A 57,671-nucleotide genomic window follows, 5' to 3' on the forward strand; every position below is an offset into this window, starting at 1 on the left:
TGCAAACATATCTTCCTGGTTTCTTTGCATTGCTTTTTATGCAAAACTCAACACCTTATACCGCCTAGGCAATACGCTCAACACCGAAGGGATACTGAACGAACGGATGTGGTTATTACAGTTAACTCTGTTAAAGTTCCAGTAATGCTCAGCTATATCGGTAATTTGGAAAAGCCAATCGCGCCAATTTTTAAAATTGGCCCTTCTCTTGATTTTGTATTTGGAGAGCCAAAAATTGACCCCTCTTCCAAACTGAATAACCCTGAAGGCTTTAGGAATAACGTTGCACAAGGATCTGTTGATAATCCGTTCAACTTTGGACTTAATGCCTCGACAGGTGTAATTTGCGATATCTTATCAACTAAGTTGAACCTGGAACTTAGATATAATCGCTTCATCAGCGACCCATTCCCGAACACCAAATTCCAAACATTCGCGATCTCTATTGGCATTCAACTGCCTGAGTAATAACTCTATCTAACAATCTCGTGCACGAATGCGCCAAACTGCCTCAGTGTGAACTCCATAGTGACGTTAGGGACACGCTTGCTGGCTACGCCATTTTTAACATGAAGAGCTTCGGAATCATTTCATTTGTACTTCTAACACTATCAATCTTCTCCGCTTGTTCCCGAGCGGTCGTTTCTAGGATTATTTACACCAAACCAATAGAATCGAACGTACGCACTATTGATTCAATAACTACAGAACTGAACAATTGGCAACGTAGATTTGAGTCCTCAAATGGGTATTATGTCCGAACTCAAAGCTACATTCCGCCCCTTAAGGACTATTTTTTTCTAATCCTTAATGGTGATAAGGTAAGTTTTATTGCCTTTGATCAAGATATCAAATCAAGATCATATTCTGTAATGGAAGCAACCTATGAACTTGATCTTTGGGTCACAATTGATAGTTTGGTCAGTGGGTTTTGGACTAAACCTGAAGAAATCCCTATGATCATTGGTGTAAGTGATGGAGGGGAAACTGAAATGGTTGGAAGGAAGAATGGCAACTATCACAGGGTGTTCTCAACGAACGCCTCAGTTCAAGATCCGCAGTTTGATAGTTTGGCACACATCATTTCTGAACAACTTTACTGGAATACCTGGATAGAACATCATATTAGTCAAAACGACAGGTAACAATCCCTTATGCGATACGCCAAACTGCCACTAAGCATTCCTCAGTAGGTTCTTCACCTCACCTCATCGGTCATGTAACTGCTCTGCTTTCTACCATGTACACTACCTTAAATGCCACTACCTGAATTAACTGATCTCCATAAAATGAGCCATTCAAATGGCTCTTGACCGAACTGCCTACCCATAAAAAAAGCCACCTCGTACCGCATAGGGGAGAGGTGGCTTTTCTAAGCATTGAGTATTTGGTTTTTAGGAGTCGGTTGCCAGTTCTTCTTCAAGGTCCTCTACCTCGGGAGCACGCTGAGGTAGCTTGTAAAACCGCGCTGCGGCTGGAGCATCTCCAAACACCAGGTCTGCGGCCCTGCTGAGCTTGCGGGCGCGCTCATACAGTGCATTGAGCGCGAGCACTCTCGCCTGGGTGGCTTGCATGCGGCCACCTTTGCTCTGCTCCTGTATGGCGTCAGCTTCTGCCAGGTGTTCCGCATTGATCACTATACTGTCCAAAAAGCCCTCACTGGCACCTACAGCTATCAATGCAGACTTGTTGGCCTGCACTTGAGCGGCGAGTGTATTCATAAACTGGATCAACTCAGGTTGGCTTTTAGCTACTTTCCAGTAGTTGTGCAGCTGAAAGGACCTTTTACGTGCCGGGTCATCGCCGATTGCCTCCGCCCTTGTTGGAGTTGTCTCCAACAAGCGAGATGTGGTTAGGGGGGTAGTAAGCTTTGTTTCAGGCCATCAAAGGTGAAGAGAGCCATGGTCTACACCCTGATTACCACCAAAAATGCACAGGGTCCCAGATCTACTAGACCCTGCATTAACTGGAGCCTTCCGTGTGTTGTTTGTAGGCTTCCGTCCGTGGTTTGGCGTCTTCCGTCCGTCGGTTGGAGGCTTCCGCTTGAGGTTTGGAGACTTTCGCCCGTGGGTTGTCCGCTTTCGCGTGTGGTTTGGCGTTTTCCGTCCGAGGATTCGACTCCACCGCCTGTGGTTTGGACGCTTCCATCCGTGGTTTGGACGCTTCCGCCTGTGGGTTGGCGTCTTCCATCCGAGGGTTGGGACCTTCCGCGTGTGGTTTGGAGCCTTCCGGGACCCGTCCTAAAATTACTTAACAGGTTTTTACTTAATGCTAATAATAGTTTACACTAATAAGTGATCATCCTAATTGCACTTTACCTGGATTACGGTAATCCCAGATGAAGTATACAGGTCAGGATTAAGTCCTGCTTTGGATAGATAGTTTAGGTGCTTGTAATTGCTTAAAAACCATTATCTTGGAAGGGTATGAGGGGATAGTGCGTAGGTGCATTATATTTTGGATATCATAAGCAATTAGCTTCTATGCAATCAAGTGAATTTAAAGCTACCATATTTAATCCTGGATCGGGAATTCCCTTTTGTTTGAATTCCAAAACACTGATTTATGGCAGTTTAGCAACACTTTCCATTATCGTGCTTTTTGACAGTCATCTTCATCTTACTTCGTCCGACATGCAAATAATAGCAGTCTTATTATTCATGCTGATGATTGTAGGTAGTTATTGGGGATTACACGAAAAACAGAAAAAGCATGGTAAGCTAAACGGAATACTATCGATCAACCTCAACAGCATTATCGTTGATGGTGACGAAATTCCCTGGGATGAGCTAACTAACTTTCAATTCGGAACTGGCCCAGTTCTAAATGAACCTCTTTGGGTTGGGTTAGACGCTCGATACCGATTTTTTGGTGGCCCAGCATACTCTGCAGGTGTTGATCATTTTGTTTCGTTTGACCACAAAGACAGGAGGCGTAAAATCTTTTTCAGATTAGATTCCCCATCTCAGAAGGTAAAGTTTGAAAGTCTGATGAGACAGAAATTCCTGGACAGTCATATACAACTTCAGCCAACCTATGATGGCTTGAGACTTACTTACGAAGAGATTCAGCAACTGAAAAAGCAGAAATCAGATTTAGCAAAAAATGAAAGCTCATAACAACCAAGGCTTCGTGTGGTCTAAAGGGCGATGGCCCTTATTGGAGTTGTCTCCAACAAGCGAGATGCGGTTAAGGGGTAGTAAGCTTTGTTTCAGACCATCAAAGGTGAAGAGAGCTACGGTCTACACCCTGATTACCACCAAAAATCCACAGATCTACTCGACCCTGCATTAGCTGGAGCCTTCCGCCTGATGGTTGGAGGCTTCCGCCCGCGGTTTGGAGGCTTCCGCCCGTGGTTTGGAGTCTTCCGCGCGTGGGTTGGTGTCTTCCGCCTGCGGTTTGGAGTCTTCCGCCCGAGGTTTGGAGTCCTCCGCCTGAGGTTTGACTTCTTCCGTCCTAGGGTTCAGACCTTCCGTCGGACCCATCCTAAAATTACTTGACAGGCTTTTACTTAATGCTAATATTAGTTTACATCAATAAGTGATAATCCTAATTGCACTTTACCTGGATTACGGTAATCCCAGATGAAGTATACAGACCGGGGTTTAGGCCTACTTCGGATTGACGGTTTAGGTGCTTGCGATTGCTTAAAAACCATTATATTGAAAGGGTATTTTGAATGTGGTGCGTTAGTGCGCTATGTTTGGATGTTAGGTGTAAAAAGTAAATAGCTACGACATCTTTTGATATAGTGAACCTTCATTTTTACATCAGACGGTGAAGCTTGAAAACCAATATTAACAGAGTAAGCACATTTAAAAATTCAAAAGTATGCCAGTTTACAAGTTAAAGGCCAAAAACAAGTATGGAGACATGCCAAAGGGCTATGAATTCCAAGTACCATCGAGCACTACTCCTAAACCAAATGCTAGTGAGGTCGAAAAGATCATTAAGAACCTAGGCTTTGATGCCAAAGCTCAATCGTACGAAAGTGCAGGAAACTTTGACGTAACTAAGATGGGATAGTTAAAAAAATCGAGGTTACACAAATGCGTAATCTCGAATTATTACTATGTATAAAGAGACTTTCAGAAATCTAGTAGAATGGGCAACAAAAAACAGTGAAAAGTTCTACGCAGGCAATTTAAATGCAACAGAGAATCCTTACTATATCGGATTTGGAAACCCAAACTCAGACGTCCTAATAGTTGGTCAAGAAAAGGCTATTGAGAAGTCTAATCAAGAGCAGATTCTTAGTGAATCCATTGATAATCCTAAACAGTGGTATCAAATCATAACTGAAGGGATTTTTGAATTAGATTACCGTTTTTACCAAAACGGTCATTTCAAAAACCCATTGCACCCATACTCAGTAAAACCCAAAAGAGGAAACACTTGGAATCAATATCAGCAGTTATTAGAAGTGATATACCCTACTCTTATTGAAAATGAAATAAACAACTCTTTTTTATTGCACTCATTCATAACAGAAGTCAATCACGAAGTATCTCCAAGAAGTTTGGGGTATCAGAACAACCCAATAAGAAAATAAGTAATTACAGACATTTTCTACAAATCTTTTCCATGTACAATCCTGGCCATAGGGAATTACTTAACCATTGAAGAAATAGAAAGCTTGTATGAGGTCAGTTTTGATGGAGATTATTCTCAACCGAACAAAAAACTTCAAATTTTCTCTAACCAACAGAAAAATAGAGTTGTGATTGTTACTAGACAGATGAGCAACTTCTTTTTCAACAAAGAAACTAAGTATAAGTATTTCTGTGAAATTGCTAATGAGGCGAAAAAAACACTATAAAATACACCTAACAAACGCTTTGAATGAATGGGGTTTCATCGGTCAAGATTGTTTCTTGAGAATTGAAAATTCCGCCACAAGTTTTAAATTTAAATCAAGGCGTGGCTATGTGGGAGAGGAGAGAATAGTGCATATTAATCCCCACTCATCCTAGACGTTGGAGTTGGAGTGCGTTACCTGAACTAGCTGGCCATATAATCATGATAAAAAACCTACCAACACCCACTAAGAAGTTTGTAGAATCAGTGGATTGGTCAAGTATTCCAAAATACTGGCCATTCATTGTTTTATGGCCGACTTTATTAGGGTATATTGGATTCTACACTTTTGCATCTCAGGCTGGCATCTCCTTCGAAAAAGTTGAATTACCCACAATAATTGGTTTGGGTTTATACAATGTAATAGCTTTTATCCTTCTGTATAACCCAAGGTCAAACAAGCGAAAGCCGGGTTTCGGAATAGTATTATTAACCCTTGGCTATTTGAATTTTTTAAGGTTAAACCCCTTGTTAATCGTCTTGTTACTTGTTATTGACTATCAATTGAAATATTTGGGATTTCTATATGAAGTTGATGGTAAAAAGAAGGCAAAAGTTAGCTTCTCCAAAAAACGAAGAATGGTCGAAAGGCGAGGACTAGTTAACTTGAACCTGGAACTTGGTTACGTTTTTATTGCCATATTAATTTGGCTCTTTTTCAATGTTAATTTTCTTACTATCTTTTTTGTGGTATATGCGATAATGCACGTGATCCACAGCATTAAACAGGGTATTGAAAAATGGGTATTGAAGGCCTTGGTTATCTCATTATTCATCCCAATGTTTACTTCAGTATATTATCTTAACGATATTAATTACACTGTTTTCGGATTGTCTAGGGAACGAGCCAAAATTGAGCTGAAGGAAAAAGAACCAATGACAGGAACAATTGTGTACAAATCACCTCAGTTTATATATCTCCAGCAGGATTCAGCAAACATTCAAATTCCAGTGAACGAAGTGAAACTCATTACCAAACTAGCAACAGAACAGAAGACTGAAAATGGGATTCAGGAGGTTAAACAGGTTTACAATAGTATCAAAGATTGGGTTGAAGAACTCTAGACGCACTCCGACAAATGCTATGTATGAATGGGGTTTCATCAGTCAAGATATTTTGGTGGAGATTGGAAAGTCCGCCACAAGTTTTGGTTTTAAATCAAGGCGGGGCCATGTGCGAAACAAGAGGTTGGTGTTTTCTAATCCCCACCCTTCAGAGCTAGATCAAAATTACAATAGCAACAAGTCAAATAATAATCTAAATTCGTATAAACACCACCCTATGAACCTAAGACTCTCTAAATCAAGAACTGTGACATTTATAACTCTCAGTATGCTTGTTGTTCTTGGATTGGACTTGATCCTTTTTCTCGCTGAGCGAAGCAACTCCCAATCTGCAATAACGACCTACTTTGATGCTGTTTTATACTCGCTTACCACGATTACGAACTTCGGATATAGTGAAATATTTCCGACAACTTCAATAGGAAGGTCAGTTGGATTCTTCTTTCAAGTATTGAATATTGGCTTCTATTTACTAATTATCAGTGCTGGAATCGCCTTTGTCAGACGAAGATTGAAAACTTCATGAATTGGCGGAACGTGATGGACAGTTTAAGCAACCAACAAAAACTGATCGGCATATGTCTGAGTGCTAACTAAAAGCGCATCATGACTGGCCCACGACTCTGCCCATTCATCGTTCGTCCCACCTTCCTTCTTTCGGACTTCATTTTTGATAAGCCTTCCACCAACCATCAGCCTTCAAGACCCGGCTTCATGAGCTCAAACAGCAGCAGTGCTTTGTGGTCATAGGGTAGGGTGGTGGTGCCCACTTGCTCAAAGCCCAGTTTCTGAAGTACACGCTGGGAACTGAGGTTAGCAGGATCGGTGATGGCACTGAGTCTGGTGAGCCCAAAGTTTTCAAAGGCAGCCCGCACCAGTCTCTGGGCAGCTTCCATCGCATAGCCTTTGCCATGATACTGAGGTAAGAGGGAGTAGCCCAGGTCTATGCCATCGATACCGGCACGGTCGTATAGTCCACAGATTCCCATGGCTTCCTGAGTAGCTGTATGTAGGATGACAAAACTCGAATAGCCCAGTCGCTCACGCAGGGGCAGTATGTTGTCGGCTATATACGTGCGGGCCTGTGCTTCATCGACAATCCCTCGATCCCCTACATATTGGACGAAAAGCGGCGAGTTCATCACTGCATAGACCAGCGCTGCATCTTGCAACATGATTGGCCGTAGGGTTAGTCGGTCGGTGTGAAACCGGGTGTCAGTGGTGTGAAGCATGAGGTGGATTTGGTGGCTTAAAGATACACGAGCAGCCATAAAAAAACCGCAGTGCCATCGGGGTGCTGCGGTTTTTTACAAAAGGTATTGTTACTAAAACTATAGGAAAAGTTCTCCTTGAGCTCTTTGTCTGTTGGGGTTTTTGTACTTATTGATGCCAAAGAGTACAAAGACACCCGAAATAATCATGAGGGCAGCGGTGGAAAGAATGCGTTTAATCATGGCGGTGGTTTTTGTTAAAATGATGGTATAAAATTACCAACCACAGCCCGCTTGTTCAATACCACATTTTGGGGATTTATGACCTACCGATTTTACGCTAAAGTGTAAGATTTCAAGAATCGATAGTTCGATTTTGGGATGATCGAACCTTGCTCAGTAGTATATCGAAAGACTGAAAGCTAAGTCATTGAACAAACCAAGCTCGAATTGAGTAGTTTTTTCCTCAATATCATCATAGCGAAAGCTGGAATAACTGATACCCCCAAGAGTAGCTTCTATGGCCCACTTTTCATTGAGAAAGTAGCTTATTCCCGGTCTTACCCCGATGAAATACTGGTTGCCAATGTCTGTTAATCTGGCAGCACCAGTATACCCTTCTACAAAACTGTAAAGTTTGTTATCGATCGGTTTGTAACGTCTCACAGCTAGTGCACCAAAAACAAAAAGTTCATCAGATTGAGTAAAGGAGGCACTAAAGCCCAGCGCTGTTTTTTCTCCAAGAAAATGTCCATAACTAAGGCCTGCTCCATAGACCTCTTCATTGTCTTCATTAGATTGACTATCACTATTAATACTTGAATAGGATATTTGACCGGAGAAGTAGTTTAAGCCTTCGGAGATTTGAGCCTGAGCGGTGAAGCCAATGAGCAGTGTTAATAAAGTAATAAAGATCAGGTTTTTCATGTGTATATAAATAGAAGTGAAAAAATCACGAAAATATACACAAGCAACGCATTCATAGAGCGTGCCTCATCAAACTTTTAGTTTTCTTAACCAACGAAACTCAGGTTCCCAAGATGATCCCAACCTTATCATTATGATCCCAACCAGTTTTTTGATATCGGACGGTAATTTCAAAAATAGTAGGCCAAGCTAAAATCCAGCTCGTTTAGCAGGCCGATACTGAAGTTGTTGGAATTGGGGCCATCGTTATTAAACTGACGTCCCACATTGATGCCACCGAGATTCGCCTCGATAGCCCATTTTTCATTGAGAAAGTAGCTGATTCCAGGCCTGGCTCCTAGAAAAATCTGATTCCCTATGTCCTCAATTCTTGATGCTCCTGCGTAGAATTCAATAAATCCGTAAAATTTATCCCCGAATGACTTGTATTGCCTTTCGGCTATGGCTAAATAAAAAGTGTTTAGTGTATTCCAGGAATATGAAGCCTGTATTCCTAGAGCTGAGTTCTCCGATAGGAAGCGACCATAACCGATCCCTATTCCCAGGGACTCCCGATTAGAGTCTTGAGATTGGTCCCCACTGTTGAAATTTGAATAAGAGAAGTAACCAGTTAAAAAGTTCGTTTTTGGTGGAATTTGGGCCTGAGCGGTGAATCCTAGGAACAAAGTGAGTAAGGTTGTAAAGAATAGGTTTTTCATGTGTGCGTAAATGAAGTGTTAAAAGTCAGCGGAAATATACACAAGTAACGGCATATATTAATTACACACAACTTGATCTTTTAGCTACAGCCTTACCTCATCTTCATAATACACAGGGACTTTGGTGCGGTAGCCGTGTACGGACGCAGTGATGGTGCCTTCGTAGGTTACATTCACCTTTTTGCCACCCAGTATGCTGATGATGCCATTGAGCAGGCCGATCTCCCCGATGTTGAAAGTAGCCTCCAGTGGCACTACAAACTCGGACGTTTTCTCAATTTTCATGTTGAGGTCCTGATCGATGCTTCCAATGGTTTTGCCCTCCAGCATGATGTCCACGTCTATGTTTTTGAGCTTGAGCCGGACGTCATTGGGGTTGTAAAAGTGGGCTTCGGCGGTGAGTTCGGCTTTTGTGCCTTTTACTTTGTGCACATTGATGTGGCGGATACCCCGAAAGTCAGGCTCCTGATCAGGGCGTGAGCAAGATGCGGCGAGTAGGCCTATGATGGCTATGAGCAAGATAGTACGCATGGATTGAGTAATTAGTGTTGCAGCTGGTACAGCCAATTATCGTACCAATAGCTAAGCTACAGGTGAGTCTGTTTGTGATTTGAAGTACACACGTGGTGTGCAGTTTTTTAGTTTTTTAAAAGCCCTGTTGAAGGTGGGTTTGCTGTTGAACCCTACGCTGTAGGCTACCTCCAGGTAGGAGGGATTGTCCTGGGCATTTACTCTGCGGATAAATTCCTCAACCCGGTAAGAGTTGATCAGCTCCGAAAAGCTCTGCTGGTACTGCTCATTGATCACACGAGACAAGGTATGAGGGGCAGTAGGTATGAGGTGTGCGAGTTTTTCCAGTGTGAGGTCGGGTTGTAGGTATACCTTTTCCTGTTCCAGCTGCTTGTAGAGTCCACTCATCACGATGCTGATTTCGTCTTGTTTGATGGCGCCATCTTTGTATTTCTGCTTTTGGCGCAAAAGCTCCGGGTGCTTGATGGCGAAGTAGGCCAGTGCAAAGATGATCAGCGAAAAGAGGAGCCACAGGACATCTATGAGGTTTTCTGAAAGGTAAAGCCAGTCTTTTTCCATCAGTTTTCCGCCAAGGAAAATCAAGACTACCGCAAGCCAAAGCGCCAGGTACACGGCTTTGATTTTAAGCACTCCAGACAAAAACCAGGTGTATTTTTTCTGCTTGTCAGAAAGGGGCTCCTGCTGGTACCTGGTGATCAGGCGGTGAGAAAGCACCCAGTAGCCGGCATTGAAAAATAAGGCTATGATGCCTGTGATGGCAAAATAGGGGAAAAGCTCTTTGTCTATGACTCGGTAGATAAAAGCCTGACGCTCCATAGGGAGGTAGGGCAGGTACATGCTGAGCTGAATGGCAGCAGGTACAAAGTGGAGCCAGGCCTTTCGTGTAGGATAGTGGATCACCAAAAGCTTGTGGATGTACAGGTAAAAGAGGGGGCCATACGTAAAGAGGATGAGCTCGGGCACAAAGAGCAGCTTCGGCTGCCAGTTAAACACCTCCGGGTCAAAGGTAGATGCTCGTCCGAGTAAAGAGATAGTGATGAGCGTGAGTAGTGCGGTGAGGAAGGTGTTGGCTACTTTGTTTTTGTTGCGAATGGTATTGATGGCGATGATGAGTAAGACGCCCTGTATGGCTGATATGATCAGAAAATACATGTAGAGCGTGTAAGAAGGGTAGGCGGTGTCTTCCCATGACAATATGGAGATGCCTACGCGCTCAGACGGTAGGGTGGCTATGTGTGTTCGGTTGGGGCGAGCACGTCCATTCTCGCGTGCCTCTACAGACTTCCAGTTGCCACGTGTGATTTTGTACTGAAAGGTAGGCTCATTGTGACGGATAGTGAGCACCAGCTGCCCATCACTTCTTTTGGTGAATTTGCGGTGGCCCAGATCGGGGTACCATCCATCCATGTCGGTGGCCATAAAGAGTGCCGCATCGTGTGGAGTGCTGGCAGGAAGCTCCTCTATGACAAACGTAGTGGTGTAGGCATACTGCGCATGGGCGAGCACAGCTACCAGTAATGACAGACCGATCCCTATGAATAGTTTTCTGATCACCGCTTTTCTAAAAATTATGAAAATGAAAATATCTGTTCGGCAGGAAAGTTACTTCCTATCGCATTGATAATGATTTTCCATCTCATTAAAAAAGTTTCAATTTATAAAATGAGGCGAATTTGGTGAATTGTAGGGGTTAATTGGCGTTGAGAATCAATTGTTAACCTAGTTCAAAACCTTTACTAAAATGATGAACCTACTCACTACATACGCTCAGCGATGGACAGCTATCATGGCCATGCTGGGTGTAGTTTTTTTCTTTTCATGTAACGATGAAGACCTTTCGAAACCCGATACCAGCCGTGATGACATCCAGGTGGTAGATGTTACCACACACGATGGACGGCCCTTTCAGCTACCCGAAAGCCAGCATACCAAAGGCCGCTACACTGCCGGTCCGGGTGGAGGCGTAATGATGCAGGCTTTCTACTGGGATGTGCCCGCAGGCGGTACCTGGTGGAACACCGTAAAAGGTAAAGTAACCTCCTGGGGAAACGCTGGAATAGATGCCATTTGGTTACCACCCGCCAGTAAGGCACAAAACGGACCCTACTCCATGGGCTACGACCCGACAGATTACTATGATTTTGGAAACTATAACCAAAACGGAACCGTGGAGACGCGCTTTGGCTCGAAGACCGAGCTGCAATCACTGATCAACAAAGCGCATACCGAAAACCTACAAGTGTATGCAGATATTGTGCTCAACCACAACAGCGGCGGGCAGTCTGAGTACAACCAGTACACAAATAGTTATACCTGGACGGATTTTACAGGTGTGGCTTCTGGTAAGTTTACCCGATCGCAACATGACTTTCACCCAAACTGGGTGGACAACAACGATGAAGGTGTGTTTGGCGGTTTTCCTGATTTGTGTCATGAAGTGCCCTACGTGCAGGACTGGCTCTGGGGCCGATCTGATGCCGTGGCGAAGTACTACAAAAACACGATGGGCTTTGATGGCTGGAGGTTTGACTATGTGAAGGGCTTTGCGCCATGGGTAGTCAATACCTGGAATGGCGCCGTAGGCGGCTTCTCCGTAGGCGAGCTGTGGGACTCAGATGTCAACTACCTCAACTGGTGGGCTAATGAAGCGAATAGTTCAGTGTTTGATTTTGCAGCATACTATAGAATGAACGATGCATTCGACGGTAATAATCTGAATAGGCTCAATGACGACATGATGTGGAAGCGCAACCCTTACAAGGCGGTGACTTTCGTAACCAACCACGATACCGATGAGATATGGAACAAAATGCTGGCCTATGCATATATCCTGACGCACGAAGGTTACCCGTGTATTTTCTACCAGGATTATGAGTCATGGTTGGATAAAAACAAGCTCAATAACCTGATCTGGATACATAATCAGAAAGCGACCGGAACTACCAGTATTCTTTACACAGATTCGGATGAGTACATCGCGCGTAGAAATGGATACGGTGGCAACCCCGGACTCGTCGTATATATCAACAATTCCAACAGCTGGAAAGAGCGCTGGGTACCTACCAACTGGAGCAATACCCAAATCAAAGACTTTACCGGACACTCCGGGTGGTACCCGACTACCCAGGGTGACAAGTGGGTAAAGATCCAGTGTCCACCAAATAGCTACAGTGTTTGGTCGCCAAATATTTAAGGATAAGTATTCTACTATTACTTCTATACTTTACGAAGCCTGATGGTCAGGCGAACAAAAACCTCCAGAGCAGCCGGCTTTGGAGGTTTTTTTAATGGAAGGGAGGTAGAAAAAGAAGGCACGTCTGTGAGTACGGGGATTCCCTTAGAATTTTCTACGCTGCGCTCCGTAAATTCAGGGAATGACGTTGAATGAGACGTCATTCCCCGAATTTCTGAAAGAAATTCTAGGGGAATCTCATGACGGTAATGACGGTCTATTTGATTGTGTCATTGCATTTCCTCAATACTATCATATAAATCATCCCATTCGGGGTTCATTTGGTTAATCAAATTTTCCTTCATTAACCTCGTATACTTTTTTAACCGCTTTTCCCTATGAATGGCTGATGTAATGGTTTCTAAAAACTCCCAATAAACTAGTTTCTTACAATTGTATCGCTTGGTAAAACCAGGGTTGACTCCATCACGGTGTTGATTAATTCTTGCATACAGGTTACTGGTCACACCTGTATATAGGACTGTGTTATTCTTATTTGTTATGATGTATACGTAACCACCTTTCATTGCTTGTTTAAGATAAGGGAATCCTAAGAAAAGAAGGCACGTCTGTGATTCGGAGATTCCCTTAGAATTTTCTCCGCTGCGCTCCGCCAATTCAGGGAATGACGGTAAACGAAACGTCATTCCCCGAATTTCTGGAAGAAATTCTAGGGGAATCCCAAGAAAGTAAGGCACATCCTTAATATGGAAGATTCCCTTAGAATTCTCTCCGTTTCACTCTGAGAATTCAGGGAATGACGTTAAATATTGCACTTTTCGCGCATAAAAAAACTCCGCAGCTATCAACTGCGGAGTTTTTCCTGTTTTTTACGCGGTGTTACACCACTACGTTCACAATCTTCTTAGGCACCACGATCACCTTTTTAGGTGTTTTGCCTTCGGTCCACTTCTGCACATTTTCGTTGGCGAGCGCCGTAGCTTCTATTTCCTCTTTGCTGAGGTCGGCGGCCATTTGCACTTTTGCGCGCATCTTGCCATTAACCATGATCGGGTACTCAAAGCTGTCTTCTTTGAGGTGAGACTCATCAAAAGCAGGAAACTCAGCATCGAAAATGGTAGACTCATGACCAAGTAGACTCCAAAGCTCTTCTGCCTGGTGAGGAGCAAATGATGCCAACGCAATGGTCATCGGCTCCAGTATCGCTCGCTTGTTGCATTTGAGGCTTTGTAGCTCGTTTACGGCTATCATAAAGTTACTAACCGAGGTGTTGAGCGAAAGGCGCTCTACGTCTTCTTCGATTTTCTTGAGGAGACCGTGAAGTACCTTCAGTTCGTCTTTTGTTGGAGCTGCATCCGATACGCTAAAGTTGTCGGACTTGTCGTGAAACAGCCCCCAGAACTTGCGGAGAAACTTGTATACCCCTTCGATTCCGTTAGTATTCCAGGGCTTGCTTTGCTCGATAGGGCCGAGGAACATCTCATACATCCGAAGGGTGTCTGCACCATAGCGGCTTACCAGGTCGTCAGGGTTTACCACATTGTACTTCGACTTGGACATCTTCTCCACTTCCCAGCCGCAGATGTATTTGCCGTCTTCCAGCACAAATTCGGCATCAGTCGCGTCGGGGCGGAATTTTTTGAACGCTTCGATATCCAATACATCGTCTTTTACGATGTTGACATCCACGTGTACCGCATAGCAGTCAAAATCTTTTCTCAGGCCATGAGAAACGTACTTATTTTCATTTTTCACACGGTACACAAAGTTTGATCTGCCCTGGATCATGCCCTGGTTTACGAGCTTTTTGGCATACTCATCCACTTCGATGTAGCCCATGTCGTAAAGAAACTTCGTCCAGAAGCGAGAGTAGAGGAGGTGGCCGGTGGCGTGCTCGCTTCCACCCATGTAGAAATCTACCTGCTTCCAGTATTTGAGGGCTTCTTCCGATGCAAAAGCCTCTTCGTTGGTAGGGTCCATGTACCGGAAAAAGTACCAACTAGAGCCTGCCCAGCCAGGCATGGTGGTGAGCTCGTAAGGATGACCGTCTGCAGAAGACCAGTTTTCGGCGCGTCCGAGAGGAGGTTCACCATCTTCAGTAGGGAGGTATTTGTCTACTTCGGGGAGGTTGAGCGGGAGCTGGTCATCGTCCAGCAGGTAAGGCACTCCGTCTTTGAAGTATACCGGAATAGGCTCTCCCCAGTAGCGCTGGCGACCAAATATGGCATCACGAATGCGGTAGTTTACCTTAGGCGTACCAATGCCTTTTTCCACGATGTAGGCATTTGCTTTTTCGATGGCTTCCAATGGAGAAAGTCCGTCTAGCATGCCAGAGTTGATCATCTTTCCTTCTTTGGTGGGATCTGCCTCAGTGCCAGTCACCTTTTGCTGATCGATGATTTTTACGATAGGCAGGTCAAAATGCTTCGCAAAGTCAAAGTCGCGCTGGTCTCCGCTAGGTACAGCCATCACTGCTCCAGTACCGTATCCTGCCAGTACATAGTCTGCAATCCATACTGGTACCTTTTCTCCAGAAAATGGATTGATCACGTAGCTACCTGTAAACTCACCAGAGATGGTTTTCACATCACTCATGCGCTCACGCTCTGACTTGTTTTTGGCCATAGCCACATAGGCCTCTATTTTTTCTTTTTGCTCAGGAGTAGTCAGCTCCTCTACGATATCGGCCTCTGGCGCCAGCACCATAAACGTAACACCGTAGATGGTGTCAATACGCGTGGTAAACACCGTGATTTTCTTGTCGCTGTTTTCTATCTGGAAGTCCACCTCCGCACCATGAGATTTACCGATCCAGTTGCGCTGCATGTCTTTGATAGGCTCAGGCCAGTCTACAGTGTCTAGCCCGTCTATGAGACGGTCTGCATAGGCCGTGATGCGCATGCTCCACTGCGGCATGGTTTTTTTCACCACAGGGTGTCCACCTCTTTCAGAAAAGCCGTCTTTTACTTCGTCGTTGGAGAGTACTGTGCCTAGTTCAGGACACCAGTTTACGGTGGTCTCCGCTATGTAGGTGAGACGGTATTTGAGTAGCATTTTTTGCTGTTGCTGCTCGTCCCAGCTTTTCCAGTCTACTGCGGTAAAGGCTGGGGTATCTTCGTCGCACACGGCATTTACTTTCGAATTGCCGTTGGCCTCAAATTCCGCAATAAGTGTCTCGATGCGTTCGGCTTTGTCAGCGGTTTTATTGTACCAGCTATTGAAAAGCTGCTTGAAGATCCACTGCGTCCATTTATAATAGGATGGGTCAGAGGTGCGAACTTCACGCGACCAGTCATAGCTAAAGCCCAAGCTAGTGAGCTGCTCCTTGTAGCGTGTGATGTTGGTCTCTGTAGTGATGGCCGGGTGTTGTCCGGTTTGGATAGCGTATTGCTCTGCAGGAAGGCCAAAAGCATCAAAACCCATCGGGTGAAGTACGTTGTAGCCTTTTAGCCGTTTGAATCGGGAAATGATATCCGTGGCAATGTAGCCCAGCGGGTGTCCTACATGCAGCCCCGCGCCTGATGGGTAGGGAAACATGTCCAAAGCATAAAATTTAGGTTTTGAGGGATCGGTTTTTACTTTGTAGACGCCCTGGTCGTCCCAGTTTTTTTGCCACTTTTTTTCTATCTCTAAGTGCTTGTATTCAGCCATGGATATCACATTTTTTTGTAAGGTGGCCAAAGTTAAATTATGCCTTTGAAATGGGGGGTGTAATTCGGGGCTTTTACGGCAGGTTTCGCACAAAGTCATTACTTTCGTGGCTCATTTTTAAACGCAAATCAGTTTGATAGCAGTTGTTCGTGCATTAGGAGTGGTGATCTGGAGTATATTGATGATAAGCTCCTCACTGGTGGTTCTGCTTTTTACCTGGAACACCCGCTGGCCTGTGGCCATGGCTCGCTGTATGTGGGCACCTGGGGTGCTATGGGTTTGTGGTATCCGGCTGGAGGTTTCTAGTGCCGCTCAGCTTACGGACGACTCCTATGTGTTTGTGGCCAACCATCAGAGTTATGTGGATATTCCGCTGTTGTTTCGAGCCATTCCTCACAACCTGCATTTTGTTGCAAAAAAAGAGCTAAAGAAAGTCCCATTTCTGGGGTGGTATATGATGGCTACAGGGATGATCTTCATCGATCGATCCAATAGAAACAAGGCCATCGAAAGTTTAAGACGGGCTGCCAGGCTGATTAGTAAAGGAAAAAGTGTGCTGATGTTTCCTGAGGGAACAAGGAGTAAAAACGGCCAGGTATCTCCGTTCAAAAAGGGTCCGTTTATGTTGGCAAAAGATGCAGGAGTGAAGGTGGTGCCAGTAGGTATAGACATGCCGGATCACACTTATCATGTAGGGCGCTTTGGGGTTACTCACGTGAAAGTGGCGATAGGAGCACCAGTGACGTATGAGCAAGATGAGCACGTGTCTAAGCTCATAGATGCAGTGCATGCTCAGGTAGAGCAGCTTTCTGCTCGTGGCGTCCGTGTTAGTGGCTAACCAAATCGAGGGCCTTCATGGCCTCTTCTATGTGGCGGGATGCTCTGGTAGCTGAATTAAAGGTAGAGACCAGCCGGCCTTCCTTATTGAATACGAAAGTAACCCTTCCCGGAAGTAGCCCCAGTAGGTTTCTAGGCACCCCAAATGCCTTTTCAGCCAGATGATTGGTGTCGCTTAGTAAAGTGAAATTGAGTTTGTATTTGCTTTTAAAGGCCTTGTGAGACCCTACCGAATCAGCACTGATTCCGATGATTTTAGCACCAGCATCTGTGAATTCTTCGTATTTATCGCGAAAGCCACACGCCTCGGTAGTGCACCCCGGCGTATCGTCTTTCGGGTAGAAATAGACTACTAATGCCTGCTTCCCCACATAACTTCTCAAGTCGATCAAATGACCGTCCTGGTCCTTTAGCGAAACATCTGGAATCATTTCGCCTTCTCTTAGCATTTTGCCCATACTTCTATCAACTGTTACTACCGCTGGTTGTTTTTACAGAAATAATGTAATAAAAGTGGCAGCAAAGTTAAGTCTGTTAGCAATGCCACCAATAAAGATATCGATAAAAATAGCCCAAGAAAGTGTGTGGCTCCAAAGGAGGATGTTATGAACAGGGAAAATCCTGTTACCACCACCAGTGTGGTAAGGATCAATGCTGTTCCGGCGGTTTTGTAGGTATAGACCAAACGCCAAACGGGGTGCTTCACCGGAGCTCTCTGATATACGGCTACAAAATGGATGGTGTCGTCTACAGCTATTCCAAATGCTATAGCAAAGATGATAGACGTGGTGAGCTGCAAAGTGATACCTGTGATTCCCATGTATCCTGCAACTATGATGAGGGGTAGAGCATTTGGGAGCAAGCTCAATAAGGCGATTTTTACAGACCTAAAGTACATCCCAAGGATCAATCCGATAATACCGATACCAATGGCAAGCCCTTGCAGCAGGTGTGTAGCCAGCAGTTGGTGACTTTTGTCTATGAGGTGCGTAGTGCCAGTAAGCTGATAGCGAAGCACGGAGGTATCAACCTGCCTTTGGAGATATTGTAGAAGTTCGTTGTTTCGCTGGATGGTCTCACGCGAACCATACTCTGGGATAAATCCTGCAAATCGGCCATAGCTACCATCTGCAGTGATCAGAGCGGGAGATTGCTTTTTATTGAGCAAACGTCGTGCGTTTTGTACGGCCTGGCGATGGTCGGTTTTAGTCTCAGGGAGACGAAAGTGGTGCGGCAATCCCCCGAGGTTAATTTGATGGCCATATTTGAGTAGCGATACGGGTGACCACAGCTGCTCCATGCCGTAGATTTCGTGCAGGTACGTGGCTATTTTGGCAAGTTCTGCCGCTACAGATTGTTCCCAGAGCGTTTGCGTACTGTCTGCAGGCCATATGGCCAGTTCCCACGGTTTGGACCCACCAAAAGTCTGGTCTACATAGTCAAAATCAATTCTCGTAGGGGATTCCGCAGGTAAGTCGCCAAGCAGGTAAGCATCGGTTTTGAGCTCACTGATCCCCCAGGCGGCAACTGCTATGCATACAAAAGCTCCTACGGAAATTGCTCGCTGATGTCGGAGTGTCAAGAGTGCGAGGAATGTCATTTTTGGAGAATGCGTCTGTTGTTTTTTCTGATCACCAGAAATAATCAATGGCCCAAACAGGAAGGTGACCACAAAGGCCAGTAGTACGCCAATGCCTGCAAATAGGCCGAGCTCCTGAACGGGCACTGTATTGATCGTAAACAAGCTGAAAAAACCCGTAGCAGTGGTGATGGACGTCAAAAAGGTGGGGATAAAGACTTTTTGCGCTCCCTGCTGAAGCTTACCAATATGCCCCTGAGCAGGTGCTTTGCGGTAGCTATGCAGCAAATGAATGGCATCTGAGGAAGACACAAACAGTATGATAGGTGGTATGAGCGAACCAAGAATGGTCAGGCTAAACCCAAGGCCAGCCATTAGGCCTAAAAGCCACAATAACGTGGTGAGACTGATCAGGTACGGTAGCAGCGCTGATTTTAAGGACCTAAAGATCCACAGCAGCAAACAAAAGCTAATGGCTAAGGCCGCTATAAGGAAGAGGGAGAAGTCCTTTTGGATGTAGGTGATGAACTCGTTTTGAGCTGTGAGTTTTCCTATCAGTCGGTAGCGGAGGTCGGTAGTTTGGAGCAAAGCATTCACTTGCTCCAGGTATTGTGCTGCCGCTTCGGGGGTGGTGAAGTGGTTGTGCTGCACCTGCAAGAGCATAGACTGACCATTCTCTCCGAAGAACATCCTATAGAGCGGATGGCTAAAAATGCGTGCACTGTCTGCAGGTAGTTTTTCTGGATCATTGATATGGATCAGTGGAAATGCCGTCAGGCCCATTGGTCCTTTGATCAGGTGCTGCATAGTGGTGGGCGAGAGTACACTTTTGGTTCCCTTCAGCTTTGCTATGGTTTTGGTGAGTGAGTCTGCAGCCATTAAGGTCTCAGGGGTGAAAAGCGGAGAGCTTTCCAGGACCAGAAGTAGGTAGTCATTGTCGTACCCAAATCGATCCAGGTGTTTTTCATAGAACGCAATTTCCGGGTCATTTCTGGGGAAAAACTTTTCAAACTCAAAATCGGCCTTTAAGCGGGGTAGCTGCCACGCCGCCAGTATCGATATACTCAGCCATAGTATTACCAGTGACCACCGGAATCTACCACTCCTGAAGTTTTCAAAGTACTTATTGAGATAAGCTTTCAGTGTTTGATTTTTTAAGTTTTAATTTAGCGAATGTAAAAAACCTAAGAAGGATCCGCGCGTAAGCAAAGGATGAATTTAGTGATCTTCTCAGGAATTTTAGCAAGTGCTTCTTCTGCAGCGCTTCAAACTCATAAATATCTCATAAAATGAAGCAATACCTTGATTTGATGCAACATATTCTGGACCATGGTGTGGATAAAGGCGACCGTACAGGCACGGGTACCCGGAGCATCTTTGGTCATCAAATGAGGTTTAACCTGCAGGAAGGTTTTCCACTGGTGACTACCAAAAAGGTGCACCTTCGCTCCATTATTCATGAGTTGCTATGGTTTATCAAGGGGGATTCAAACATCAAATACCTGAATGAAAATAAGGTGTCTATTTGGGATGAATGGGCAGACGAAAATGGTGATCTCGGGCCTGTCTATGGTGTGCAGTGGCGCAGTTGGATGAAGTCAGACGGTAGTACGGTAGATCAGCTCACTCAGCTGATAGATACCATCAAGAACAACCCGAACTCGAGGCGTATGATCATCAGTGCGTGGAATGTGGGCGAAATTGAAAAGATGGCTTTGCCACCCTGTCATACGCTGTTTCAGTTTTACGTAGCAGATGGAAAGCTCAGCTGTCAGCTGTATCAGCGCAGTGCAGATGTGTTTTTGGGAGTGCCTTTCAATATTGCGTCATATGCCTTGTTTACGATGATGATCGCCCAGGTTTGTGATTTGGAACCGGGAGATTTCGTGCATACCTTTGGTGACACGCATATTTATTCCAACCACTTTGAGCAGGCAAAGCTGCAGCTCACCCGCGAGCCGAGACCTTTGCCCGTTATGAAACTCAACCCCGAAGTAAAGAGTATTTTTGATTTTAAATACGAGGACTTTACGCTAGAAGGCTACGATCCGCATCCGCATATCAAAGCGGCTGTGGCTGTGTAGTGTTTGCTTTTTAGCAAACGGTTAGCGTAATTCGAAAGATCATAAACAACACCCCAAAATGTCGGAAAGAAGTAGCGTCTTTGATATGATCGGTCCGGTAATGATCGGTCCGAGCAGTTCTCATACTGCTGGCGTGGTACGCATAGGCCGAGTGGCTAGAAAAATCCTCGGATCGGCTCCAAAAGAGGCGGTCATTACCTTTTACAATTCCTTTGCCAGAACCTTTGAGGGACACGGTAGCAATCGTGCAATATTGGGTGGACTCATGGATTTTCATACGGATGATGAGCGCATCAAAGAAGCCCTGGATCTGGCCAAAGAGCAGGAAATAAACTATAAGTTTCGCTCAGTAGGCAATGCCAATACACTACACCCCAATACTGTAAGGCTATTTCTGAAAAGTGACGATGGTCAAACCGAAGTGGTGGGAGAGAGCAGAGGAGGAGGCGTCATTCGCATACGAGAGGTCAATGGCTTTGATTGCAATTTCACTGCCAGCTCACATACGCTCATCGTTCATGCAGATGATCAGAAAGGGAGCATTGCGTTTATTTCGGATGTGCTGTCACATGACGATTGCAATATCGCTACGATGACGGTGTCTCGAAAAGGTAAAAACGATCTGGCATGCCTTGTTTTTGAGATGGACTCTGGCTTAAAGCCGTTAACTTTAGAATATATTCGTAACCTAAACTGGGTTCGGTCAGTCATTTACATACCAGATATCGATCAATGACCGCACTAAATATTTGATTCATTTATGAAATTAACCGTCCTAATCACTTGTACATTGCTAGGAGCATTCACCAGCTTCGGGCAGTCAGACTCAGTGCGTATACTCGACCTGCAGGAGTGTATCACTATAGCCATTGACAATAACCTTTCGGTAAAACGCAGCCAACTCCAGCAGGAGGGAGCGGCAGTAGACTTGCGCCAGGCCCGTGCAGGGCGATTGCCCAACCTAAATGTAGGTGGCGGCTATGGCTATAACTGGGGGCGATCCATTGACCCCACAACCAACCAGTTCATTTCGCAGCAGATCAACTTCACAGGGCTGAATGGTAGCTCCAATGTAACGCTGTTCAATTGGTTTAGAATCACCAATTCGATCAAGCAAAGCCAGCTGAGCTACGAGTCTGCAGAATACGACGTAGAGCGAGCCAAAAACGACATTTCGTTAAACATTATCATCTTTTACCTCAATGTTATATTTAATCGGGAGCTACTGGAAAATGCAGAATACCAGCTGCAGTCTAGTCAGGAGCAGCTAGACCGTACCAAAAAACTAGTAGCAGGCGGAGCACTGCCACGTACCAGTGAGTTGGAGCTCATCTCACAGGTAGCTACCAATGAAGTGAATCTGGTCAATGCCGAAAACAACTTAAACCTGGCTTTACTAAGCCTAAAGCAAGCCATGCTTATTCCTGCAAGTCAGGAGGTAGAGCTGGTAGTGCCGGAACTTGAATTAGAATCTGGGGAAGAACTGGGCATATCATCTGATGAGGTATTTGAGGCCGCGCTAAAAGCCATGCCTGAAATCCAGAGCGCACAGCTACAGGTGCAGGCTGCAGCCATGGGAGTAAAAGTGGCAGAAGCAGGCTATGCACCGAGTTTGTCACTCAATGGTAGTTTTAGTACCAACTACTCCGACGCGGCGGATAGAGCTCGACCAATTTTTGAGGGTACAGTGACCACTACTACACCAATTGGCTATGTGCAGGATGCCCCTTCTCAAACGGTAGTCGCAGATATAGAGCAGCCCAATATCGTGGGCGAAGACCCGGATTTTACCATGGGTGAGCAGTTTCGCGAAAATTTAAGCAATCAACTCTCCATTAACCTATCTGTACCTATTTTCAATAGATTAAGTGCTTCGTCCAATGTGCAGCGGGCAAAAATCTCTTTGCAGCAAGCTGAAATAGCGGTAACCGAACAAAAAAATATTTTACGTCAAACGATAGAAACCGCCTACAATGATGCCTATGCTGCATCCAAAACCTATCAGGCGTCCAATCGTCAGGTAGAAGCACTGGAAGAAACCTTTCGATCGGTAGAAAACCAATACAACCTGGGAGCTGCCAATTTTACGGACTATCAGGTAGCGTCCAACAACCTTTTTCAGGCCAAATCTGATCTGGTCAGAGCGAAGTTTGACTTCATTTTTAAAAAGAAAATTCTTGATTTCTATCAGGGCAAATCCTTACAGTTTTAATCATCCAAATCACCATGGCTAAAAAGAAAAACAGTTCAAACAAGATCCTCTACATACTTGGAGCGGTCGTAATCGTACTCATTTTAGTAGCAGTAGTAGGAAAATCTCAAGGCTGGGTAGGTCAGAAAAAGGCCATACAGGTAGAGATTGCCAAAGCGGAGCGGGCTACTATTATAGAAAAGGTGAGTGCGTCCGGGTCGGTGCAGCCGGTAGTAGAGGTGAAGATCAGTCCTGAGGTGCCAGGCGAGATTATCAGGCTTGCGGTAGAAGAAGGCGACAGTGTTTCCAAAGGTGATTTTTTGGTGAAGGTAAGGCCCGACAATTTCATTTCTGCGTTGGAACGAGCTCGTGCTAATCTCAATCAGCAAAAAGCCAACCTGGAAGACGCAAAAGCAAGGACAGCAAGAGCGGAGGCTACTTACAAGCGTAATGAGCTGGAGTTTAACAGGCAGAAAAAACTCTACCAGGAAAAGGTAATATCGGAGGCTGACTTTCAGCTGGCAGAGGCAAACTACAACGTGGCCAAGCAAGACCTGGCATCTGCTAAGCAAAATGTGGAGGCGGCAAAGTTTGTAGTACAAAGTGCTCAGGCATCGGTAAATGAAGCTGCTGAGAATCTAAGGCTCACTGAAATAGAATCTCCGATGAACGGAATCGTTTCGAAACTGGATGTGGAAGAAGGCGAAACCGTAGTGGGTACCTCGCAGATGCAAGGTACAGAAATGCTCCGCATAGCAGATCTAACCAACATGGAAGTGCGTGTGGATGTAAACGAAAACGACATTATTCGCATAAATAATGGCGATACGGCAATCATCGATGTGGACTCTTACTCCTACATGGACAAGACCTTTAAAGGAGTAGTGACTCAGATAGCCAATACGGCCAATGACAAGACATCTGCTGATGCCGTTACGGAGTTTGAAGTACGCATCAAGATTTTGAATAGCTCCTATCAGGATTTGGTACAGGAGAAGGGAATGAAGTATCCGTTTCGGCCCGGGATGACGGCTAGTGTGGACATTCTAACTGAAACTAAGCGTGATATCCTTACAGTACCATTGGCAGCAGTGACTACTCGAAAAGCAGAGAGTGGAGAAGGCGAGGGTGATGAGGCAAGTGGCGAAGAGCAACTTCTCGATCAGGAGCTAGACGAAGTGGTATTTAAGGTAGTAGATGGAGCGGCCAAAAAGACTATTGTTAAGACAGGGATCAGTGATTTTGAGCGTATAGAAATACTGGAAGGTATAGCTGAAGGCGAAGAAGTGATTTCAGGTCCGTTTTTGGCTGTGTCCAAGCGCCTTAATGATGGAGATAATGTGGAAGAAGAGGAGCAAAAAGAGGAAAAGGAAGAAGACTGACCATATGTAACCGGCTAAAGGATGCTGTCCGGAGGGGCAGGATCCTTTGCCAGGGTGATGATCATGGTAGTGCCTTTGCCAGGCTCGCTCTCGGCCCGAATGCTCCCTCCATGTCCTTTGGCTATGCGTAGGCAACTTGCCAGGCCAATGCCAGCACCGTCATACTGGTTATTGGTTTTTACACGTGTAAATTCTGTGAATATGGCCTTAAGGTGCTTTTCAGGGATGCCAATGCCATTATCGGACACCAACAGGATGTGGTGCTCAGCCATGTTTTTATGGCGTATGTTTATGACGGGAGTATTGCCAGTCGGTTGGTATTTGATTGCATTGCTGATGAGGTTTTGAAACATAACGCGTAGCTCTATTTCCACCCCTTTAATCACTGGCAAATCCTCATAGTTGATTTCCGCATTACTCGTTGTTATGCTGTCATGGAGATCGGATTTGATTTCCTGCATGAGCGTGTTGAGGTTTACATTCGAAAACTCATCACTGCGTCCAGAGAGCGCATATTGTAGCAGTTTATCAATGAGTAGCGCCATTCGATTGAGTGTGCTACGCATGTGTTTCATGGTTTCTTCCCGCTCAGCACCCGATACGAGGTTGTTTTCTACCAGGTTGAGTAAGCTCATTACCGAGTTGATGGGAGATTTTAGGTCATGAGAAGCAGCATGCGAAAACGTCACCAGCGCCTGGTTGGTTTCTTTTAGTTGCAAATTGAGTTGCTCTTTCTGCTGCTGTACCTGCCACCTGTTTACAGAGATACCCAGCCAGCTAGCAAGAATGGTAGCTAGTTCCACATCAGTATGTTCGTACATGTCAGGCTTTCGATGTGCAAAAGCTAACACCCCGGGAAAGGTATTTTTATACTTGAGCGGGCAGTACAGGTATGAATTAAATAGTTTGTTTTCTAGTAAAGGATCGGTGACTTCCTCTTTAGTAAACTGATCGTCATTGTAAACAAAAGGGGCTTTACATGTGAGACAATGCAATGCCGGCCCATTGAGCTCAGTGAGCTCTTTTGGGGCTAGCAGTTTGTCGGTACCCTGAACAATCGTACGATGATCAAATAACGGATACATTTCGTATTTATCCTCATCAGGCACTTTTACGATCATGACGAATCGATCAAAGTCAAGTAGATACTTGATGCTAGATGGAATGATTTTTCTTAATTCTTCAAGAGAGTTTACCTCTAGAATTTTTGTTGAGATTTGTGTCAACAGCACATATTGCGAAGCATGGTTCTTAACAAGGTCGAACATTAGGTGGTGAGAATGTCGTGAAAATCCTTATCCACAGGAACCTGAAGCGTATCGGCGGTGATATTTGCAAAGGAAGCAAATGAAGCCATCGCAACTATTTCCTGTAATTCTTCATAACCTACACCGTGATAACGCAGTAGGTCGTAATCATCTTGAGTGACAGTCACAGGCGTGACGCCCATTTTTGTACCTACTTTGATGATGTCTCGTGTTCTCTCAGGTCTGAGTTCTTCGATGTTTGCCATCAAATGGTCTCGAGTGGCCTGGTCTACTCCCAGGATCTTGCAAAATGCCAGGTGGGCAGATTCGCAATACTGACAGTGGTTTGCTTTAGAAATGGCCGTAAACATCATTTCTTTTATGGTTCTGGGAAGGTATTCCTCTTTTATCAGAATACGCTCAACGTTTTCCCAGGTATTCTCTAGCAGGTCTGGCCTGATGGCCTGGGCCTTAAAGAAATTGGGTACAAAAGCAATTTGAAAGCCCTGCTTGATACGCTGATATATTTCAGCCACCCTGCCACTGGCTTCCTCCTCGGAAATCAATATAGGAGTTTTTGATGAATCGGTCATTGTAGTACATTTTGTGTTGGGAATTAATCAAATTTAACGATTTAACAGGTACCATAATCCTACAAGGTCGGATTATAATGACACTAACTCATCTAAAAGATCTAATAATCAAATACGCTTTAGGGGTGATTTTACCCAGTGTCGTTAAAATAAGATGGTGGAATCATGAAATGATGATGCGGTCCTGCATCAAAGGCATGCAGTTTTAGCCCGTTTAGAGTAAAGCTGTCACTCTGGACCGCATTGGCCGGGAAGGGGCTCCCTTCCGGCCAGTAGGTTAGCTCCTCAATGCTAGAATTCGGAAAGATATCCAAATAATGATGGATCGCTTGCTCCGCATGATTTTCGAACCATAAAAATGGTATGATGCCTTGAGGTGTCATATGCTTAGTGATTTAGTTAGCAGGTTTTTCAGGACAATTGATCATCCATTGAATGCCAAACTTGTCTATGCAGCTCCCAAAGTAGTCACCCCAAAACATATCGGCGAGCTCCATGGTAACTGTGCCTCCATCGGCAAGTTTAGCGAATAGTTGGTCCGTTTCTGTTCGAGTGTCTATCTGTAAGTTGATGTGAGTGTTGTTTCCTACTGTCAGTTGATGCCCCATGCCATCCAGGATGTCGGAGCCCATCAGAGAGTGCCCTCCGAGAATAGGAAGCTCTACGTGCATCACGAGGTTTTTGTCTGCTTCGGGTAAAGGAGGCATTCCTTCTTGAGGAGGGATGTCACCCATTCGCTGGATTCCGGGTGCTGTGAAATCGCCACCAAATACGGATTTGTAAAATTCAAAAGCTGCTTCTGTTTGTCTGTCGAAATTAAGGTATGTGCTTACGCTTGCCATGATGATATTTTAAGATTAAGTGTGGATACAAAAATGGTGTTTTCAACGGTCATTTAGCTGGTGCTGATAGGCCGTGTTGCGGGGTTAATTACGTCAAAAAGATCTAAGGATTCAAGGTGATGAGGGAGAAAGGGTGTCATTTATCTGATTGCTTTTGGTATTTTTAGGCTGAATTAAATTGCCGAATCAAGAAAGTGACGGCAAACCGAAAAACCTAACATTTTTTAGAAGTACAATGAAAAAAGTCTACATCCTCGTGCCTCAATCAGCCGTGGCGGAGGCAGTTGCCAACCCACGGTATATTTTTACTACAGCCAATCAATTTTTGAGAAGTCAGGGGCAGCCAGACGGGTTTGATGTGCAATTGGTGGGGATGGAAGAAATGGTACGGGTGCATGATGGCTACTGCAATATCAGCGTAGATGTGACCATTGCTAATTCACAAAAGGCAGATCTGGTAATCATTCCTGCATTATTTGGGGATGTGGAAGCGGCGATTGAGCAGAATAAACCATTGATCGATTGGATCAGCTACCAACATGAACAAGGAGCGGAGATCGCATCGCTCTGTTTGGGAGCTTTTTTACTGGCTGAAACAGGTTTGCTAGATGGCGGTCCGTGCTCTACCCATTGGGCCTATTACGATCTTTTTAGATCCAGGTACCCCGAAGTAATTCTTCAAGATGGCAAAATCATTACCGACAATGACGGAATATATACCAGTGGTGGCGCCAATTCTTATTGGAATCTATTGCTCTATTTATTAGAAAAATATACCAGCAGGGAAGTAGCCATTCTTGCTTCCAAGTACTTTGCTATAGACATTGACCGGGACAGTCAGGCTGCTTTCACCATGTTTGAAGGACAAAAAGCACATGCCGACGAACAGATAAAATCGGTACAGTCTTTCATAGAAGCGCATTATGCAAATAGGTTTTCTGTAGACGAGCTGGCGGATACAGCCGCTATGAGTAGGCGTACCTTTGAGAGAAGGTTTAAACAGGCCACCAACAATACGGTGGTAGAGTACATTCAGCGGGTAAAGATGGAAGCCGCCAAACGCTCTTTGGAAAGTGGGCAAAAATCGGTGGCTGAGGTGATGTATGGAGTGGGGTATGGTGATGATAAAGCTTTTCGCAATGTGTTTAAAAAAGTGGTAGGTATGACTCCCGGAGCCTATCGAGCAAGGTATCGAAAAGTAGTGGCTTAAGACTTGCCTTATCAGCTGGCTTGTTAGGTTTTGTTTGTAATGATTATCTTCGAGTTGGACTAACCCTACTAACCGCTTGAAGTCTTATTTTTTTGCTTTTCTCATACTGGGAGCTGCTTCCTTTGTGCCGTTGATTTCCTTCGCTCAATCTGCTAGTACGGTTCGAGTAGATTCTTTAAATGCCTTGCTCTCATCGGAGGGGTGTAGTGATAAACAAAAGGCTGCTTCGCTAATAGCGTCACTTCAGGATGAGTTTGAAACGTTGGAATATCAGGAGGGTTTTTTGACCTTTTTGAGAAACCGCGCCTATTCATACTACTGTTTTCAGCAGATGGACAGTGCTGCCTATTGGTTCGTGCAAGGTGCCAAACACGCCAGGAGTCAAGAGCTTTGGGACTGGCAAGGAGAGATGCTCAAAAACGCGGGAAATATCTTTTTGCTAAAAGCCGATTATGATTCCAGTATGTTCTTTTTTGAAAGGGCTTTGCAAGTGTCTAATGAAACGGGTGATTCTACCTTTCTTCCCGCAACATACATCGGTAAAGGAATTGTTTTTCAACATCTGGGCGAATTGGAGCAGGCAATGGATGCTTACCTGCAGGCGGAGCGCATATCCCGGAATCAAAAGAACCTTAACGCCCAGGTTAACGCCTACCTCAACCGGCTGACCATTCTTTCGGATCATTACCCTGATCGCATAGATTTGGCTGAGCTGTATGCTACACTGGAGCTTTGTAGAAAACATGAGTTAAGAGCCAATCAAACTACCCTGTTGCAATTTACGGCAGGTGCTGCAGCAGATAGTGGTAAATGGGATGTGGCTATGGCTCAGTATGAAGAAGGCTTACAAATAGCCAATGAAATTGGGCGGATCGATCTGGAGGTGTATCACCTGGAAGGATTGGCGGAGCTAGCTCGGAAAAGGGGAGAACATCAAGCTGCTCTCAAGTACATTGAAAAGGGCCTTTTGAATGCCGAAAAGGCTGAATTGGTACCAAACCAAATCCAGCTATACCTTCAACAAGCCAACATTAGCCTGGAGATAGGTGATTATAGTCAGGCGGTGAATTCAGCACAAAAATGTATTGCTCTAGGTGAAAGTACAGGACAAAAGGAGGTGTATTATAAGGCTTATAAATACCTGAGTAATGGTCAGAAAAGCATGGGAAATCTGAGCTTATCCCTCGATGCTTTAGAAAAGTACATTGCATTAAGTGAGGAAGTGCTCAATGAACAAAAGTCCAATCAACTGAGTGAACTACAAACACAGTTTGAATCAGAAATAAAGGATAATGAGATTGCCAGCCTAACTCAAGAAGCAAGCATTGCTTCTCTTAAACTAGATCAGCAGAGGTTCATGATTTTTGGGCTTATTGTCCTGGTGATTGCCGGGGTGGGCATTGGGACCATGTTTGTGAGACAGCAACGCCTCCAAAAGAAACAGCAAATGGCTCAAATAGAGCAACGCCTTTTGCGTAGCCAGATGAATCCTCATTTTATTTTTAATTCCATGACGGCCATTCAACACTACATGCTGCAAAATGGAGCGGAAAAAGCCGGCCATTACATGGGTACATTTTCAAAACTAATGCGACAGATATTGGAGCACTCCAGAGTAGAATTTATTAGCCTGGGAGAAGAGGTGGATACGCTAAGAAATTACCTGGAATTACAGCTCATGCGATTCGGTAACCGGTTTGCTTATGCGATAAATATCGATGAAACGCTTGACGAAAATTATCATCACCTACCACCTATGTTTGCCCAGCCATTCATTGAAAATTCACTAGAACATGGCTTGTTTAAAGGCTTGAGCGAAAAAAATCATATCGAAATCAGCATGACCGCTCAGGGAAAGGATGAAATTGCCGTAGTGATAGAAGATACAGGTGTCGGGTTGGCAGAAGAGACGACCTCACAGGGGCATCGCAGCCTCGCCACACAAATCACACAGGAAAGATTGGCGGCATTTAAGGCATCTAGTCAACTGGCATCACGGATGAAAATAGAGAATAAAGTGAATGAAGCAGGAGAGGTGCTGGGTGTTCGGGTGGCATTGGTCTTGCCTGTCAAAGTGCTAATTTCGAGCTGATATGAAGGTGCTTTTATTAGATGATGAGGCTGGAGCCAGAGCCACCATAAAGTCCTATTTGCAAAACACTCAAGTGCCCCCAGAGGAGATACGAGAAGCAGATTCTGTATCGTCCGCCCTGGAACTTTTGAATGATTGGCAGCCGGATTTGGCCTTATTAGACATTAATCTGCCAGATGGGCTGGGTTTTGATGTGTTGGCACGTCTGGGGCTAGACCGCATCCGGTTTAAGGTGATATTTATATCTGCCTATGACACCTACGCCATCAAAGCCTTTAAATACAATGCCATAGACTACATCCTCAAGCCTGTGGACCCTCTGGAGTTTGAACAATCTGTGGCTCGGGCGCTCAAGGCATTGCAAACCACAGAACAGTTTAGAAACCTTCAGGGGGATTTCACTGGAGCACCAAAGGCACTAAATAAGCTTGTGCTGAAAGACCATCAAAGTGTTCGACTTGTGGCGATAGATGAAATTGTGCGGTGTCAGTCAGAAAATAACTACACACTGTTTTTCCTGACCAGTGGGGAAGAGTTACTAATCACACGTACGCTTAAAGAGTATGAAGAGCTGCTGAAAGGCAGACTTTTTTTTAGACCACACAAAAGTCACTTGATCAATCTCAAGCACCTCCTTCGATTTGATAAAGCGGATGGTGGAAGTATTCATCTATCGGATGGCAGCACTGTGCCCCTTTCCAGGTTTAAAAAGGAGGTTTTTTTACAGCTGCTAGACCAGCTGTAGCCCGTAGCTATGTAGTTCCCTAGGCCATAGTTGCAGTTCCCTAGAACACCCCTGTAAGGGCCCTCATTAGTGGATAGTTTCGAGATCAATCACAAATCTTGAAACAACTATGAAACACGCCTTTACAATTTTTTGGCTCCTGACCGCCATGACGGTATGGGGGCAGAAGTTTACACCGGATTGGACTCTAGGACTGGGAGCGGGAGTAGTAACTACCGATATGGTCTTAGACAAAGCAGGCAACACTTACCTCACTGGATACTTTACTGGTGCCAGTGCGGATTTTTCACTTGGAGCAGGTGTCGCCAATATCAAATCGAATGCAGGAGGCCAGGATGCTTTTCTGGCTCGTTACGACGCAGCTGGAGGGCTGGATTGGGTGCATGCTTTTGGATCTTCATCAAATGAGCGCTTTAACGCCCTGGTACTTACGCATTCTGGAAACCTTTTGCTTACTGGGTTTTTGGGTAGCAGCACGTCAGGTTTTGATTTAGATCCGGGATCTGGTACCGTCACTGTCACTGCTCAAAACGATGCACTGGTTGCTCGATTTGATACGGCTGGAACCTACCTCAACCACTTTACTATAGGAGGCGAAACCGCGGAACCTCAGGAATTTTTTGACATTGCTGTCAACAATGGAGACTCCATTTATGTGGGAGGGTACTCCAAATATCCAGGGGCAGATATGGATCCAGGTGCTGGCGTATCTCAGCTATATGTCAATACTGTTCACAAAGAAGGTGTTTTGGGTGTTTACGCACCTGATTTTTCATTTTTATATGGTAGAAGAACGTCTTCTAACAAGGGGTCTGAATTTACAAAAATCGGGATTGATGGACATGGTGATGCTTACATGGTACTCCGGTGGAATTTTGAAACACAGAACTACGATGGCTCAGTCACTTTCGAGTATAGCCCAACCTATCAGGCTGCTGTAGGAGGGCATACTAAAGTGGGTAGCGAGCGCTTTATTTCAGGGACAGGATATCGACGTGGTGTAGGAATCAATATCATCAAATTGACCAGGCAGGGTACAATCGGATGGAATAAATCCCTAATGGGAGGCACAACAGCGACTAACGAATTGCATGACTTAATTGGGTTGGGCGATTATATCTATGTGGCTGGAGTGATTCCGAACGGGTACTTTATCAACGATACGAAGAAAGATTTTGGCACAAATGGAGGCCATGGGTATGTGTTTCGATTCAACGCCTCTAATGGAAACGGTGGAGTACTCAAATACTTTAAAACGACAACTACCGCTACTGACTATGTGCACAGTATAGATACCATGTCTGGAAACCTGATGATCGCAGGTCACTGGAATGGCAATAGTACGATGGATTTGGACCCTGGGACTGCTAGCTACACTTTAGGCCACACGGCTTCTGCTAGCTTCTGGGCAGAATTGACTCCTGCGCTCGATTTTCAGTCTGGTGGATTTCTGGCTTCCAGTACAGGAGATGCAGGGTTTGAAAATGTACTATTCAAAAGCAGGGGTAATGGCAGCTTTACACTTGTGGGTAACCATACCGATGAAGCGTCCTTCATTGATGGAAGCTATGGCCCCAACGTTGGAACCTCTGGAACCACTCTGTCGAAGGTAGACTTAATTCCTAATCAGCCGCCTACTATTGCAACCGTAATATCCGATACCTTGATTGGTGCAAGTGAGTTCAGAATGGCTAATATCGAAACGCTTTTTACTGACCCTGAGGGTGGAGAACTGACAATGTCTGTAAATGAGGCGTATACGGAAGACTATTATCTTCGATTGGAACCAGAAGGATTGCTGGCGATCTCCTTTTACAACAATACTAAAGTCACAGTAAACCTCACCGCTACAGATCCTCAAGGAGCAAGTACGAGCCAATCGTTTACGGTAAGGTATACAGATCCTGCGCGCTTAGCTCACACTTATCCGGTAGATGGTCAGCAGCTGGTCCCTACGGATGCATCAATCGGGTTTAGCTACAATACGGAGTTGGATGTCACCTCGCTCGATGGTGTTTTGTCAGTGTGGAGCTCTTTGCGAGGCGAAATTCCAGGTGAATGGAGCTACACAAAAGATACAGCAGTCTTTGTACCTGATACAACATTTTTAGCTGGAGAGCAGGTATCGGTCGCCATTCAAATAGGAGTGAAAGCCGAAAGTGATACCGTGTTGGTTGCTCCTCAGGTATTCCAGTTTGAATGTGCAGTGGGCCAGGGGGTGAACGAATTGGCGTTTGCCACAAAGGAACTTGCTTATGAAGCTTTGGATGTGACTAGCGCAAAATTTACCGACTTGGATGGTGATGGTGATCTGGATATCGTGGCTACTTCCTCTCTGGGGACTGACCTGGTATATCTCCTCCGTGGTGATGGTCATAGCTTTGGCCAACCGGTAAAAATCAATGACACCTACCAGCTCAGTGATGTGTGGTTGGCAGATGTCAATGGAGATGGAGTTTCAGATTTGATAGCAAACTCCAAAGGCTCGGGGGTATATGCATTTTATCATGATGGTAAACTCAATTTCACGGCACATCAATTAATTGATGAAAGCGCAAATGCTTTAGCAAGTTATGTGGCGGATGTAAACCTTGATGGGCTCATTGATGTGGTGCGCACACATATGTCTGATAAAAAAGTATATCTCTTTACTCAAAATGCTGACAGTTCGTTTACCAAAACCAATTTAGCAATTCCATTTGCCTATACTGAATTAAGCGATGTAACTGTAGCTGATTTTACAGGAGACGGCCTGCCAGACGTCTCTGTTAGTACCAAAAATGAGGTGTACATCCTCAGCCAAAAAAGTGATGGCTCGTTTGGGTATAGGGCTCGAGCCCTCAGCAACTACACGGCTTCTCAGTTATATCCTGTGGATATTGATCAGGATGGAGATATGGACATTGCCTATGCACGAACTCAAGCCTACGGGATTGGCATCTTACTCAATGGAGGCAATGGAATCAGTTTTACCAATAAAGCCATAGGTGATGGGGATAATTTTGATACCAAAACCATCGCTGCAGGCGACGTGGACGGGGATGGAACTATCGACCTGGTGACATTTGCTGAATATACCAAGCGAGTGATCGCGCACCTCAATGATGGTGAAATGAACTTTACCAAAAAGCATTTGCTCACTACTGCATCATCGGTCAATTCGGTTTCCCTGGGGGACAGTGATGGAGATGCTGATTTGGATATTCTGATAGGTACAGCTTTAGATGGAGTACAGCTAATTGAAAATCGGGTAATAGAATTGCTGCCGCCTGTGCTGGAGGTAAGCCTCAATACGATTGTACTCGATGAAGATAGTCAGCTGGATGTTACCGAGAAGCTGGATACGCTTTTTTCTGATCCTTTAGGTGAAGGGCTGAGCTATACAGCAATAACATCCAATGATTCGGTAAGCGTCACCATCAGTGGAACTGAGCTGACGCTAGAGACATCCATGAACTTCCATGGATCAGCAATACTTTACCTTTCTGCAACCAACCGAATTGGGACCACAACAGACACGTTGGATATACAGGTAACAGCGGTTAATGATGCTCCGAATCTGGTATCGGCTTTGGATGACCTTTCGGCTACTGAGGATGCTGTAAACGAGCAGGTCGATTTGTCTGAAACTTTTGCCGATGTGGATGGTGATGCATTGGAGTTGTCTTTTGAGGTGCTGGCAGGAAGTGAAAACTGTACCATTGCGCTTTCGGATGATGTTTTGACTTTTGGGACCATTGCTGATGCTTATGGCGAAGTAGAGGTAGTAATAATTGCGAAAGATTCTCAAGAGTTGATGGCTACTGACACCATTTTGCTAACTATTCACTCAGTAAACGACGCTCCTGTATTTGAGATTAGTACAGATAGTATAGTGGTAGGAAAAAATTTCTCTTCTACCGAACGCGTAATTGTCACTGGTCTGAGTCCTGCGAACGAAGCAGATCAAGCGATCAGCTACGCATTGCAACCGGCTAGCGTAGCCTGGGCAAACCTGGCAATCGATGCGAATACAGGAGAAGTCACCATATTGGCAGAGCAAGACCAATTTGGAAGCCAACTATTCACCATTACAGCCAATGATGGTCAGCTGGAGCATGGTACCTATTCCATGGAGTTCTATTTGGAAGTGCAAGACAATCAAACTCCCCTTGTAGTGTCCCAACCTCAGGATGTGACATTTTTGGAAGATGCCGCTAATCGTACAATGATTTCAGATGTGTCTGTATTCTTTTCAGATCCGGAGGGGGACGCACTTACATTTGAGGCTACATCCAGCAATGACACCATTGCTTTAGTTTTTACAGGGAATGAATTGAGCTATGAAGCACCCAGGGACTATTACGGGCAAGCTCAGATCACCCTGATTGCTAATGACGGGAATTCAGCAATTAGCGTAACTTTTGATTTATCGATCACCTCGGTAAATGATGCTCCCGAGGTGACTAATCCTGTCGCAGATCTGTTGGCCACTGAAGATGTTGGGTTTAGCTACAACCTTCCTTTGGATCAGTTCACAGATGTTGACAATGCCGATTTGAACCTCGCAGTGACCGGATTGCCTGCCTGGCTCACTTTTGACGGATTTACGCGGACACTTTTTGGTAATCCAACAAATGACGATGTGGGGGCAGTGACAGTTACCATTACCGCTGATGACGGTGAGTGGTCGGTAGCAGATGAGTTTCAAATCACTGTGGTGAACGTAAATGACGCACCCGAGCTCTTAAAGTCCATTCCCAATATTTCCATACTGGAAGATACCCCAGGTTTTGAAGTGGTAGATTTGGATTCTATGTTTCGTGATATTGATGGAGATGTTTTGAGCTATCAGCTAATCAATAATCACACAGCAGTCAATGTTTCCATCGATCAAAACAATGTGATTACGCTAAATGCTCTTTCAAATAAAAACGGGAATGGCACCATCGATTTGTCTGTGACTGACGGGCAGGAGACCCTTGGCTTCACAGTTGCTGTAGAAGTAATCTCGGTTAATGATGCCCCTGAGTTTACACTTAGTAAATCTTTGATCCAGCTGGAGGCAGATTTCACCGAAAGCGTGCTGATCGATCTGTTGCCTGCTGCTGTACCCGAAGACGAGCAAGGTGAGGTGGTGACCTATAGCATTTCGTCCAATGATGATAACGTGGTGAATGCCTCGGTCAGTGGAAATGCAATCGAGCTAACGGCTATACCTGGCGCTAGTGGTAGTCAGTTGATCACCATTACTGCCGATGATGGCAACGGCGAAAACAACCTGTATCAAGAGGATTTGGAGGTGGAAATTGCTGAAGTGTTGAGTTTAGGAAAAGCAACTATCAAACTTTATCCAAACCCGGCGCAGGACTATTTGTGGGTAACAGGCTTCTCAGGAGCGAATTATGAAATAAGCGATTTGTCAGGTAAGGTGATCCTTCAGGGCGGGTTCTCGTCACAGATTGATGTCACCGGACTTTCACCCGGTACCTATATACTAAGGCTGATAGGAGGTGACTCTAGCGGTTCTTTGGTTTCAAGATTTAGTAAGAACTAAAGTACAATCATCGACCTATCTTATAAAAGGTCGCCCCTGGGGCGACCTTTTTTATAGACCTTTTATCACCCCTTTTTGCTCATGAGCCCAGATCGAGAGGGTATGCGTTTGCCCATTGAGGTCCAGCTTGCGGATGATGTTGCTGCGGTGCTTTTCGATGGTGCGAATGGAGACATGCAGCAATTCGGCGATTGCTTCTGTGCTGTGAGATTCAGCAATCATCTTCAGGATTTTCTTTTCAGATGGTGTCAGTAGGTCGAGCATTTTCTGAATTTCTGAAGACTGTTCCATAGTGGACTGAGCAATGGCCGGACTGTAATAAGTTTCCCCGTTTAACAGTGCTTCGATACACGTACTGATTTCCGTGGTGGTATCTTCCTTGAGGAGGTATCCTGAAAGGTTGAGGCGCTGGGCTTTATGAATAAAAGCAACTTCCTTATGGTAAGAAAGTATGATGATTTTAGTGGTCAGCCCACGTTCGAGGCAGATTTCTGCGATATCCAGACCAGTGAGGTAGGGCATTTCTATATCCAAAATGGCGATTTCAGGTTGCTTGTCCAAAATTAGTTGGAGTGCTTCGGTGCCGTTGTTGGCTGTTCCAGCCAGCTCGTATCCACGCCGTGTTAGTGTGTCATTAAGACCCTGCAATAGTAAAGGGTGGTCGTCAGCCGTGACGATTCGTATGTCTGAAGGGTTATGCATGCGCTAAAGGAATTTTCAGTGACAGAGAGGTGCCTTTTCCAATCATTGAGTTGACTTGTAGCTGACCTCCGAGTATGGCCGCTCGTTCGTAGAGTGTACGCATACCCAAACTGTGTTTGGTGATGTCCGGATCAAACCCAACTCCATAATCTTCGATCATCACATGGATGAAATGGTCTTCAACTTTCATTTCCAAATCTGCAGCGGTGGTTTTACTGTGTTTTATCAGGTTGTTGAGCGCTTCTTGTAAAAATCTATAAAGATGCACTTCCATGTCGGGAGGTAAAAGCCCATCTATGGGAGCCAATTCGTAGCTAAAGAGTATATCAGTGCTCTCGTCCAGATCGGTAAGCATTTTTTCGATACTTGCGCTTATTCCGAGTTTTGTCAGGAGGGCAGGATGCAGTGCCCGTGAAATTGAACGCACCTCATCCAGCGTTTGGCCGGCAAGCTGAGCCAAAGATTCATCACCCTGTGTATTCGCATTGTTTTTGAGTAAGATCAGGCTTTGTCCCACTCCGTCATGCAGATCTCTGGCAATACGTTTACGTTCAGTCTCGTGAGCGTCTAGGAGTTTTTGAGAAAAAGTCTGCTGGAGTTTGGTTTTGGCCAGTGCATATTGCCTGGAACGAAACAGGTAGATCATGCCTATGAGCATGATGCTGGCCATTATAGTTCCCCAGAGTAATTTGGTATTGAAGGCGTTGGAAGTAGCCAATAGTTGAATTTTGTTGTTTTGGTCAGAAATGATCCGTTTCTTCCGTTCACTTTCATACAGTGTCTCCATGTAGAGCACGGCATTAGATCTGTTGATTCGGGTAAGCGAATCATGGAGGTGATTGTAGGTCTGATAGTGATTGAGCGCCTGCTCAAAATTACCTTGAGCAGCCTGAATACGCGATATCAGCCGGTGCATGTCCATGATGGTTTCGGCATCCTTATCTTGCAGAGCATTTGTCAATAGCGATTGAGCTTTGGTCAGAGCCGCATCGAATTGCTGTAGACAGTACAGCGCCTCTGCATCTGCACGATCATAGATCATCTGATATCTGGGTACATTGAGTGCCTGAGATCTGAAAAAATCCATTTTCTGATAAGCTTCAAGTGCTGCATTGGTCATATCCTGGCGTGAATAGGCTTCTGTAAGCTTGTAGAGCAAATAGAAAGTGATGATTTTGCCTGTGTAGTCAGTGGTATCAGCTAAGGTTAGCCCATCCAATATGACCTGAATTTCCAAAGAATCTTCCTGAAGTTTTCGTGCTTCACTGGCATAGTTCAGATAGGTAATGGCAAGCAGCATTTTATTTGCATTGTTATCTGCTGTAGCTATGATTTCCTTTCGAAATTCCACAGCCTGGTCCAGCATACCATTCATACTGTAGAGGTTGGCTCTATTGTTCAATGTTTGCAGTTTGTAATCTCTATCATACTGATAAGCGGGCAGCGACTGGGCTTTGTCCAGGTATGTCACTGCTGTGAGATAGTCTCCCTGATCCAAATAGATGCCAGAGAGGGTGAGGTAATTTAGTCCCAGGTTTGCGCGAGAGGTGTCATTAATAGTTTCAAATGCATCTACAGATGCTTCAAAAGCATATTTAGCGCTATCCAGTTTACGCATGGCATGATAAATATTTCCCTGAGTTTGCCAAAGCTGTGCCAGGTTGCTGGTGGAAATTTGCCCTGAATCAGCTAATGCTGCATTGATGATAAGTAGCGCAGAGTCTGGCTTAGAAATGTTGTATAAATAGTACTCGGCCAAAGTTGAAAGTGAGGAACTGACAAAATCAAAGTCTTTGTTTGCACGTGCATCTACCACGATTTTGTTGATGCTATGTATATCCGCGGCTAGCAGACTGTCGAAGATGTCAGTATAAAGCGACTTTCTCGTTTCCCAGTCACTCTCAGAATTGATCGCTCCTAGCTGCTCAGATAGCTGCTGAGTGGCATGACAGCAAATGCCAAGATGAAGACCAAATAGGAAGAGCAGGCGACGCATAACACTGGTTGGTTTACCGGTGAAAATAACAACAATAGCTGAAAATCTCACTTTTTCCGAAGTATCACTAAGTGATCTACGAGGTAATACGTATTTCTTACTTGCTGTAATCAGTCGAATTTTACAGTCTAATCAAGCCATTGCACCGATGAAAAATCATTTTACCTTTTTAAAGGCCTCTCCACGGCCTGTCAATTGCTTTACGCATACCTTGCTGTTATTCACTTTTAGTTTGTTGAGCTTCTTTGCCTCAGCGCAAGATCTCGTCATGGACCCATCAGCTATTCATTTAGATGCTGATGTAAATGGCACCGATTCAGAGTTTGTTGATTTTGTCAATAACTCCACGAGCGACATTACTGTCACCAATGTGTACGTGGAGGATGATACGGCTTCAGAATTCTCACTTGCCTCCAATTTCAATGCTCCCTATACCTTAGGTGCGTCAGGAGGTTTTGAAGGCGATCGAGCCTTTTACCAAATTTATTTCTCACCCAAATCGGAGGGTAGCAGATTTGTGAAGATCGTTTTTGAAACGGACAGCCCTGAAAGTCCACATAAATTCGACGTGACTGCTACCAGCGAAGTGCCCATCGTGCCGGATATTTCGGTTGCATTTACTAAGCAACCTGAAACATCCACGGTTTTTGACAATCATCGGGTAAACGAAGGTGTACCAGATACCCTATCCGCAACGATAAAAAACGCTGGAAATACAGATTTGATAATTGATGCGTTGGAGATTGCCGAGGGCGATAATGATCAGTTTGTTTTGCTAGATACCTTGTATTTTCCATTTACCATTGGCGTTCAGGATTCAGTAGTGCTTGGCGTTCAAATGAATGCTACGGCTCCTATATCCATACCTTCTCCTGGAATTTCTTCCATTTCGTCATTTCTAAAAATCACGCATAATGACACTATGAAAACCAGTCCGCTGGAGTATCAGCTAAAATTCATAGAAACGGCACCCAATCCCGAAACCAGCGGTGAGTGGGATTTTGGGAGTGTTCTGGTAGGAGAAGATACTACCGCGATATTTACCATCACCAACGCCACCAATAGCCAGATGGATGGTGATTGGGTAGTCAACGGGTTGGACTTTGGACAGTACAGTACAGCCTTTTCGTCTACCACGTCATTTCCCTTTACGTTGGGCGTGGGCGAAAGCCAGGAAGTTTCCGTGACTTATAGTGCGCAGCAGGGACTTCAAAGTGGTCAAATACAGGTAGAGGGAAATGTGTCGCTGAGCGTAGATTTTCAGGCTTCTGGTGTAACCAGAGAGCTTGTCCTTGCCATAGATACGCTGGATTTTGGGGATGTTTATACCGCCCAAAGTACGGGGCAGGAAGTGGCTGAGTTTACCCTTGAATTTACGGGTGGTGCAGATGTCACCATTACTGATCTAAGTATTTCTGGAGCTGATGCGAGCTATTTCGATTACTTTTTTAGTCTACCAGCTACCGTTTCTGCCGATTCGAATTGGCCAATTAGCTTTTTCCCTAAAAATGGCACCAAAGGTGAAAAATATGCCAAGGTGACAATCACTTCCAATGCTGACAATAGCCCTCACGAGTTCATTGTCGCTGGCAATGCGGTATATCCTCCGGAACTCGAGGCTCATACCAATCAAATTGCGATTCAAGCATTGGAGCGAATGACGCAACTTGATACTACGTTAATCATTTCTAATTCAGGCTCTGAGACGCTTACCATCAATTCCTTATCACTCGAAGTTGCCGAAGAGTATGCAACTCAGTTCCAACTGGTAGACGGCCCAGCGACTCCATTCACCCTGGCTGGCGATGATTCATTAGCCATTAACCTACGGTTTGCACCCACAGGAGATACAGATATCTATTCAGATGTGGTCATAGTAAGTAATAGTACCTCGGCCACAACTACCAAAATACCTCTTTCCGCAGAAGTGGTCTATCCAGTAGGGGTCTTGATAGATGCTGATGGAGTCTTGATTGATGAGTTAAGCTTTGGTGATCTCTCCACGGTAGAATCTCTGGCAGACACACTGTATCTGGTAAATAAAGGAACTTCAAATTGGAAGTTGGGCGACTGGTCGGTGGCCGGGTCTTCATTTTTTCAAGTGGCCGATCCAGCACTGGTGGAACCATTGGATACGGCACAATTAATCATCTCCTATGACCCGGCTACCACTGGTGTGCACTCAGCAGAGATCACATCCAGTAGTAATAATTTCCCCAGTGAAATCACACTAAACTTAACTGGAACAGGTATCCAGCCGTTACTCTCATTTTCACAAAGTATCTACGTGGGCGAATCACTCATAGGAGATACCCTCATCTATCAGCAAGAGTTAGAAAATACCAGTGAATACACGGCTACTTTAAGGGGTGCTACGCTCAGCGGAGTAGATGCCGGGTATTTTCAAATACTGAATCTGGAAGAAGCGGTTTCCATTTCGGAAGGAACGAGTTACACCCTGGAGATTCAATTTACACCATCAGAAGCCAGGGTCTACGAAGCTCAGGTTCAGTTGGTAACAAATGCGGTGAATGGCCCATTGGAGGCAACGCTGACAGGTACCGGTACAAATGCACCTAAATTTTTTACACCGTCAGATACCGTGATAGTTGCGGAAATGATGGCGGGAGAGGAAACCACCCTTGCGGTGCCTGTTGCTAACTGGGGGACGGCAGACCTTGAGCTTAAGTCGGCTGTACTGGCTGCTGGCAGTTCAGGAGCATTTAGTCAGGGTGCTGATAATGATGGTTTTGGCTTGCCAAAAACATTGCCTGGAGACGGAAGGGATACCATCTATGTTCGTTTTGCTCCAGCATATTCAGGTACTCATATGGGCGTGCTTCAAATAGAAACCAACGATCAAAGTGCCAGCACTAACCAACCAACTTATGTTGCCACTATTTATTTGCTCGCCAATGTCTTAGGCCCAAAGGCGGAGTATGATGTAGCATCAGTAACGATTGATTCGGCCTTTGTAGGTAAGTATGCTGAAAAGGAGTTTACCATCACCAACACAGGGCAGGGGGATTTGACGCTCGATTTTCTTTATCCTCACCCGGATTCTGTTTTCCAATTGTACTATGAGGGATATGAAACACCAACTGCACCGGATGCTTACACTTTTGTGACCATTCCTGAGGGGCAAAGCCAGCAAGCCATTGTGCGATTTAGCCCGATAGAAATAGGCTTTGTGGAGTCAAATGTAGAGGTGGTCATTCGTGATGCTCGTAATGAACGTATCTATGAAGCTATTCCGGTGAGTGGCAATGGGTATGAACCTCCCGTAGTGGAAATTGGTGGGCTTACCTTTGAGGGAGATCGGTTCATCAGAGAGGGCAATATCAAGACCCTGATGGGCAATGTGCATGTTGGTGATCTGGAGCTTGGAGAAGAGGTGGCTATAGACCTGGTAAATCAAACCATCTCGGGTGATGGTGATGTGCAAGTGACCGGAGTGCCCGCTAATGGAGCCCTGGCAGGGGGTACTGTAAAGCTCCGCACAGGAGGGTTCTTTTACCATGTAAATGGGAATGACAATTCACTAAGCCTTTCAGCCAATAAAAAGAAGGGTAAGGATTTCTTTGAGGTGATCGGACTTACCATGGAGATCAATGATCTGAAAATCAATGAAAAAGGGGTCTGTGCAGGTGGAGGCTTGTCGTTGCCTGAAATAGTATTTGGGCCGGATGCTGGTTTTAAGTTGGACAATGTTTTGATTTCGAAAAGTGACGGCATTGACATTGCTGGCACCTTCAATTTCGAGTCTCCAGTAACTATTTATGAGGCCTTTTCACTCGAATCTGTAGAAGTGTCCTTTGATTCGTTCAAAGAATGCTTTACGGGCAAAGGCACCCTGGCAACCCAGGGAGTAGCATTCGAAATGAGTATTGATGCCGAAGTGATCCTGAAAAAAGGAGGGCTGGATGGCGTAGCACTTGAAGTAGAGACCATGCCAGGAGTACCTCTTGGTCAGTCGGGCTTCGCACTTGCAGGTGGCAATGGAGCCATCAAAGGTCTTCGTGTGCCTCCAGTATCCATGGCGCTTGGGGTAGACCTTATCCCGGTTGCTCCAGGCTTGCACAAATTGGTTCGGTTCAACAATGTAGGCTTTGAGTACACCTTTGGAAACTCTCTAGAAGCAGGAGGAACCATGCAGCTCTATGGTATGGATGTAGCCAATGCAAAAATAGCCGGTAAGAAAACGGTAATTAGTGCTGAGGCTTTCGTGGAATTACTCGGGGTTTTTAAAGGAAATGCGCGCATAAGCATGGAGCCTTTCGGCGAAAAATTAAACCTATCGGGCAATGCGTCTTTAGCCTATACGATCCCTGCTATGCAAGAAGGGTTTCCAGATTTTGTGCGTGGTGCGGTGAATTCTGTACTACCTATCACAGTGGCCGAGGTGAGCACTTCTTTTGATGAAAAACGAATAACAGGTGCTGCAGTTTATCCGCCAATTCCTTTCCGATTATCTGCTACAATCACTTTGGATGACGATAAACCAAAATTGACTTTCGGCGCAGAATTTACCCTGCTCAATAATGAAAGTGGGAAAAGTAACGGTCGTTTAAGAGTGGGTGAGCTTCCATATCTGGTCGCCATGGAGCACGATGCGGAGCTGATGAGCCAAAATCATTTGGAGGGCCAAAGTATAACAATCAATAGTCGGGTAGATCCACGGGGTAGGTCGCTTCAGCTTTCCGAAACAGTCTTTCCTTTTTCACTGACCAGTGAACATGAAGCCGTCATTATTCGGGTAGAAGGGGAAACGGAAGTTCCGAGTTTTAGCCTCCGATTGCCAACCGGTCAGGAGGTCACAGCAAGCAACGCAGAAGCGATGGGGTACGCGTATACGACTTACGAACCTGCCAATCAAGCACATATACTGATGAGTAAAACTCTGGTAGGAGACTATGAAATTGTTATTGAAGGCACGGGAAACTATCAGCTGGACATTGCTGGAGCCAGTTTTGGTCCTGGAATAGAACTTATGGATCCTGAGCACCAGGAGGAAGCAGATGAAGTGATCATCAACTGGACGGATTCGGATCTGGATAGCGATGCTGAAATCTCACTCTTTTATGACACAGATGAGCAGGGTGCTGATGGACAGTTGATCGTGGCAGACTTGTCTGAAGATGACCCAACTGACAGCTACACCTGGGACGTGTCAGCTCTGGAAAGCGGCAATTATTATGTCTATGCCGTGATAGATGATGGAGTCAATGTGCCGGTTACGGTTTATGCTCAGCAGCCTGTAAGTATCGAGCGAGTTTCAGCAGTCGAATCGCCGGAGCTATTAACGGCCACCGGTGAGTCAGAGGGTGTTAGACTCGAATGGAGTAAAGTAGCTGAAGCAGCCTACTATCGCCTGTACCTGGCAGAGGAAGGAGAGGTCACCAAATCGTCCAGGTCTCATCATGTAGGCAATGATACGGTGGTAGTAATGCCAGAGCTTACGGGTGGTCGCAACTACCAGTTTGCAATCAGTGCGGTGGCGAATGGAGTAGAGTCAGAGTTGAGCAATGTGCTAAACCTCCAGTATTTGACTGCAAATAACACACCGCAAGTAGCTGTGTCAGGCATGAGAGAAGTGAAGGTAGGAGTAGCCAGCGAGCTGCAGGTTGTGGCATCAGATGCCGATGGAGATGAGCTGGAGCTAACCCTTGTAACTGGTCCTGATGGTATGGCACTGGCCAATTCGGTATTGAGCTGGACGCCTGAGCAATCACAGGTAGGGATGCATCGTGTGAAGCTACGGGTAAGCGATGGTCAGGTGGCTGATAGTTTGGAATTTGATATGACAGTGATCGATGAGCAAAGCTCTCGAGCAGCGATTTCTTTTGATCAAAATAGATATTACGGAACAGGAGCTCAGGTAAATGTGAATCTTCAAGATCAGGGATTAAATCAAGAGGTAACAGCTCGTGAGTCAGCTACTGTGAGTGTATTTTCTACAGAAGATCAAGAGGGCTTTACGCTCACTTTGATGGAAACCGGAGTGAATACAGGTACCTTTTCAGGTGCATACCAATTGGGCGAAAGTACTCAGGACGGAGTGCTGGCAGTGGGTACGGCTGATACTTTGTTTATCACATACACGGATGCTTATCCGCAGGAAGAAGTACAAGCTATTGCTTTCTTTCAGCAATCTACTGAGACCAATGCGCTACCTACTGCCATTGAGTTGTCTAACAAGGTAGTTAGCGGGAATGTAAAAGCAGGAGATATTGTAGGAGTGCTTTCCACTACCGATTCGGATGACGATACGCATACGTATCGGCTGGTAGCCGGTACCGGAGACGAGCACAATGCTTACTTTAAACTTGATGGTCAGGCACTACAATGGTCGGGTGATTTGAGTTCGCTAACGTCCGCTGATTCCTTGCTGAGCATTCGGGTACGTACCCAAGATCCTAAAAACGGAATCTATGAACAGAAATTTGAGTTGACCGTGGAGTCGATTCTAAATGCCACAGAGCCAGACAAATTACCTGAAATCAAAGCGTATCCAAACCCAACTCATGGTCGACTGATCGTAAAAATGGATAGCCGTGATGAAGCGGTTGCGATAAGCCTAATGAACGCCAATGGAAAAACGGTGATAGACTCACGATTGGAAACCAAACGCTTTAAACACAAAGCCACTATAGATCTTGAAAACTTACCAGCGGGTATTTACTTCTTGCATGTCAAGCATCAAAATCAAGTGGTGATTAAGCGGATTGTCAAACAGTAAGTTGAAGCGGTGCAATAACTCTTACTGTATACCGCCTGTCGTTCGGCAGGCGGTTGACTTTTATTCGTAATTGGGTATGTTAAGCCCTAAAATGATGTCGCGCTTGCCGTAATAGACTCCATTCTCTTCAGATAGTGGTATGACACCCAAGCCGCCACGTGGGTTTTTTGCCATCAATCTCGATTTTGGAAGCAGCGGATCATCCTCAAATTCAATTTCAGCTATGTAATAATAGCGGCCATTAGGCTCTAAGATGGTCAAATGAATGTGCTGAGGGACGTTTCGCCCTGGATAAGATGCAGGTCTGATCGTGCTAAATTGATACCGGCCATCAGCATCTGATCGCACCCAGGTTCTGAGGTTTCCATGTCTTCTGGCCCATCCCGTGTCATCGGGATTGCTGGGGTAGATTCCATCGGCATTGGTGTGATAGATGTAAATAATTACGCCAGCGACAGGTGTTTAATCCGCGTTCATTACCTGTCCACTGATGATACGGTTAATGTCCTGACTGCCGATAGGTAAAGTATCTGTGCTGCTAAGTTCCTTTTCGGAAAATTCCAGGACGGCCTCACATCCCTCGCAGGGTCCACCTACAAGGTAGGGTGTTGCTTGTTTTTGGCCCTGGGTACAAGCGCTTAACCCTAATATCCAACAGATGAGTACATACTTTTTCATATTACGTTAAACCCATTCCGTGTGGGTGGTTGAAAATTTTACATCAGTGGTTGGGCAAAAGGAGCTATTAAAAAGGCTAAATCCAGTGTCTTTTCTATTTTTACGGCATGAGCCAAAAACTGATCCATTACCTGGTTGCCGGAGTGTTTGCCCTTTTTGCTGCATTACAACTCAATGATCCCGACCCACTGCTGTGGGTGTTGTTGTATGGAGTGGTAGCTGTGGTAGCTGTATTGAAGGTGTTTTTGGTACAAATCAGCCTGAAGCCACTTATTACCACATTCATTGTCATATTTTTAGTCTATGCAGCTACTTACGTACCCAGCTTTTTAGATTTTCTAGACAGCTCCAATAAAGGAGATCTCGTAGGTAAAATGAAAGCGTCTACTCCGTGGATAGAAGGCACCCGCGAACTTCTCGGCCTGCTTATAGCCGTAGGAGGGTTGATCTATTTGAGGCAGTCTAAAGTGGCTTAGGATTAGTCTTTGTTTCTCACGTAAATGAGTTTGTGTCGGCTTCCTTTTTGCTCACGCTGCTCCACTTCAAATTTATTGATGGCCTGAATCATCGGAGTAAGTTTTTGAAAGCCAAAATTTCGAGAGTCGAAGTTTGGTTGTTTTTTCTGTAAAAGGCTACCCACATCCCCTAGAAATGCCCAGCCATCTTCATCCGCACAATCAGATATCGTGGTGCCAATCAGTCGAATGATTTTAGCGGTGATTTTTTCATCATCGTTTTTCTTCGTTCCTGAGGATTTGTCAGTAGCGGTATCCTTTTCTGAGTTTTTCTTAAGGATTTCGATGTAAATGAAGCGATCACAGGCCACGATAAAGGGCTCGGGAGTTTTCTTTTCGCCTATGCCCATTACCAGCATGCCGGCCTCACGCAAGCGAGTGGCCAGACGTGTGAAATCACTGTCGCTAGATACCAGGCAAAACCCACTCACCTTACCGGAGTAGAGGATGTCCATCGCATCGATGATCATGGCCGAATCCGTAGCATTTTTTCCTGTAGTATAAGCATACTGCTGGATAGGGGTGAGCGCATTTTCCAACAGCATTGACTTCCACTTGGAAAGATTGGGCTTGGTCCAATCGCCATAGATTCTTTTGATGGTCGGGTTGCCATACTTGGCTATCTCCTCCATCATTTCTTTTACGTGAGCGGAGGGAATGTTGTCACCGTCTATTAAGACGGCAAGATTTATGTCTTTATTCATGGCATTTAAACTTGCTGGGGTGACGAAAGTTTTTGTATCAGCTTAAAACCAGAAAATACCACCCAAAAGAGGTTGACTACTACGAAAGGATAGGCTCCATTGACATAAGCATTGTAAAGTAGCAATGCAGAGCCAATGAGGTTGAGGAGTAAATAAGGATAAGATCCTGGAGTGATTTTCTGGAAAATGTTGAGGACAAAGCCTACAAGGAGTGAGCCGGCACCTAGCCAGCCAATGAGTTCTATGATGTTCATTTATAGGGTGTAGCAATAAAAAAGACAGCTTACGCTGCCTTGGGTTTTACATTTGTTACCGAGTTATTTTGGAGGAGTTACATTACCTCCTGTTACGTCAGCTTTCATAATTTTAAGGGGATTTTTTTGTAATTTAATTAATATTTAGTGGATCATCAAATTCGTTTGAATGTGGCACCACTGGCAAATTCCTTTTTGTCGATAACACTCGTTTTATACGTATAGTTTTCTGTTTTGATTTTTCTTAGTCCAGTAAAACCATTTTTGCATGAAATGGTGAGGCGATAATAAGAACTGTCCTTTTTATCAGACAAAACAGAAAAAATATCTTCACCTTCCTCGATCGTATATACGATTGCAAAGGTATTGCCATTTTTCCGAGATTCAAGGTTATACATCGATGGTAAATACTCTAGATATGCGATGGTTGTAGGGATATCGTTTACTTCAACATTTCGTTTGCCGTTGTTTGCTTTTATCGGGGTTACTTTAGTGAAAATAGCCCTTACTTCGTAGGCTGCAAATAAGCTGGAATTGTAAATTTTCAGGCGATATTTCCCATCATCATACCGTAATATTTTGGGAGATATTTCGATTATCGGTGTTAGAATGATGTAAAAGATAAAAATGATTACTGAAGTTGTAATTCCTCCAATTACTTCAGAAATAAGCCCATCTATAGAATAATCCTCATAGAAGGTAACAATTAAGTGAATGATGTATTGGCGTGAAAAGTAAAAAGCAAATAGTACAAAGACTATGATTAAACCCCTCTTCAGGTAGTTAGGTATTCTCATTGGTGTCAGAGGTTTCTTCTTAGAAAGGGAAAATAATCAACCTAACTGTTTTTTACAAAGATTTTTCCTCTGCTCGGGTAGTACTTGTCGAACAGGTAGTAGTTGATACCGTCTTTTAGTCCTACATCTGGTACTACTATAGACGAAGCGTTTGCAGCTAGCATAGCATGTACATAGATTTCGGATGCGGGAATGATCACATCTGCTCGATCCGGGTTGAGCTGTAGTCGGTTGAGGCGCTCTTCTAGCGTGAGGTTTCTGAGGTAATCCTGTACCCGCATTACGCTATTGAGTGACATTTTACGCTTGGCAGCCCGAGGCGATAATTCATAGATTTTATTGATGTTGCCCCCCGTGCCTATGGCGGTTACTTTCTCTTTGTGGCCTTTGAGCTGCTCTTTCACCCACGCTTCTATTTCCTTCCAGACTTTAGGTGAGTCATGATGCTCCAGCCGTCGTACTGACCCGATCTTGAATGACTTGGAAATCACTTTTTTTTGTTTGTAGTAAAAGTTGAGTTCCGTACTACCACCTCCCACATCTATATGCAGATAAGTCTTATCATCCAGGTCCAGGCTGATGACTGAGTTGATCATTTCGGCCTCTTTGGCACCCGAAATGATGTTGATTTTGACTCCTGTCTCTTCGAGCGTTCGGGCAGTGAGCTCTTTGCCATTTTTGGATTCTCTCATGGCAGAGGTAGCACACCCAAAGTAGTGATCCACCTCATAGAGGTCTATTAGATTCTTGTAGGCACCCATCAGCTTCAGGAATTTTTCCTGATTAGCTTCGGTGATATACTTATGCGTGAATACATCGTGTCCCAAACGAAGCGGAAAACGCACGTATTGAAGTTTTTTGAAGGTTATCAGCTGCTCGTATTCGATGACTTTCGTAATCTGAAGGCGGATGGCATTGGAGCCAATATCTATAGCTGCTAGTCTCATTCAGAACCTCTGGTTTGGGTGATAGGAAGTTTTTTGCTCGGCCCGTAAAAATACTTTTTTCAATTTGTCATCAACTCAATTGATCAGATTTTTATTCTATGGATTGGCGTGTATATTTGCAGCCACATTTATCGAGAAAGGCTGAGGGACTGGGCCCTATGAAGCCTTGGCAACCTTTCCTGACATACCCCGTCAGGATTTCGGTGCCACTTCCCATCCCGAATTTGAGTTCGGGAGAGATAAGTGATCCACTCTTTGGTACCTTTCTCCATATAAATGTCTAAACGAGCAGAAGATGAACAAGCTGATAGACATTGCGCAACAACGCATTTTAGTATTGGATGGAGCCATGGGTACCATGATCCAACGCTACAAACTGGAAGAAGAAGATTTTAGAAATGATGACCTTAAGGATCATTCAGAATCCCTCAAGGGGAACAATGATTTGTTGTCCATAACCCGGCCGGATGTGATTCGAGAAATACATGCCGCTTATTTCGCGGCAGGTGCGGATATTGCTGAGACCAACACGTTTAGCAGTACTACCATTGCCCAGGCGGACTATAAGCTGGAGCACCTTGCGTATGAACTCAACTACCAAAGTGCGAAAATAGCGCGTGAAGTAGCCGACGAGTTTACTGCTAAAGAACCCCAGAAGCCACGCTTCGTAGCTGGGTCCATTGGGCCCACCAATAGAACTGCGTCTCTTTCTCCAGATGTAAACGATCCCGGGTATCGGGCAGTGACTTTTGACGAACTGAAGGTAGCTTATCGCGAGCAGGTTAGGGGACTATTAGATGGAGGATCCGATGTGCTGCTGGTGGAAACTGTTTTTGATACGCTCAATGCCAAAGCAGCATTGATGGCCATAGATGAAGAATGCCAGGAACGGGGTGTAACAGTACCCATCATGGTGTCTGGTACCATTACCGATGCATCAGGGCGCACGCTTTCCGGGCAAACTGCCGAAGCATTTCTGATATCTATATCTCACATGCCGCTACTGAGTGTAGGCCTCAACTGCGCACTGGGTGCTAGCCAGCTTCGACCTTACCTGCAGACACTTTCAGATCACAGTGACTTTCTGGTGAGTGCCCACCCAAACGCGGGCCTTCCCAATGAGTTTGGTGAATACGATCAAACTGCCACAGAAATGGCCGCAGAGGTAGAGGAGTACCTGAAAGCTAACCTGGTGAACATACTCGGTGGGTGCTGTGGTACCACTCCAGATCACATCAGCGCTATAGCGGCAGTGGCCTCCAAATACCAGCCCCGTCAGCTAAACGTATTGCAAAACTAAATCAGTGCTGATACCAAATTTTTTATTTGTACACATCGCATGAGCATACAAACCAACGATACTATAAAACCACTTAAGCTATCAGGGTTAGAGCCTTTGGTGATTACCCCTGAAGCCAATTTTGTCAATGTAGGTGAGCGTACCAACGTGACGGGTTCGGCGCGATTTAAACGCCTGATCCTCGAAGAACAATACGATACCGCTCTGGAAGTAGCACTGGATCAGGTACGAGGTGGCGCGCAGATTTTGGATGTAAACATGGACGAGGGCATGCTGGACGGCAAAGCTGCCATGGTGAAATTTCTAAATCTCATAGCCTCTGAGCCGGAAATTGCGCGAATTCCTATCATGATCGACTCTTCTAAGTGGGAAATCATTGAGGCAGGACTGCAATGCGTCCAAGGTAAAGGTGTAGTCAACTCGATCTCGCTAAAGGAAGGAGAGGAGCCATTTATCTATCAGGCCAACAAAATCCGGCAATATGGAGCTGCAGTAGTAGTCATGGCATTTGATGAAGACGGACAGGCAGATACATACGAGCGAAGAATTGAAATCTGCAAGCGCTCCTATGACCTGCTGGTAGATAAGGTGGGCTTTGCGCGTGAAGATATCATTTTCGACCCGAATATCTTTCCTGTAGCTACGGGAATTGATGAGCACAACAACTACGCCGTTGACTTTTTTGAAGCCACCAAGTGGATCAAAGCCAACCTTCCGGGAGCTAAGGTTTCTGGTGGTGTGAGTAATGTTTCTTTCTCTTTCCGAGGCAATAATGTGGTGCGCGAAGCGATGCACTCAGCCTTTCTATACCACGGCATCAAGGCTGGTATGGACATGGGAATCGTCAATGCGGGGATGATCGAAGTGTATGATGAAATTCCTAAAGACCTGCTAGAGCACGTGGAAGATGTGCTGCTCAACCGCCGGGATGATGCCACTGAGCGTTTGCTCGCATTCGCTGAAAAAGTCAAAGGAAAAGGGAAGGTTAAAGTAGAAGATACGGCCTGGCGAGAAGGCACTGTAGAGGAGCGTCTCAAGCATGCGTTGGTTAAGGGTATCATTGATTATATCGAAGAAGATACCGAGGAGGCACGCCAAAATTACGACAAGCCCCTGCATGTGATCGAAGGTCCGCTGATGGACGGTATGAATGTGGTAGGAGACTTGTTTGGAGCAGGTAAGATGTTTTTGCCGCAAGTAGTAAAAAGTGCCAGGGTGATGAAAAAATCCGTGGCGTATCTGATCCCGTTTCTGGAGGAAGAGAAAAAACGCTCTGGAAATACGGCAAGCAGCAAAGGCAAAATTTTGCTGGCTACTGTGAAAGGTGACGTGCATGATATTGGCAAAAACATAGTAGGTGTAGTACTGGCGTGCAACAACTATGATATAGTGGATCTGGGTGTTATGGTGCCTGCAGAGAAAATATTGGATGAAGCCGAAAAGCAGGGTGCAGACATCATCGGACTAAGCGGGCTCATTACCCCGTCACTTGACGAGATGGTCAACGTGGCTGCTGAGATGGAGCGTAGAGGCATGGATAAGCCCTTGCTCATAGGTGGTGCCACTACCAGCCGCGTGCATACAGCAGTGAAGATTGCCCCTAAGTTTACTGGTACAGTCATTCATGTGTTGGATGCCTCCAAAAGTGTAGGCGTAGCATCAGACCTGCTGGGGAGTAAAAAGGATGCCCTGGTGGAGTCTGTGAGAGAAGAATATGAAGCTGTGCGTGAAGCACATGCCAATAAGCAATCGGAAAAAGAGCACGTGAGCCTTGCTGTGGCTAAAGCCAATAAAGCCGCCATCAACTGGGATGACTATGAGGTGCCTGTGCCAAAACAACAGGGTATTACGGTATTTGAAGACGTGTCGCTTGCCGAGCTTAGAAACTACATTGATTGGACGCCATTTTTTAGCACCTGGATGCTCAAAGGAAAGTACCCGAGGATTTTTGAAAATCCCACTGTGGGGAAAGAAGCCAGGAAACTCTATGATGAAGCCAATGCGATGATTGATCAGGTGATTGCTGATGGATCACTCACGGCACGGGCAGTAGTAGGGCTTTTCCCTGCCAATGCGGAGGGAGAAGATGTTCAGCTCGAGAATGGAACCAAATTCCACTTTTTGCGACAGCAAGGTAAGAAAGGGAAAGGCGTGCCCAACCTCAGCCTTTCCGATTTTGTGGCTCCTAAAGCCACAGGCAAGCAAGATTACATGGGTGGTTTTGCTGTATCTATTTTTGGGGCCAAAGAGATCGCCGAAAAATTTGAGAAGGACCATGATGACTACTCGTCTATCATGATCAAAGCCGTGGCAGACCGATTTGCCGAGGCCCTTGCAGAAATGATGCACGAAAAGGTGCGGAAGGAATTGTGGGGCTATGCTACCAGTGAGTCGTTTGACAATGAGTCACTCATCAAAGAAAAGTATCAGGGCATAAGGCCAGCCCCTGGCTATCCGGCATGTCCGGATCACACCGAAAAGCCCACACTTTTTGATTTGCTAGAGGCAGAAAAACACATTGGAATCAAGCTTACAGAAAGCAACGCCATGTACCCGGCATCTTCTGTGAGTGGGTTTTATTTCGCACATCCAGAATCCAAATATTTTGGACTGGGGAAAATTTACAAAGATCAGGTGGCGGACTATGCGCAGCGCAAAGGCATGACTGTGGAGGAAGTGGAGCAGTGGATGGCACCAAACCTGGGGTATTAACATAACGATCGATTTCAAACAAGAACCATGAAAGTAACCGAACATATAGCTAATGCCGATGGGAAGACGCTCTTCTCATTAGAAATTATTCCTCCTAAAAAAGGGGACAGTATCGAGTCCCTATTCGGACACATCGATCCGCTGATGGAGTTTAAGCCTCCATTTATAGATGTCACCTACCACCGCGAAGAATTTGTCTATAAAAACCGTGGCAATGGCCTGCTGGAGAAGAAAACCATCCGAAAACGACCAGGGACTGTAGGGATTTGTGCGGCTATAAAAAACCGATACGAAGTAGATCCAGTACCTCACATCATCTGTGGTGGATTTACCAAAGAGGAAACTGAAAACGCACTGATCGACCTCAATTTTCTGGGAATAGACAATGTACTTGTCCTCAGAGGGGATAGCATTGCAGAAGAAAAGACGTTCAAACCCGAGCCAGATGGCAATGCCTATGCCATAGATCTGGTCAATCAGGTGGTAAGCATGAACAATGCCCGCTATCTGGACGAAGAACTCCAAAATGCCGTGCCTACGAGCTTTTGTATAGGTGTAGCCGGATACCCGGAAAAACACTTCGAGGCTCCCAATATGAAGTCTGATTTGAAGTACCTCAAAGAAAAGATCGATCGCGGTGCGGAGTATATCGTAACGCAGATGTTTTTCGACAATCAGAAGTATTTTGATTTTGTGGAGCAGTGCAGGGCAGCATGTATTACTGTTCCTATTATTCCTGGACTAAAGCCAATCACCACAAAAGGTCACATGACGGTGCTTCCTAGCATTTTTCATATTGACATTCCAGATGACTTGTATGTAGAAATTGAAAAATGTAAAACCAATAAAGAGGTAAAAGAAGTAGGCATTGCCTGGGGGATCCAACAGTCCAAAGAACTAATGGATGCAGGAGTGCCTGTGCTCCACTATTACTCCATGGGTAAGTCTGATTCGGTGTACCGCATCGCGAAAGAGCTTTTCTGATACCTTTGTGGGCAAACAACACATACCCATGAAGATCATCGAATGCCCCAGAGATGCTATGCAGGGAATAAAGCAACAGATTCCTACTGCATTAAAGGTAAAGTATATCAACTCGCTACTAAAGGTAGGGTTTGATACCATAGACTTTGGAAGCTTTGTGTCGCCAAAAGCCATCCCACAGATGGCCGATACAGCGGAGGTACTCGCTCAGCTAGACCTATCAGCTACTACTAGCAAGCTGCTGGCTATTGTAGCTAATGTGCGAGGGGCGGAGACGGCTTGTGATTTTGAAGAGATACAGTACCTGGGGTTTCCTTTGTCACTATCGGAGACCTTTCAGCAGCGCAATACTAATCGGTCCATCGATACGGCATTTGATAACCTGGCCGAAATCCAGGAAATCTGTCAGATGGATGATAAAACGTTGGTGGTGTATCTGTCAATGGGTTTTGGTAACCCCTATGGTGATCCCTATGAGGTGAATTATGTAGGGGAGTTTGTGGAGCGGCTCGATGGTCTGGAGATAGGAGTGATTTCTTTGGCAGATACCATTGGAGTGGCTGAGCCCAAAATTATCTCGGAGTTGTTTACTGCGCTTATTCCAAAATTTCCACATGTGGAGTTTGGTGCACACCTGCACAGCACACCTGCGGCTGCAGCAGAAAAAGTGCAAGCGGCTTATGCATCTGGATGCAGGCGCATAGATGGTGCTTTGAAAGGGTTTGGCGGATGCCCCATGGCCAAAGATGAGTTGACAGGAAATATGGCTACTGAGCAAATTATAGCTTCTTTGGAAGAAGAGAATGTGCAGTTGGGACTTGATATGGAAGCGTTGAATAGATCGTTTGCAATAGCAAATGAGGTTTTTACAATTGGAAACGTTTAGCTTGGCGTGATTTTTTGATTCTATGAGTACAGACGCAATTATTGTTTTGATGGTCATTGGGGCTGCAGTGGTGTTGTTTGCTACTGAGTGGCTATCCATAGACCTGGTGGCTATCCTCATTATGGTCACGCTCACAGTCACTGGGGTGATCAGCACAGAGGAGGGCTTGTCTGGCTTTAGCAACCCGGCCACTATTACCGTGGCTTTCATGTTTGTGCTCAGTTATGCATTGCTCAAGACAGGCTCATTACAGCGGATAGGCCCTTACCTCGGTCCGATCTTCAAAAAGAATTTTAACCTGGGCATACTCATTATGATGATGTTCATAGGGGTGGTGTCCGCATTTATCAATAATACGCCCATTGTGGCTATGTTTATTCCCGTGATGGTATCTGTAGCCAACCTGTCTGGCTATAGCCCTAGCAAGCTGCTAATCCCACTGAGCTACGCTTCCATTTTCGGGGGAATGTGCACCATGATCGGTACCTCCACCAACATGTTGGTGAGTGGCATAGCCGTGAAGAACGGTCTAGATGATTTTCCAATGTTTTTGAGTGCTCCGGTGGGCATTGTCTTTATCGTGGTTGGAGCCATATACATTTACTTTTTTGGTAAAAAGCTCTTGCCTGATCGTATCTCTGAAGAAAACCTCTCCAAAAAGTTTGGCATGCGTGATTACCTAACGGAGATTGAGGTACTGGACGAATCGGAGTTTGTAGGCCAGCGGATCATGGATTCTATACTAGCTACAGAGCTGGAAATTGATGTCATCGAGGTGCGTAGAAATGGCGGTACACTGTTTACGTTGCCCCCGGGAGATTTTGTGATCAAGCCAAAGGATGTACTGAAGGTGCGCTGTGATGTGGAGAAAATCAAAGCACTGAAAGATCGGCTGAAGGTGAATTTCAATACGGATGCCGTACGCATCAATGAAAATGAGATTCAAAAGGGAGACACCTCGATATTGGAGCTGATCATCACTTCTGGATCGGAGTTTGAAGGTAAAAACCTTCGTGAAATGGATTTTAGGAGGCGCTATCGGGCTATTCCTTTGGCCATCTTGCATCGGGAGGAAGTGGTGCACGAAAACTTACACAGCGTCCGCTTAAATGCCGGTGACGTGATTCTTACGGAAATCAAAACGCACCGTTTGCCCAACCTTAAGCGTCAGGAAATGACGCAAAAGAGTCCCTTTATCGTTTTGTCCGAAGAAGGGGTGATTGATTTTAACCGGAAGAAGTTTCTTACCGTTTTTGCCGTGATAGCCGGAGTGGTGGGGCTGGCTACAGCGGGCGTTATTCCAATTGTAATGTCCACATTGCTTGGAGCCATGGTACTGGTGCTATCCAAAACCATCAACATGCGTGAGGTGTATGAGTCCATCGAGTGGAAAATCATCTTTTTGCTTGCTGGAGCATTGAGCCTGGGAGTGGCCATGGTCAATAGTGGTCTGGCTTCTATTATATCCGATTTTCTAGTCAATGAGCTCGGGAACTACGGTCCGGTGGTGATACTTTCAGGTATGTATTTGACCACTTCATTGCTCACGGAAATCATGAGTAACAATGCGTCGGCAGCTTTGATCGCACCTATAGCCATTACCACAGCAGACAAGCTGGATGTGAGCCCATATCCTTTTTTGATTGCAGTGATGATCGCTGCTTCTGCTAGCTTCATGACGCCTATTGGGTATCACACCAATACTATGGTTTATACGGCAGGGCAGTATCGTTTTCGGGATTTTTTCAGAATTGGTGTTTGGCTCAACCTGGGCTTTTGGCTGATAGCCACATTTATCATTCCGTTGTTTTATCCGTTTTAGGCTACACGGTAGCGCTTGCCAGGCAGGGATTTGACTAACCCCTGAAACTCCAATCCAAGCAGGTTGCTGGCGAGCTGATTGAGGCTGATTTGTGTCCTCCACGCCAATTCGTCTACGGGGATGCCCTCGGGATGGTTTTGGAGTATTTCCATGATGCGGCGGTC

General features: G+C 45.3%; 48 protein-coding genes, 1 pseudogene and 1 riboswitch (1 of these 50 running past the window's edge). Of the genes and pseudogenes, 24 read left to right on the top strand and 25 right to left on the bottom strand.

The window, feature by feature from the left end:
• Both C7460_RS16315 and C7460_RS23530 read left to right on the top strand, forming a co-directional pair.
• The coding region (locus C7460_RS16315) for a PorT family protein (RefSeq protein WP_221409554.1) at positions 1 to 468 on the top strand (468 nt) is incomplete at its 5' end.
• A gap of 404 nt (positions 469 to 872) precedes the next feature.
• Positions 873 to 1,145 (top strand): hypothetical protein, encoded by a 273-nt coding sequence (locus C7460_RS23530; protein ID WP_147302986.1) that lies wholly within the window; start codon positions 873 to 875, stop codon positions 1,143 to 1,145.
• A gap of 249 nt (positions 1,146 to 1,394) precedes the next feature.
• On the opposite strand, the gene C7460_RS16325 is transcribed toward C7460_RS23530, so the two are convergent.
• On the bottom strand, positions 1,395 to 1,838 hold the full coding sequence (locus C7460_RS16325) for a hypothetical protein (RefSeq protein WP_147302987.1): 444 nt from the start codon (positions 1,836 to 1,838) through the stop codon (positions 1,395 to 1,397).
• A gap of 124 nt (positions 1,839 to 1,962) precedes the next feature.
• Positions 1,963 to 2,124 (bottom strand): hypothetical protein, encoded by a 162-nt coding sequence (locus C7460_RS23820; RefSeq protein WP_170148053.1) that lies wholly within the window; start codon positions 2,122 to 2,124, stop codon positions 1,963 to 1,965.
• 359 nt (positions 2,125 to 2,483) lie between these two features.
• Between C7460_RS23820 and C7460_RS16335 the strand changes: the two genes are divergently transcribed.
• From C7460_RS16335 to C7460_RS24550, 5 genes are all read left to right on the top strand, one after another.
• Entirely contained in the window at positions 2,484 to 3,119 is a 636-nt protein-coding gene (locus C7460_RS16335; RefSeq protein WP_115869203.1) for a hypothetical protein, read from the top strand.
• A gap of 712 nt (positions 3,120 to 3,831) precedes the next feature.
• Entirely contained in the window at positions 3,832 to 4,026 is a 195-nt protein-coding gene (locus C7460_RS24100) for a hypothetical protein (protein ID WP_115869204.1), read from the top strand.
• Between the two features lie 46 nt (positions 4,027 to 4,072).
• Positions 4,073 to 4,552: a hypothetical protein gene (locus C7460_RS16345; RefSeq protein ID WP_115869205.1), complete on the top strand. Its 480-nt coding sequence runs from the start codon at positions 4,073 to 4,075 to the stop codon at positions 4,550 to 4,552.
• Between the two features lie 467 nt (positions 4,553 to 5,019).
• On the top strand, positions 5,020 to 5,922 hold the full coding sequence (locus C7460_RS16355) for a hypothetical protein (RefSeq protein ID WP_115869207.1): 903 nt from the start codon (positions 5,020 to 5,022) through the stop codon (positions 5,920 to 5,922).
• A 268-nt stretch (positions 5,923 to 6,190) separates the two neighbouring features.
• The gene (locus C7460_RS24550) at positions 6,191 to 6,448 is read left to right on the top strand and encodes an ion channel (protein WP_394340431.1); all 258 of its coding nucleotides are present in this window, start codon (positions 6,191 to 6,193) and stop codon (positions 6,446 to 6,448) included.
• A gap of 166 nt (positions 6,449 to 6,614) precedes the next feature.
• Here C7460_RS24550 and C7460_RS16365 read toward each other — a convergent pair whose 3' ends face one another.
• The 6 genes from C7460_RS16365 to C7460_RS16385 form a co-directional block, all read right to left on the bottom strand.
• Entirely contained in the window at positions 6,615 to 7,154 is a 540-nt protein-coding gene (locus C7460_RS16365; protein ID WP_115869308.1) for a GNAT family N-acetyltransferase, read from the bottom strand.
• Between the two features lie 99 nt (positions 7,155 to 7,253).
• Positions 7,254 to 7,376, bottom strand: a complete 123-nt coding sequence (locus C7460_RS24420; protein ID WP_262511859.1) for a hypothetical protein — start codon at positions 7,374 to 7,376, stop codon at positions 7,254 to 7,256.
• 153 nt (positions 7,377 to 7,529) lie between these two features.
• A complete protein-coding gene (locus C7460_RS16370; RefSeq protein ID WP_115869209.1) occupies positions 7,530 to 8,060 on the bottom strand; it encodes an outer membrane beta-barrel protein in 531 nt (176 codons plus the stop codon).
• Positions 8,061 to 8,230: 170 nt separating this feature from the next.
• Positions 8,231 to 8,758 (bottom strand): outer membrane beta-barrel protein, encoded by a 528-nt coding sequence (locus C7460_RS16375; protein WP_115869210.1) that lies wholly within the window; start codon positions 8,756 to 8,758, stop codon positions 8,231 to 8,233.
• A gap of 84 nt (positions 8,759 to 8,842) precedes the next feature.
• Positions 8,843 to 9,289, bottom strand: a complete 447-nt coding sequence (locus C7460_RS16380; protein WP_115869211.1) for an LEA type 2 family protein — start codon at positions 9,287 to 9,289, stop codon at positions 8,843 to 8,845.
• A gap of 51 nt (positions 9,290 to 9,340) precedes the next feature.
• A complete protein-coding gene (locus C7460_RS16385; protein WP_115869212.1) occupies positions 9,341 to 10,843 on the bottom strand; it encodes a helix-turn-helix domain-containing protein in 1,503 nt (500 codons plus the stop codon).
• Positions 10,844 to 11,030: 187 nt separating this feature from the next.
• Between C7460_RS16385 and C7460_RS16390 the strand changes: the two genes are divergently transcribed.
• On the top strand, positions 11,031 to 12,482 hold the full coding sequence (locus C7460_RS16390) for an alpha-amylase (protein WP_245986413.1): 1,452 nt from the start codon (positions 11,031 to 11,033) through the stop codon (positions 12,480 to 12,482).
• A gap of 23 nt (positions 12,483 to 12,505) precedes the next feature.
• Here the strand turns inward: C7460_RS16390 and C7460_RS24105 are convergent, their stop codons facing one another.
• The 3 genes from C7460_RS24105 to leuS form a co-directional block, all read right to left on the bottom strand.
• Entirely contained in the window at positions 12,506 to 12,685 is a 180-nt protein-coding gene (locus C7460_RS24105) for a hypothetical protein (protein ID WP_147302988.1), read from the bottom strand.
• 66 nt (positions 12,686 to 12,751) lie between these two features.
• Positions 12,752 to 13,219: a GIY-YIG nuclease family protein gene (locus C7460_RS24475; protein WP_317127702.1), complete on the bottom strand. Its 468-nt coding sequence runs from the start codon at positions 13,217 to 13,219 to the stop codon at positions 12,752 to 12,754.
• A 142-nt stretch (positions 13,220 to 13,361) separates the two neighbouring features.
• Positions 13,362 to 16,133 (bottom strand): leucine--tRNA ligase, encoded by a 2,772-nt coding sequence (gene leuS, locus C7460_RS16400; protein WP_115869213.1) that lies wholly within the window; start codon positions 16,131 to 16,133, stop codon positions 13,362 to 13,364.
• A gap of 133 nt (positions 16,134 to 16,266) precedes the next feature.
• Here leuS and C7460_RS16405 point away from each other — a divergent pair, with 133 nt between their 5' ends.
• Positions 16,267 to 16,971, top strand: a complete 705-nt coding sequence (locus C7460_RS16405; protein WP_147302989.1) for a lysophospholipid acyltransferase family protein — start codon at positions 16,267 to 16,269, stop codon at positions 16,969 to 16,971.
• Here the strand turns inward: C7460_RS16405 and C7460_RS16410 are convergent.
• Positions 16,961 to 17,428, bottom strand: a complete 468-nt coding sequence (locus C7460_RS16410; protein WP_115869215.1) for a peroxiredoxin — start codon at positions 17,426 to 17,428, stop codon at positions 16,961 to 16,963. The two genes, C7460_RS16405 and C7460_RS16410, sit on opposite strands and share 11 nt — an antisense overlap.
• 17 nt (positions 17,429 to 17,445) lie before the next feature.
• On the bottom strand, positions 17,446 to 19,428 hold the full coding sequence (locus tag C7460_RS16415) for an efflux RND transporter permease subunit (RefSeq protein ID WP_115869216.1): 1,983 nt from the start codon (positions 19,426 to 19,428) through the stop codon (positions 17,446 to 17,448).
• A gap of 410 nt (positions 19,429 to 19,838) precedes the next feature.
• On the opposite strand from C7460_RS16415, the gene C7460_RS16420 reads away from it, so the two are divergent.
• The 4 genes from C7460_RS16420 to C7460_RS16435 are packed head-to-tail and all read left to right on the top strand — an operon-like array spanning position 19,839 to position 24,206.
• On the top strand, positions 19,839 to 20,633 hold the full coding sequence (locus tag C7460_RS16420) for a thymidylate synthase (RefSeq protein WP_115869217.1): 795 nt from the start codon (positions 19,839 to 19,841) through the stop codon (positions 20,631 to 20,633).
• Positions 20,634 to 20,691: 58 nt separating this feature from the next.
• The gene (gene sdaAB, locus C7460_RS16425) at positions 20,692 to 21,369 is read left to right on the top strand and encodes an L-serine ammonia-lyase, iron-sulfur-dependent subunit beta (RefSeq protein ID WP_115869218.1); all 678 of its coding nucleotides are present in this window, start codon (positions 20,692 to 20,694) and stop codon (positions 21,367 to 21,369) included.
• 24 nt (positions 21,370 to 21,393) lie between these two features.
• Entirely contained in the window at positions 21,394 to 22,845 is a 1,452-nt protein-coding gene (locus C7460_RS16430) for a TolC family protein (RefSeq protein ID WP_115869219.1), read from the top strand.
• Between the two features lie 14 nt (positions 22,846 to 22,859).
• Positions 22,860 to 24,206, top strand: coding sequence for an efflux RND transporter periplasmic adaptor subunit (locus C7460_RS16435; RefSeq protein ID WP_115869220.1), 1,347 nt, complete (start codon positions 22,860 to 22,862; stop codon positions 24,204 to 24,206).
• A 14-nt stretch (positions 24,207 to 24,220) separates the two neighbouring features.
• On the opposite strand, the gene C7460_RS16440 is transcribed toward C7460_RS16435, so the two are convergent.
• The 4 genes from C7460_RS16440 to C7460_RS16455 form a co-directional block, all read right to left on the bottom strand.
• Complete coding sequence (locus tag C7460_RS16440; protein WP_115869221.1) at positions 24,221 to 25,474, bottom strand: GAF domain-containing sensor histidine kinase; 1,254 nt, start codon at positions 25,472 to 25,474, stop codon at positions 24,221 to 24,223.
• Complete coding sequence (locus C7460_RS16445; RefSeq protein WP_115869222.1) at positions 25,474 to 26,046, bottom strand: peroxidase-related enzyme; 573 nt, start codon at positions 26,044 to 26,046, stop codon at positions 25,474 to 25,476. Before C7460_RS16445 ends, C7460_RS16440 begins: the two co-directional genes overlap by 1 nt.
• Before the next feature lie 131 nt (positions 26,047 to 26,177).
• A complete protein-coding gene (locus C7460_RS16450) occupies positions 26,178 to 26,429 on the bottom strand; it encodes a VOC family protein (RefSeq protein ID WP_115869223.1) in 252 nt (83 codons plus the stop codon).
• Between the two features lie 12 nt (positions 26,430 to 26,441).
• The gene (locus tag C7460_RS16455) at positions 26,442 to 26,888 is read right to left on the bottom strand and encodes a VOC family protein (RefSeq protein WP_115869224.1); all 447 of its coding nucleotides are present in this window, start codon (positions 26,886 to 26,888) and stop codon (positions 26,442 to 26,444) included.
• A gap of 235 nt (positions 26,889 to 27,123) precedes the next feature.
• Here C7460_RS16455 and C7460_RS16460 point away from each other — a divergent pair, with 235 nt between their 5' ends.
• From C7460_RS16460 to C7460_RS16475, 4 genes are all read left to right on the top strand, one after another.
• Positions 27,124 to 28,098: a GlxA family transcriptional regulator gene (locus C7460_RS16460; protein ID WP_115869225.1), complete on the top strand. Its 975-nt coding sequence runs from the start codon at positions 27,124 to 27,126 to the stop codon at positions 28,096 to 28,098.
• A gap of 76 nt (positions 28,099 to 28,174) precedes the next feature.
• Positions 28,175 to 30,190, top strand: coding sequence for a tetratricopeptide repeat-containing sensor histidine kinase (locus C7460_RS16465; protein WP_115869226.1), 2,016 nt, complete (start codon positions 28,175 to 28,177; stop codon positions 30,188 to 30,190).
• Position 30,191: 1 nt separating this feature from the next.
• Positions 30,192 to 30,935, top strand: a complete 744-nt coding sequence (locus C7460_RS16470) for a LytR/AlgR family response regulator transcription factor (RefSeq protein ID WP_115869227.1) — start codon at positions 30,192 to 30,194, stop codon at positions 30,933 to 30,935.
• A 109-nt stretch (positions 30,936 to 31,044) separates the two neighbouring features.
• Complete coding sequence (locus C7460_RS16475; RefSeq protein WP_115869228.1) at positions 31,045 to 36,471, top strand: FG-GAP-like repeat-containing protein; 5,427 nt, start codon at positions 31,045 to 31,047, stop codon at positions 36,469 to 36,471.
• 51 nt (positions 36,472 to 36,522) lie between these two features.
• Here C7460_RS16475 and C7460_RS16480 read toward each other — a convergent pair whose 3' ends face one another.
• Positions 36,523 to 37,173: a response regulator gene (locus tag C7460_RS16480; RefSeq protein WP_115869229.1), complete on the bottom strand. Its 651-nt coding sequence runs from the start codon at positions 37,171 to 37,173 to the stop codon at positions 36,523 to 36,525.
• Positions 37,166 to 39,169, bottom strand: a complete 2,004-nt coding sequence (locus C7460_RS16485) for a tetratricopeptide repeat-containing sensor histidine kinase (protein ID WP_115869230.1) — start codon at positions 39,167 to 39,169, stop codon at positions 37,166 to 37,168. Before C7460_RS16485 ends, C7460_RS16480 begins: the two co-directional genes overlap by 8 nt.
• Before the next feature lie 148 nt (positions 39,170 to 39,317).
• Here C7460_RS16485 and C7460_RS16490 point away from each other — a divergent pair, with 148 nt between their 5' ends.
• On the top strand, positions 39,318 to 45,908 hold the full coding sequence (locus tag C7460_RS16490) for a choice-of-anchor D domain-containing protein (RefSeq protein WP_115869231.1): 6,591 nt from the start codon (positions 39,318 to 39,320) through the stop codon (positions 45,906 to 45,908).
• A 60-nt stretch (positions 45,909 to 45,968) separates the two neighbouring features.
• On the opposite strand, the pseudogene C7460_RS16495 reads toward C7460_RS16490, so the two are convergent.
• Positions 45,969 to 46,355: pseudogene (locus tag C7460_RS16495) on the bottom strand (dioxygenase family protein); the annotation flags it as partial.
• Between the two features lie 338 nt (positions 46,356 to 46,693).
• On the opposite strand from C7460_RS16495, the gene C7460_RS16505 reads away from it, so the two are divergent.
• Positions 46,694 to 47,062: a transmembrane 220 family protein gene (locus C7460_RS16505; protein WP_115869234.1), complete on the top strand. Its 369-nt coding sequence runs from the start codon at positions 46,694 to 46,696 to the stop codon at positions 47,060 to 47,062.
• A gap of 2 nt (positions 47,063 to 47,064) precedes the next feature.
• Here C7460_RS16505 and C7460_RS16510 read toward each other — a convergent pair whose 3' ends face one another.
• The 4 genes from C7460_RS16510 to C7460_RS16525 all read right to left on the bottom strand — a co-directional run bounded on the left by C7460_RS16510 (position 47,065) and on the right by C7460_RS16525 (position 49,803).
• Positions 47,065 to 47,805, bottom strand: coding sequence for an NYN domain-containing protein (locus tag C7460_RS16510; protein WP_115869235.1), 741 nt, complete (start codon positions 47,803 to 47,805; stop codon positions 47,065 to 47,067).
• Positions 47,806 to 47,810: 5 nt separating this feature from the next.
• Positions 47,811 to 48,059 (bottom strand): CBU_0592 family membrane protein, encoded by a 249-nt coding sequence (locus C7460_RS16515; RefSeq protein WP_115869236.1) that lies wholly within the window; start codon positions 48,057 to 48,059, stop codon positions 47,811 to 47,813.
• Positions 48,060 to 48,214: 155 nt separating this feature from the next.
• A complete protein-coding gene (locus C7460_RS16520) occupies positions 48,215 to 48,856 on the bottom strand; it encodes a hypothetical protein (protein WP_115869237.1) in 642 nt (213 codons plus the stop codon).
• A 41-nt stretch (positions 48,857 to 48,897) separates the two neighbouring features.
• Entirely contained in the window at positions 48,898 to 49,803 is a 906-nt protein-coding gene (locus C7460_RS16525; protein ID WP_115869238.1) for a Ppx/GppA phosphatase family protein, read from the bottom strand.
• Between the two features lie 125 nt (positions 49,804 to 49,928).
• Positions 49,929 to 50,049: riboswitch (SAM riboswitch) on the top strand.
• A 49-nt stretch (positions 50,050 to 50,098) separates the two neighbouring features.
• Between C7460_RS16525 and C7460_RS16530 the strand changes: the two genes are divergently transcribed.
• From C7460_RS16530 to C7460_RS16550, 5 genes are read left to right on the top strand one after another with little or no spacing between them, the layout of a single operon-like run.
• Positions 50,099 to 51,103, top strand: coding sequence for a homocysteine S-methyltransferase family protein (locus tag C7460_RS16530; RefSeq protein WP_115869239.1), 1,005 nt, complete (start codon positions 50,099 to 50,101; stop codon positions 51,101 to 51,103).
• Between the two features lie 39 nt (positions 51,104 to 51,142).
• Entirely contained in the window at positions 51,143 to 53,815 is a 2,673-nt protein-coding gene (metH, locus tag C7460_RS16535; protein WP_115869240.1) for a methionine synthase, read from the top strand.
• A gap of 27 nt (positions 53,816 to 53,842) precedes the next feature.
• Positions 53,843 to 54,799 carry a methylenetetrahydrofolate reductase [NAD(P)H] gene (metF, locus tag C7460_RS16540; RefSeq protein ID WP_115869241.1) on the top strand — a complete coding sequence of 319 codons (957 nt, stop codon included), beginning with the start codon at positions 53,843 to 53,845 and terminating at the stop codon, positions 54,797 to 54,799.
• 28 nt (positions 54,800 to 54,827) lie between these two features.
• Positions 54,828 to 55,685 carry a hydroxymethylglutaryl-CoA lyase gene (locus C7460_RS16545; RefSeq protein WP_115869242.1) on the top strand — a complete coding sequence of 286 codons (858 nt, stop codon included), beginning with the start codon at positions 54,828 to 54,830 and terminating at the stop codon, positions 55,683 to 55,685.
• Positions 55,686 to 55,707: 22 nt separating this feature from the next.
• A complete protein-coding gene (locus tag C7460_RS16550) occupies positions 55,708 to 57,507 on the top strand; it encodes an SLC13 family permease (protein ID WP_115869243.1) in 1,800 nt (599 codons plus the stop codon).
• Here C7460_RS16550 and dprA read toward each other — a convergent pair.
• Positions 57,504 to 57,671, bottom strand: partial view of a DNA-processing protein DprA gene (gene dprA / locus C7460_RS16555; protein WP_115869244.1) — the end only. The gene runs 924 nt beyond the window's last position; 168 of the gene's 1,092 nt are visible here — the last part of the coding sequence; the start codon falls outside the window, past its right edge; the stop codon is at positions 57,504 to 57,506. The genes C7460_RS16550 and dprA overlap by 4 nt on opposite strands.

This window comes from Marinoscillum furvescens DSM 4134, from assembly GCF_003386095.1.
Taxonomy (GTDB): domain Bacteria; phylum Bacteroidota; class Bacteroidia; order Cytophagales; family Cyclobacteriaceae; genus Marinoscillum; species Marinoscillum furvescens.

Bases quoted from the DNA above. Each gene is read 5' to 3' on its own strand.
- C7460_RS23530 (WP_147302986.1), top strand. From the start codon at position 873: ATGGAAGCAACCTATGAACTTGATCTTTGGGTCACAATTGATAGTTTG.
- C7460_RS16335 (WP_115869203.1), top strand. From the start codon at position 2,484: ATGCAATCAAGTGAATTTAAAGCTACCATATTTAATCCTGGATCGGGA.
- C7460_RS24100 (WP_115869204.1), top strand. From the start codon at position 3,832: ATGCCAGTTTACAAGTTAAAGGCCAAAAACAAGTATGGAGACATGCCA.
- C7460_RS16345 (WP_115869205.1), top strand. From the start codon at position 4,073: ATGTATAAAGAGACTTTCAGAAATCTAGTAGAATGGGCAACAAAAAAC.
- C7460_RS16355 (WP_115869207.1), top strand. From the start codon at position 5,020: ATGATAAAAAACCTACCAACACCCACTAAGAAGTTTGTAGAATCAGTG.
- C7460_RS24550 (WP_394340431.1), top strand. From the start codon at position 6,191: ATGCTTGTTGTTCTTGGATTGGACTTGATCCTTTTTCTCGCTGAGCGA.
- C7460_RS16365 (WP_115869308.1), bottom strand. From the start codon at position 7,154: ATGCTTCACACCACTGACACCCGGTTTCACACCGACCGACTAACCCTA.
- C7460_RS24420 (WP_262511859.1), bottom strand. From the start codon at position 7,376: ATGATTAAACGCATTCTTTCCACCGCTGCCCTCATGATTATTTCGGGT.
- C7460_RS16370 (WP_115869209.1), bottom strand. From the start codon at position 8,060: ATGAAAAACCTGATCTTTATTACTTTATTAACACTGCTCATTGGCTTC.
- C7460_RS16375 (WP_115869210.1), bottom strand. From the start codon at position 8,758: ATGAAAAACCTATTCTTTACAACCTTACTCACTTTGTTCCTAGGATTC.
- C7460_RS16380 (WP_115869211.1), bottom strand. From the start codon at position 9,289: ATGCGTACTATCTTGCTCATAGCCATCATAGGCCTACTCGCCGCATCT.
- C7460_RS16390 (WP_245986413.1), top strand. From the start codon at position 11,031: ATGATGAACCTACTCACTACATACGCTCAGCGATGGACAGCTATCATG.
- C7460_RS24105 (WP_147302988.1), bottom strand. From the start codon at position 12,685: ATGACGTCTCATTCAACGTCATTCCCTGAATTTACGGAGCGCAGCGTA.
- leuS (WP_115869213.1), bottom strand. From the start codon at position 16,133: ATGGCTGAATACAAGCACTTAGAGATAGAAAAAAAGTGGCAAAAAAAC.
- C7460_RS16410 (WP_115869215.1), bottom strand. From the start codon at position 17,428: ATGGGCAAAATGCTAAGAGAAGGCGAAATGATTCCAGATGTTTCGCTA.
- C7460_RS16415 (WP_115869216.1), bottom strand. From the start codon at position 19,428: ATGGCTGCAGACTCACTCACCAAAACCATAGCAAAGCTGAAGGGAACC.
- C7460_RS16420 (WP_115869217.1), top strand. From the start codon at position 19,839: ATGAAGCAATACCTTGATTTGATGCAACATATTCTGGACCATGGTGTG.
- sdaAB (WP_115869218.1), top strand. From the start codon at position 20,692: ATGTCGGAAAGAAGTAGCGTCTTTGATATGATCGGTCCGGTAATGATC.
- C7460_RS16430 (WP_115869219.1), top strand. From the start codon at position 21,394: ATGAAATTAACCGTCCTAATCACTTGTACATTGCTAGGAGCATTCACC.
- C7460_RS16435 (WP_115869220.1), top strand. From the start codon at position 22,860: ATGGCTAAAAAGAAAAACAGTTCAAACAAGATCCTCTACATACTTGGA.
- C7460_RS16440 (WP_115869221.1), bottom strand. From the start codon at position 25,474: ATGTTCGACCTTGTTAAGAACCATGCTTCGCAATATGTGCTGTTGACA.
- C7460_RS16445 (WP_115869222.1), bottom strand. From the start codon at position 26,046: ATGACCGATTCATCAAAAACTCCTATATTGATTTCCGAGGAGGAAGCC.
- C7460_RS16450 (WP_115869223.1), bottom strand. From the start codon at position 26,429: ATGACACCTCAAGGCATCATACCATTTTTATGGTTCGAAAATCATGCG.
- C7460_RS16455 (WP_115869224.1), bottom strand. From the start codon at position 26,888: ATGGCAAGCGTAAGCACATACCTTAATTTCGACAGACAAACAGAAGCA.
- C7460_RS16460 (WP_115869225.1), top strand. From the start codon at position 27,124: ATGAAAAAAGTCTACATCCTCGTGCCTCAATCAGCCGTGGCGGAGGCA.
- C7460_RS16470 (WP_115869227.1), top strand. From the start codon at position 30,192: ATGAAGGTGCTTTTATTAGATGATGAGGCTGGAGCCAGAGCCACCATA.
- C7460_RS16475 (WP_115869228.1), top strand. From the start codon at position 31,045: ATGAAACACGCCTTTACAATTTTTTGGCTCCTGACCGCCATGACGGTA.
- C7460_RS16480 (WP_115869229.1), bottom strand. From the start codon at position 37,173: ATGCATAACCCTTCAGACATACGAATCGTCACGGCTGACGACCACCCT.
- C7460_RS16485 (WP_115869230.1), bottom strand. From the start codon at position 39,169: ATGCGTCGCCTGCTCTTCCTATTTGGTCTTCATCTTGGCATTTGCTGT.
- C7460_RS16490 (WP_115869231.1), top strand. From the start codon at position 39,318: ATGAAAAATCATTTTACCTTTTTAAAGGCCTCTCCACGGCCTGTCAAT.
- C7460_RS16505 (WP_115869234.1), top strand. From the start codon at position 46,694: ATGAGCCAAAAACTGATCCATTACCTGGTTGCCGGAGTGTTTGCCCTT.
- C7460_RS16510 (WP_115869235.1), bottom strand. From the start codon at position 47,805: ATGAATAAAGACATAAATCTTGCCGTCTTAATAGACGGTGACAACATT.
- C7460_RS16515 (WP_115869236.1), bottom strand. From the start codon at position 48,059: ATGAACATCATAGAACTCATTGGCTGGCTAGGTGCCGGCTCACTCCTT.
- C7460_RS16520 (WP_115869237.1), bottom strand. From the start codon at position 48,856: ATGAGAATACCTAACTACCTGAAGAGGGGTTTAATCATAGTCTTTGTA.
- C7460_RS16525 (WP_115869238.1), bottom strand. From the start codon at position 49,803: ATGAGACTAGCAGCTATAGATATTGGCTCCAATGCCATCCGCCTTCAG.
- C7460_RS16530 (WP_115869239.1), top strand. From the start codon at position 50,099: ATGAACAAGCTGATAGACATTGCGCAACAACGCATTTTAGTATTGGAT.
- metH (WP_115869240.1), top strand. From the start codon at position 51,143: ATGAGCATACAAACCAACGATACTATAAAACCACTTAAGCTATCAGGG.
- metF (WP_115869241.1), top strand. From the start codon at position 53,843: ATGAAAGTAACCGAACATATAGCTAATGCCGATGGGAAGACGCTCTTC.
- C7460_RS16545 (WP_115869242.1), top strand. From the start codon at position 54,828: ATGAAGATCATCGAATGCCCCAGAGATGCTATGCAGGGAATAAAGCAA.
- C7460_RS16550 (WP_115869243.1), top strand. From the start codon at position 55,708: ATGAGTACAGACGCAATTATTGTTTTGATGGTCATTGGGGCTGCAGTG.